The following is a 56624-nucleotide window of genomic DNA, read 5'->3' on the forward strand; positions in this document are numbered from 1 at the left end:
GCCCCGAGGCGTTCGCCGGGGCCGACCTCGACGAGGCGGCGGGGCTCGTGGCCGACGTCGTGCGTGACGTGCGGCCCGACGTCGTCGTGACCTACGAGGAGCACGGTGGCTACGGGCACCCGGACCACGTGCAGGCGCACCGGGTGACGCGGCGCGCGATGGAGCTGCTGGGGGACGCCGACCTGCCCCGGCACGCCTACGAGATCGTGACCCCGCTCGGCTGGGCCCGCGAGGACCGCGCGTGGCTGCAGTCGGTCGATCCCGACCTGCTCGACACCCGCGCCTGGTGGGCGGAGCAGGAGTTGGGGATCTCCGGCGTGCCTGACGGGCCCGGCGGGCCCGACGGGCGCGAAGCGCCGGCGGCCCCCGTGCTGGTCGTGCCGGCACCCGGCGACGCGTTCGCGCCCTCGGTCGTCGACGACGACCTCGTCACGCACGTCGTCCACGACGCGACGGCCCGCACGGCGCAGAACGCAGCGCTGCGCGCGCACGCGACCCAGGTGGTCGTCGCGAACGAGGACGTGCACGCCCTCTCGAACCTCATCGCCGTGCGCACCACGGCCCGCGAGGGCTTCCGGCAGGTCGACCCGCGCACCTGGCGGCCCACCGGCCGACGCGGCACCGACCTGCTCGCCTGACGCCACCTCCGCGGTCGGGGCGGGAGCCCTCGGCGTTGCGGCGCCGGTCGGGCGGTGGCGGGGGCTACCGTCGTGCCGACCTCACACGCCACCCCGCGCACGGAGCAGCCTTGGCCGACGACTGGCAGCACGACGCCCGCCGCGAGCGACGCTCGACGGCGCTGCGCCTGCTGGCCTCGGTCGTCGTGCTCGGTGGGGCGTATGCCGGCCTGTGCGCCTGGTCGTCGCAGCACCTGCCCGCCACCGTGTCGGTCGGCGGCATCGCCGTCGGCGGCATGACGACGGAGTCGGCGCACGCCGCGGTCGTGCGCGGGTCGAAGCCCCTGCTCGACGGCCCGATCACGCTGCACGTGCCGGGCCGTGACGACCCCCTCGAGGTGGTGCCCCGAGAGGCCGGGCTGCGCGTCGACGTCGACCGGTCGCTCGAGGGGCTCACCGGCTTCACGCTCGACCCGAGGACGGTCTGGGAGCGGCTCGTCGGCGAGGTGGACGCCCCGCTGCTCACGAGCGCCGACGACGACGCCCTGACCCGCTACGTCGAACGGCTGGCGCCGCGCACCGAGGTGGCGCCGGCGGAGGGGCGGATCAGCTTCCCGGGCGGAGCCATGTCGGTCGACCTGCCCGAGCGCGGGCACGTGCTCGACGTCGTCGGCACGAAGTTCGCCCTGCGCAAGGCGTTCCCCGACGCGGTCGAGGCGACCGCCGTGGTGCGTGAGGTCGAGCCCCGGGTGAGCGGCGACACCGTCCAGCGGGTGGCCTCCGCCTTCGGCAGCACGGCGGTCTCGAGGCCGCTCGTCCTCGTCGCCGGGCGCAGCCGGGTGCTGCTCGACCCCGTCGAGTACGCGCCGCTCGTCAGTGTCGTCCCGGACGGCTCCGGCGGCCTCGTGCCGCACTTCGACGGCCCGAAGCTCGCGGCGCTCGTGGCGAGCAAGGTGACCGTGGTGACCCGGCCCGCCCGGAGCGCGCGGTGGGTGCTCGACGCCCACGGCCGGCCGCCCACGCTCGTGCCGTCGGTCGACGGGCTCGCGCTCGACGAGGCCGACCTCGCCGAGCGGGTCACCCGGGCCATCTCCGGCGCGGACCGCACCGTCCTCGTGCGCGCCGGCGCCGCACGCCCGCCCTTCACGACCGACGACGCCCGACGCGCCGGGGTGACGACGCTCGTCGCCGACGTCCGCCTGCCCCTGGCAGCAGGGGGCGCCGGGCGCACGACCGACGTGCTGCTGGCAGCACGGCGGGTCAACGGCACGTTCGTCAGGCCCGGCGGCACCTTCAGCCTCAACGCCGTGCTCGGCGAGCCGGGGGAGGTGGGCGACGACCCCGACGGCGCCGTGGTCGTCGACGGCCGGCCGGTGGCCGGCACCCGCGGCGGTGTCACCCAGGTCTCGACGGTCGTGCACGACCTCGCCTGGCTCGCCGGGGTCCCGATCCTCGAGCGCACGCCGCCCGCCCACCACGACCGGCACCGCCCGGTGGGGCGTGACGCCGCCCTCGCGTGGCCCTCCCTCGACAACCGCTGGCGCAACGACACCCCCTTCGGGATGCTCGTGCAGACGTGGGTCGAGGGTGGCGTGCTCCACGGTCGCATCTGGGGCACGAAGACGTGGGACGTGCGATCGGTGACCGGCCCCCGCACGGCGGTGGTGACCCCGCGGACGACGCGGGGCGCCGGCGCCGGCTGCACGCCGCGGTCCGCGAGGCCGGGCTTCGACGTCACGGTGACCCGGCAGTGGTTCCGCCCCGGCACGGGCACGGGCGCGGGCGCGCCGGTGCGCAGCGAGTCGGTGTCGACGCACTACCTGCCGCTCGCCGGCGTCGTGTGCACCGGCTCCCGGGCCTCCGCGCACTGAGCCCGCACTGAGCCCGCACTGGGCCCGCACTGGGCTCGCGCTGAGGCCGAGCAGCGGGGGAGCGGTCAGCCGGCCGGGCGGGCCAGGTAGGTGTACTCGTGGTGGACCGTGAAGCCCAGGTCGCGCCAGAACGCCACGCCGTCCTCGTTGTCGCCCGAGACCTGCAGGTAGATCGCCGGCATGTTGTTCTCGCGCGCCACCATCGCGACCGCCGAGACGATCGTCGAGGCGAGTCCCGCGCGCCGGTGGTCGGGGTGCACCCAGAGGCCGAAGACCCCGGCCCAGCCCGGGTGGATGGCCATCCGGGCCACGGCGACGATCCGTCGCGTGCCGGGGTCGCGCACCGAGAGGAACAGCTGGCCCTCGCTGCCGGTCAGCACCGCCTCGGTCACGCCGGGCACCACGGAGCGCTGCTCGTTGTAGGCCATCAGCCAGTCCATCGTTAGCTCCGCGTCGGCCGTGACCGGCACCGACTCCTCGGTGAGCGGCGGCACCGCCGCCGACAGGCCGGTCATGACGAGCACCCGCCGCCAGCTGTCGAAGTCGCCACCGACGACGTAGCCACGCTCGAGCAGGGCCGCGGGGAGGGGCTGGTCCTCGACCACGAACCCCTGCTCGCCGTGCACCTGGAAGATCGGGGGACGCTCGTGGTCGGCGTACCACTTCTCGGCGTAGTCGATGGCCTTGTCGAGCGGCAGGCTCGGGTCGCCCACGGCGAGAACCGAGTTCGCGCGCCCGGTGAATCCGGAGGCCGCGCGCAGCACCCAGTCGCCGAGCCCGGCCCGGTCGACGGCCTGCCAGCCCTTCGCCATGAGCAGCTCGAGGTCGTCGGCCGAGATGCGCTCGTGCGCGCGACCCGGGCGGCTCGCGGGCGGCGGCACGTCCTTGGCCGCCAGCACGTCGGCCCGGATGAGCTTCACCCGCTCGGTCTTCGTGTCGACGACGACGAAGTCGTCGTTGCGGGCGACGAGCTCGCCGAGGAAGTCGGTGGCCCGCGACTCGCTGCCCTCCGCGAGCCGGTAGCGCACGACGACGCGGCTGCCGACGGTGAGGGCGGCCGTCAGCCGGTGGCCCGCCGAGCCCGTGCCACCCGTCGCAGAGTCGGTCTCGGGTGTCGTGTCGGGGACGGTCTCATCCGTGGGGCCGTGCGTGGGCTCGCCGTTCATGTCCGGCATACTAGGCGGTGCAGCACCAGCTCCCGAACGCTCCCGAACGCGCCACCGCAGGAGGTCCGCTCCCCATGACCTACGTCATCGCCCAGCCTTGCGTCGACCTGAAGGACCGGGCGTGCATCGAGGAGTGTCCGGTCGACTGCATCTACGAGGGCAAGCGCTCGCTCTACATCCACCCCGACGAGTGCGTCGACTGCGGTGCGTGCGAGCCGGTCTGCCCCGTCGAGGCCATCTACTACGAGGACGACGTCCCCGAGCAGTGGGCGGACTACTACAACGCGAACGTCGAGTTCTTCAACGACCTCGGCAGCCCCGGCGGCGCGGCCAAGCTCGGCATGATCGAGAAGGACCACCCGCTCATCGAGGCGCTGCCGCCCCAGGAACACGACGAGTGACCCCGCTCGACCTTCCGGACTTCCCCTGGGACTCGCTCGCGCCCTTCAAGGCGCGAGCGGTCGCGCATCCGGACGGCATCGTCGACCTCTCGGTCGGCACGCCGGTCGACCCCACGCCCGAGATCGTGCAGCGGGCGCTCGCCGACGCCGCCGACGCGCACGGCTACCCGCTGACGGTGGGGACGCCCGACGTGCGCGCCGCGATCTGCGAGTGGTTCGAGCGCCGCCGCGGCGTGCCGGGGCTCGGCCCCGACGCCGTGCTGCCCACCATCGGGAGCAAGGAGCTCGTCGCTTGGCTGCCCACGCTGCTCGGCCTGCGAGCCGGTGACGTCGTCGGCGTGCCGGCCGTCGCCTACCCGACCTACGACATCGGGGCGCGGATCGCCGGAGCGTCGAGCGTCGTCGCCCAGTCGTTGACGAGCCTGGGCCCGCTCACGCGGGCGACGACGCCGAAGCTGTTGTGGCTCAACAGTCCCGGCAATCCCAACGGTCAGGTGCTGGGGGCGGCGCACCTGCGCAAGGTCGTCGAGTGGGCCCGCGAGCACGGCGTCGTCGTCGCGAGCGACGAGTGCTACGCCGAGCTCGACTGGCGGGAGGGCCAGATCGGCACGGCGACGCCCAGCATCCTGCACCCCGACGTCTGCGGCGGCTCCCACGACGGTCTACTGGCCGTCTACTCGCTCTCCAAGCAGTCGAACCTCGCCGGCTACCGGGCGGCCTTCGTGGCCGGCGACCCCGCCCTCGTGGGCGCGATCCTCGAGGTGCGCAAGCACGCGGGCATGATCATGCCCACACCGGTGCAGCACGCCATGGCGGTGGCCCTGCGCGACGACACGCACGTCGAGAGGCAACGGGCGGCATACGCCCGCAGGCGTGAGCTGCTCATCGCGGCCGTCACCCGCGCGGGTCTGCGCGTCGACCACTCCGAGGCGGGTCTCTACCTGTGGGCGACCCGCGAAGAGGACTGTTGGACAACGGTTTCCGAGCTCGCCGAGCGCGGCATCCTCGTCGCGCCGGGCTCGTTCTACGGCGTCGCGGGGGAGCGGCACGTTCGCATCGCGCTCACCGCGACCGACGAGCGCATCGCCGCCGCCTGCGCCCGGCTCTGAGCGCGCCGGGCCTCCCGCCCGGTCGCCCGCGACGCCCCGACGGGGCGCTGCGGGGCGCCCGTGACGGGTGGACCTGTGTTCTCGCACCGCCCGACGCTGGGGTAACGTCGCTCGCGGATACGTCCGGCGCCGTTGGGCCGGAGTTACAGGAGGCGAGGAACAGTGACGAAGGCAGTGGACGCGACACTCAAGGTCGCAGACCAGGAACTCACGTTCCCTGGCGTCAAGGCCGTGGACGGCAACGACGGGCTCGGGGTGGGGTCCCTGCTGAAGGAGACCGGCCTCGTCACCTACGACGTCGGTTTCGTCAACACGGCGTCGTGCAAGAGCGCGATCACCTACATCGACGGTGACGAGGGCATCCTTCGCTACCGCGGCTATCCGATCTCCGAGCTGGCCGAGAAGTCGACCTTCGTCGAGGTCGCCTACCTGCTCATCTACGGTGAGCTGCCCACGCCCGAGGAGCTGACCCGCTTCGAGGACAACCTCCGCCGGCACACGATGCTGCACGAGGACCTCCGCGCCTTCTTCAACGGCTTCCCGCGCGACGCGCACCCGATGCCGGTGCTCAGCTCGGCGGTCTCGGCGCTCGGCACGTTCTACCAGGACAGCCTCGACCCCTTCGACCAGGAGCAGGTCGAGATCTCGACCGTCCGCCTCCTCGCCAAGCTGCCGACCATCGCGGCCATGGCGCACAAGAAGAGCGTCGGCCAGCCGTACATGTACCCGGACAACTCGCTGTCGTTCGTCGAGAACTTCCTGCGGATGACCTTCGGCTACCCGGTCGAGCCCTACGAGGTCGACCCGACCGTCGCTAAGGCCCTCGACCTGCTCTTCATCCTGCACGCCGACCACGAGCAGAACTGCTCCACCTCGACGGTGCGCCTCGTGGGCTCGGCCCACGCGAACCTCTTCAACTCGGTCTCGGCCGGCATCCACGCCCTGTCGGGCCCGCTCCACGGCGGCGCCAACCAGGCCGTGCTCGAGATGCTCGGCCAGCTCCACGAGTCGGGCGACGACCCGAAGAAGTTCATGGAGAAGGTGAAGAACAAGGAGGACGGCGTCCGCCTCATGGGCTTCGGCCACCGGGTCTACAAGAACTACGACCCGCGCGCCGCGATCATCAAGAAGGCCGCCGACGACATCCTCGAGAAGCTCGGCCAGAACGACCCGCTGCTCGAGATCGCCAAGGGCCTCGAGGAGATCGCCCTCGCGGACGACTACTTCGTCGAGCGCAAGCTCTACCCGAACGTCGACTTCTACACCGGCCTCATCTACAAGGCCATGGGCTTCGAGTCGAAGATGTTCACCGTCCTCTTCGCCATCGGCCGCCTGCCGGGCTGGATCGCCCAGTGGCGCGAGATGATGACCGACCCCGAGACGAAGATCGGCCGCCCGCGCCAGATCTACACCGGCTCGCCCGAGCGCAGCTACCCGGCCTGACCCGCCGGGGGCCGCACGGCTCCCACGGTCCGACCGCAGACGCGAACGGCCCGTCCCGCACCAGCGGGGCGGGCCGTTCGCACGTGCGTCAGCGCAGCGTGATCGTCACGGTCGTGCTCGCGGCCCCCGTGGACCAGCCGTCATCGCCGGACGCGCGGTTCCAGGCCCGCTCACCGATCGCCACCGTGGTCGCCCCGGTGGACTGGGCGCGCGCGACGGCCCAGTGCGCGACGGCCCAGGCCGTCGTCGCGTTGCGCGACGTGACGGTGAGGAAGCCGTCGCCGGGCCGCGCCGTGGTGACGCCCATCTGCTCCTTGAGGTCGGCGGCGACCTCCTGCGGCGTCTCGCGCGACGTCACGGCGTCGAGCCGGCAGGTGAGCCCGGCGGGCGAGTGCCCCGTCAGCGTGGAGGCGAGCACCCGGCCCTGGCCCTCGTGGTCGCGGTAGGCCTCGGGGAAGCCGCTCTTCTGCACGCGCTGGGCGATCGTCGTGATGTCGGCCTTCTCGTAGCCCTTGAACTTCACGAGGGCGTCGTAGAAGGCGTTCGTCGCGTGGACCGGGTCGAGGATCTGCGACTCGGTGCCCCACCCCTGGCTGGGCCGCTGCTGGAAGAGGCCGAGGGAGTCGCGGTCGCCGTAGCGCAGGTTGCGGATCTTCGACTCCTGGAAGGCCGTCGTCAGGGCGATCGTGGCCGCCCGCGGCGGCATCTTGCGCTTGATCGACAGGGCGGAGATGAGCGCGGCGTTGCCGGTCTGCTCGGGGTCGAAGCTCTCGGTCATGCCGCCGGCCGTGATGGTGCAGCGCGGGTTGACGACGCTCGAGACGAAGAGGCGCCCGCCGAACCAGAGCGCGGCCCCGAGGCCGACGGCGAAGACGAGCAGCACCGCCGTGCGTCGGCGCCGGCGGGCCGCCGACGCGCGGGTGCGGCGCGGTCGTGAGTTCGGCATGGGGTCCTCGGGGTCGGCTGGTCGGGGGGACCGGTCAGTCGTCGGCTGGTCGTGTCGTCAGTCGTCGGTCGTCAGTCGTTCGCGTGGAGCGCGGCGTTGAGCGCGATGCCGGTGCCCGCACGGTCGCGGGCCTCGACGGCGCCGCTCACGCTGTTGCGGATGAAGAGGATGTTGCTCGAGCCCGACAGCTGCTTGGCCTTGACGACCGAGCCGTCGGGAAGCGTCACCTTCGTGCCCGCCGTGACGTAGAGGCCGGCCTCGACCACGCAGTCGTCGCCGAGCGCGATGCCGATGCCGCCGTTGGCCCCGACCAGACAACGCTCGCCGATGCTGACCCGTTCCGAGCCGCCACCGGAGAGGGTGCCCATGATCGAGGCGCCGGCACCGATGTCCGAGCCGTCACCGACGACGACGCCCTGGACGATGCGGCCCTCGACCATCGAGGTGCCGAGCGTGCCCGCGTTGAAATTGCAGAAGCCCTCGTGCATGACGGTCGTGCCGGGGGAGAGGTGTGCGCCGAGCCGCACGCGGTCGGCATCCGCGATGCGCACGCCGGGCGGCACGACGAAGTCGGTCATCCGCGGGAACTTGTCGACGCCGTAGACGGCGACGTGCTGCCCCCCGGCGCGCAGCCGCAGCCGGGTCCGCTCGAACCCGTCGACGGCGCACGCCCCGGCGCTCGTCCACACGACGTTGGGCAGGGCGCCGAAGACACCGTCGAGGTTGACGGTGTTCGGCTGCACGAGGCAGTGCGAGAGCAGGTGGAGGCGCAGGTAGGCGTCGGGGGCGTCGGCCGGCGCGGCGTCGAGGTCGATCTCGACGAGGCGCACCTCGGTGCGCACGCCGCGGGCCGGGTCGGTGCCCTCGAGCGCGACGAGGTCGTCGGGGGCGGCGGCGTCGGCGGGCCGGTCACCGAGCGCCGGCTCCGGGAACCACGTGTCGAGCACCTGCCCGTCGTCCGTGATCGTCGTCAGTCCGTGACCCCATGCGTTGCGCTCCGACATGGCCGCAAGGATATGGGGACGAGTCGGCGGCGTGAAACGCCGTGCCGCGGAGCGGGCGGGTCGGCCGCGTGTCGTCCGGGCCGGTTAGCCTTCCGCGTATGCCGTCGACCCAGCCGCCCGCAGCACCCGCCGTCGCCCTCGACCTGTCGTCCGACGTCACGACGCTGACGGCTGCGATCTGCGACATCGAGTCCGTCAGCCAGGACGAGGCGCCCCTCGCCGACGCCATCGAGGCGGCCCTGCGTCCGCTCACGCACCTCGAGGTCGTCCGCGACGGGAACACGGTGGTCGCGCGCACGTCCCTCGGCCGTGACGAGCGGGTCGTCCTCGCCGGCCACATCGACACCGTGCCGCTCACCGGCGTGCCGAACCTGCCGACGCGCCAGGCCGACGGCGTGCTCTGGGGGCGCGGCACCGTCGACATGAAGGGCGGCGTGGCTGTCATGCTGCGGGTCGCCGCCGAGGTGTCCGAGCCCGACCGCGACCTCACCTTCCTCTTCTACGAGTGCGAGGAGATCGACGGCCGCTTCAACGGCCTCGCCCGCCTCGCCGAGACCTCGCCCGAGCTGCTCGCGGCCGACTTCGCCGTGCTCCTCGAACCCACCGACGGCGCCATCGAGGGCGGCTGCAAAGGCACCCTGCGCGTCGACGTCGTCACGACCGGGGTGGCCGCCCACTCCGCGCGCCCGTGGAAGGGCCACAACGCCATCCACGACGCCGGGGCCGTGCTCGGGCGCCTCACCGCCTACGAGGCCGAGACGATCACCGTCGACGGGCTCGACTACCACGAGGCGCTGCAGGCCGTCGGCATCAGCGGCGGGATCGCCGGCAACGTCATCCCCGACCGGTGCACCGTGACGGTCAACTACCGCTACGCCCCCGACAAGGACACCGAGGCGGCCTTCGCGCACGTGCGCCAGGTCTTCGACGGCTTCGACGTGACGCTCGCCGACGCCGCCGACGGCGCGCGCCCGGGCCTGCACCTGCCGGCCGCGCAGGCCTTCGTCGAGGCGCTGGGGGTGCCGGTCAACGCCAAGGAGGGCTGGACCGACGTCGCCCGCTTTACGGCGCTCGGCGTCCCCGCGGTCAACTTCGGCCCCGGCGACCCCAACCTCGCGCACATGGACGACGAGGCGTGCCCGGTGGAGCAGTACGTCGCCGCCGAGGCCGCCCTGCTGCGCTGGCTGGGCTGACGCCGCCGCATAGGGTGGCGCTGTGACCCACGACGAGCCCGCGACCCACGACGAGCCCGCGCGGCCGACCCAGGGGGGCCGGCGCGACGACCGGCGCCAGACCGGCCCGGTGACCCTGCGCCGCGGCAAGGTGCCGCCGACGACGACCGACCAGCGGCTGCTCGAGGGGCAGCAGCCGAGCGACTGGCTGCACGCCGACCCGTGGCGGGTCATGCGCATCCAGTCGGAGTTCGTCGAGGGCTTCGGCACGCTCGCCGAGCTCGGGCCCGCTGCCGCCGTCTTCGGGTCGGCGCGCATGCGACCCGACGACCCGGCATACGCGATGGGCGTGGAGGTCGGGCGCCTGCTCGCCGAGGCGGGCTACGCCGTCATCACCGGCGGTGGCCCGGGGGCGATGGAGGCCGCGAACCGCGGTGCGTTCGAGGCGCGCGGCACGTCGGTCGGCCTCGGCATCGAGCTGCCCTTCGAGACGGGCCTCAACGAGTACGTCGACCTCGGCATCAACTTCCGCTACTTCTTCGCGCGCAAGGTGATGTTCCTCAAGTACTCCCACGGCTTCATCGTCCTGCCCGGCGGCTTCGGCACGCTCGACGAGCTCTTCGAGGCGGTGACGCTCGCCCAGACCCAGAAGGTCACCGAGTTCCCCGTCGTGCTGATGGGCGTCGACTACTGGAGCGGCCTCATCGACTGGCTGCGCGACACCGTGCACGCCAACGGCATGATCGACCACACCGACATCGACCGGCTCGTGCTCACCGACGACCCGCACGAGGCCGTCCGCATCATCCGCACCTACGAGGAGCCGCGCGCGTGAAGTGGTTCATCCTCTTCGTCGGCGTCGTCGTGCTGTGCGGCGTCGTCGCGCTCGTGCTCGGCCTCGCCGGCGGCGGGCTGGGCCGCTCCGGGACCGCCCTGAGCCACGAGCCGCTGCCCGACGAGCCGCTCGCCGACGCCGACTTCGACGACCTCGTCTTCGACGTCTCGGTGCGCGGCTACCGGATGAGCCAGGTGGACGGCGTCGTCGACCGGCTGCGGCGTGAGCTGCGCGAGAAGGACGAGCAGATCGCCGTGCTGCGCGGCGACCCCGCTGCGGCAGCCGAGGCGGGGGACGTGCCCGAGGTGCTCGAGGTGGCCGAGGCCCCTGCGCAGGCGGAGACGCCCACCGTGCAGTCCGATCCGGCGACCGGCCCCGAACGCCTGGCATGACGTCCGTGATCGCCCCCGGCCGGCGCGGCGTGTTCGTCGGCTGGGTCCTCGCCGTCTACGCCCTCGCGCGCGTCGTCACGACGACGATCCTGCTGCTCGTGATGAGCCGCCAGGTGCCGTCGGGCATGACCGGCGGCGACGACGTGCCGGTGACCTACTTCCCGTTCACGGCGCTGTGGGACGGGCAGTGGTACCAGACCATCGCGCTGCACGGCTACCCCTCGCAGCTGCCGGTGGGGGAGACGGGCGCGGTGTCGCAGAACCCGTGGGCGTTCTACCCGCTCTTCCCGATGCTGGCCCGGGCGGGCATGAGCGTGACCGGGCTCGACTTCCCGACCGTCGGCTCGACGATCGCCCTGCTCTGCGGGGCCGGCGCCGCCGTGCTCATGGGGCTGCTGCTGCGCGACCGACTCGGCGAGCCGGCGGCCTACGTCGTCGTCGCGCTGTGGGCGAGCTTCCCGGCGTCGGTGACGCTGCAGCTGGCCTACACCGAGTCGCTCGCGATGCTGCTCCTCGTCGCCTACCTCTACGCGGTCGCCCGGGAGCGCTGGCTCGTGGCCACCGCGGTCGCGCTGCTCGTCGGCCTGTCGCGCCCCATCGCGGTGCCGCTCGGCATCGTCACGCTCGTCGTCGTGGCGCTGCGGTGGCGCGCGCGCCGGGAGCGGCCGATCCCCCCGAGCACGTATGCCGCGATGCTCGCCGCGCTCGTCGGCTGCGGCGTCGCGGGGCTGCTGTGGCCGGCGGTCGCCTGGTGGCGCACCGGCGTCAGCTCGGCCTACACCGACACGATGGCCTCCTGGCGCGGTTCAGGCACGGTCGAGCCCTTCACGCCCTGGGTGGGGATGTCGGAGTACGTCTTCGGCCCGACGTGGGGGCCGGTGCTGCTCGTCGTCGTGCCGCTCGGTCTCGTGGCGATGGTGGCCGGACCGTGGGCGCGCGGGCTGGGCGCCGACCTGCGCGCGTGGTCGCTCGCCTATCCCGCCTACCTCGCGGCGGTGCTCGACCCGTTCACGAGCATCTTCCGCTACCTCGTGCCGCTCTTCCCGCTGCTGGGCGTCGTGGTGGGCGCGGGCTGGGCCGACCGGCGGGGCAACGGCTGGCCCCGCCTGCTCGTGCGGGCCGTGCCGCTGCTCGTGCTCTTCGTCGTCGGCCAGTACTGGTGGATCGACGAGCTCTGGCGCTTCGTCCCCCCGAGCGACTACCCACCCTGATCCACGCTCGCACCCACCGACCCCGCCGTCGAGCCCGCGGCCGCCTCCGTGTGCAGGGTGATGACCGGTCGTGGAGTCACCGTGACGGGCGCCCGGGTGCCGGAACGACGAGCCGCCTCGTGGGCCCGCTCGATCCGCCGCAGCTGCCCCTCCGGGTCACGAGCGATGGCCTCCGGCGTCACCCCCACGACGACGACGCGCACCGCTGACAGGTCGGAGCCCGCCACCACCGTGGCGTCCCAGTCGAGCGCCCCCGCGTGGAACTGGCGGGACTGGACGAGCACGGCCATGCCGACGTCGTCGAACCATGCGTCCGGCGACGTCAGCGACTCGCCGGCGGGCCCGGTCACGAGGGGGTTCGGCCAGGCCGGGGGCAGGGTCGCGGAGCGGGCGACGAGGGCGAGCAGGTCGGACTCCGGCACCGACCACGCGCCTGCGGCGGCCTCGGCGAGCAGCCGCCGCAGCCGCACCGACCCGCGCCTGTTGCGGGCGTCGACCCACAGCTCGAGGTCGTCGAGCCGCACGAGACGGCGTTGCACGGCCTCCAGCACGAGTGCCCGGGCATCCCGCTCGCTCGGCATGCCGGCCGCCGCGTCGACGACGGACCGTGCGAGGCACCCGAGTCGCAGTGGCCCTCGCTCCACGAGCGGTTCGCCCGTGAGCGACGTGGAGCGGACGTCGACCCAGGCGACCCGCCGCGGGCGCTGCGAGTCGGGCACCAGCATGGTGAACGGCAGGTCGAGGCGGCAGGCGCGCAGGCCGTGGAGGTGTACCGCCGTCCGGCCGGCGAACCATGCCTGCTCCCCGGCGAAGAGCTGCGCGGCGACGAGGCGCTGGTGGTCGGACGGCGGTCCCGTCTGCAGGGCGTAGACGGCGGGGAGTAGCAACCTCCACTCACGGCCGACCCGCCAGCGGAGCGCCTCAGGGGTGAGCCCGGCGGCCAGCAGCTGGGCGCGGCTCACCACGCCTGCCTGGGTCCTGGCCACGGTGAGCACGGTCTGCGGGAGCTGCACACGCTGAGCCTCGCGCACGCCGGGGACACCGGTCTCGACGTCCTCGCCACCTGTGGACGACCCGGTGAGCACGGGAAGGGGTGTGGACAACCGCCGCTGGAGGCCGCCTGGATCGAGCGACGCATGAACGGATCGATGAACCTGCACCACGCGGGGTGATCACCCCAGCTGGCGCAGGTTCATCCGCAGGTCGATCCGTCGGTCCGTTCCGCCGTGTGCGTCTGCGGCACCGGTGTGGGTGCCGGGGGCGTGGGGCGTGGGGTCAGGCGCCGGTGTAGGTGGGGTCCTGCTTGGCGAGGAAGGCGTCGACGGCGGCGCGGTGGTCGCTGCTGCCGCCCGTGAGCGCCATCAGCTCGGCCTCGTGCGCGAGCGACTCGGCCAGCCCGGCCCCGGCCGAGAACGCGACGGCGCGGCGGATCGAGCCGTAGGCCAGCGTCGGCCCGGCCGCGAGCCTCCCGGCGAGCTCACGCACGGCCTCCTCGAGCTGCTCGGCCGGCACGACCTGCGTCACGAGCCCGAGCGCCAGCGCCTCCTCGGCTGGCACGGTGCGCGGCAGGAGGAGCAGCTCCTTGGCGCGGGCCGGGCCAACGAGCCGGGGGAGCGTCCACGAGGCGCCCGAGTCACAGGAGAGCGCGATGCCGGCGAACGACGTGTTGAGACCGGCCCGGTCCGAGGCGACCCGGAAGTCGCAGGCGAGGGCGAAGCTCAGCCCCGCGCCCGCGGCCACCCCGTTGAGCGCCGCGACGACCGGCTTGTTCATCGTCGAGAGCAGGGTGACGATCGGGTTGTAGTGGTCGGTGACGGTCGTCGCGAGGGTCGAGTCCGGGTCGCCGAGGCTCCGCACGTGCTCCTTGAGGTCCTGCCCGACGCAGAAGGCGCGCCCCGAGCCGGTCAGCACGACGCAGCGCACCGCCGGGTCATCGGCCACCTCCCGCAGGGCCGCGACGAGGGCGTCCTTGAGGGCCTCGTCGAGGCTGTTCATGGCCTCGGGACGGTTGAGCGTCAGCCGGGCGACGCCGTCCTCGACCTCGACGAGCAGGGGCGGGGCGGCGGGGGAGACGGGGCTCTGGCTCATGGGCGTCACTCTCTCCCAATCGGCCGACCGGTGGAAGCCCGCCGCCCCGACGGGGGCCCCGACGTGCCCTCTGTCACATCCCCAATTAGGTCTCGCAAACGAGACACGGAATAATGGGGCCAAAGACCGAGGATTCCTAGGGAAGGGGAACCATGGCAGCAATGAAGCCGAGGACCGGCGACGGACCGCTCGAGGTCGTCAAGGAGGGTCGCGGCATCGTGCTGCGGATGCCCCTGGAGGGGGGCGGTCGACTCGTGGTCGAGATGACCCCCGACGAGGCTGCGGCCCTGCGTGACGCGATCCAGGGCTGCGACGGCGTCAACTGACCCCTGCTTCCTGATCCGCCACGACGGCCCCCGACCGCACGGTCGGGGGCCGTCGTGCGTCAGGTGCGGGCGCCGAGCCCGTATGCCGGGTGGCGACCACCCGGCATACCCGCTCTGACGGGCGCGGGCGGGCCCGCACTGGCGTGTGCGGGCTCGGGCGGGTCCTCAGCGCTTGACGGCGACGAGGAGGCCCTCGCCCACGGGCAGGAGCGAGACGGTGAACTGGTCGTGGTCGCGGATGGTGCGCCCGACCTCGCGCAGCGTGCGGGTCTCGGCGTCGCGGTTGGCGGGGTCGGACTCCTTGTCCGACCACGTCATGACGAGGGTGCCGCCCGGGCGCAGCAGACGGGTCGCCTGCGTGAGGTACTGCGGGTACTCCTGCTTGTCGGCGTCGACGACGACGAGGTCGTAGGCGCCGTCGGTCATGCGCGGCAGCACCTCGAGGGCGCGACCGGCGATGACGCGGGTGCGCTGGTGGGCGATGCCCGCCGAGGCGAAGGCGTCGCGGGCGGCGCGCTGGTGCTCGGTCTCGAGGTCGATCGTGGTGAGGATGCCGTCGGCGGACATGCCGCCGAGCAGCCAGAGGCCCGAGGCGCCCGCGCCGGTGCCGACCTCCATGACGGCCTTGGCTCCGGAGGCGGCCGCGAGCATCTGGAGCACGGCGCCCACACCGTTGCCGACGGGCTGCGCGCCGAGCTCCTCGCCGCGGCGGCCGGCCTCCTCGACCGGCTCGCTCGGGGTGACGAACTCCTCCGCGTGCGACCAGGCGGCGACCTTCTGCGTGCTCATGGTCGTCACCCTACTGCGATCGGGCGACCGCCCTGAGCGCGGCCAGCATGCGGAGCGGGTACGGGACGGGCATGGACGACGACGCAGCGACCACCGAGGGCACGACCGGCGTGGACGGCGCGGGCGCCGACGCACCGACCGCCGACGCACCGACCGCCGAGCACCGCCGCCCGTCCGGCGTCGACGACGCCACGGTCGAGGCGCTCGGCAAGCTCTCCGAGGCGCTCGAGGTCGTCGAGGACGCGCGCGGCCACCTCTACGGCTTCCACCGCCTCTCCGGGATGGCCGACCTGACCCTCGGCGAGGCGGTCGACCTCTTCCGCGACGCGGGGCACGACAAGCTCGCCGACCGGCTCGAGACCGAGCTCGTCGGGCGCAACGTCGTGCAGGGGCGGTGGACGTTTCAGATCGTCGAGGAGTACGACGACGACTACTACGCGACCTTCAAGCGCCTCGAGGGCGGCGCTCGTGACGACCTCGTCGGCGGCCGCCGGCACCTCTTCGAGGCCGAGATGAAGGAGGACCGCCGCAGCCACGGCCGGCGCCACCACGAGGCCGTGCCGCACGACGGCGGCGAGCAGGACCCTGCCACCGACTCCTGAGCCACCCACAGCCCATCCACAGGTTCCCGCTGGCGGCCCGACAGCCCCATCCGGGAGCATGGAGGGGAACGAATCGAGAAGCATCGGCGTTCAAGCCGATGAACCGTACCCGTGAAAGGCCCGTGTCCTCGTGACGACCAGCGTGACGCCCAACCTTCCCACCTCGGTGGAGCAGGCCGACTCGGCGTGGACCCCTCCCACGTGGGAGGAGATCGTCGAGCAGCACTCGGCGCGCGTCTACCGGCTCGCCTACCGCCTCACGGGCAACCCGCACGACGCCGAGGACCTGACGCACGACGTCTTCGTGCGCGTCTTCCGCTCGCTCCACTCCTACCAGCCCGGCACGTTCGAGGGCTGGCTGCACCGCATCACGACGAACGTCTTCCTCGACAAGATGCGGCGCAAGCAGCGGATCCGCTTCGACTCCCTCCCGGAGGACGCCGCAGGTCGCCTGCCGAGCTTCGAGAAGGGCCCGGAGCAGACCTACCACGACGCGCGCTTCGACGACGACGTGCAGCGGGCGCTCGACGCACTGGCGCCGGAGTTCCGCGCCGCCGTCGTGCTCTGCGACATCGAGGGCCTCTCCTACGAGGAGATCAGCACCACGCTGGGCGTCAAGCTCGGCACCGTGCGCTCCCGCATCCACCGCGGCCGCGCCCAGCTGCGCGAGGCGCTCGCCCACCGGGCCCCGGAGGCCGCGGCGGCCGCCACGGCCGCGCCGGCCCAAGGCCGCGCCGCTCGCGCCGGACTGCGCCTGCCGGGTCGTCGGGTCGCCGCCGGGACACGGTGATGGGCCCGGTGATGTCGTGACGCCACACCTCAAGGGACACGTCCGTGCGTACGTCGACCGGGCCCTACCCCCGGCGCTGCTGCACGTCTACGACCGGCACCTCGTGTGCTGCACCGTCTGCCGGGCGGCCGCCGACCAGGAGCGCCGCATCGTCGCCGCCCTGCGCGCCGACACCGGCGTCCCGATGAGCCTGCGCACCTCGCTGATGGGTCTCGCCGCCCACCCCGTGGAGGGCTCGACCCTCGCGAACGCCCAGCCCGGTGCGCGCGAGGCCGGCGTCCCCCGGGTGCCCTCCCCGCCGCTCGGCTTCCGTATGCCGTCCGCCCCCTCCTACGAGCCGGTGCCCACCGTGGCCCCGACCGCCCCCGCGCTGCACCGTTCGCCGATGCGCGCCGCCGTCGTCGCCTCGATCGCCGCGGGCGCCTCCGTCGCGGCGGCCTGGGGGCTCGCCGTCTCGCCCGTGCCCGGCGCACGCGTGCCCTCGACGGCCCGGGTGCCGGCGGCCAGCTTCGGTGCGAACGCCGTCGGTGCCGTCAGTGCCGTCAACTTCGGCGGCTCCGTGCTCCCGGGCAACCGGGTGGCCCCGGCCCTGCGCGAGTCGCAGCGGTCGCGCACCGTCGGTCTCGGCGGCCTGCCGTACTGGGCCGTGATCACCCGTTCGGCGGCGATCGCCTCGAATGCGGCCGCCCCGGTGCGCCTCACGGCCCTGCGTTCGGCACAATCAGGTCCATGACCGACGAGTCGAGGACGCCGGAGCCCGAGCAGAGCCACGCCCCCGACGCCGTCACGCCCCCCGAGGCGGGCGGCGCGCTGCCGGGTGGGGGCGTGCCCCCGGAGCAGACCGGCATCATCGACCTCGACGACACGCGCGCCATCCCGGCCGGGGCGACCCGGCCGATCGGGAGCGCCGCCCCGGCCGAGCCCCCCGCACCCGCTGCCTCCCCTGCCGCTGCTGCCTCCGCCGACTCCGCGGCGTCGGCCGCCGCGCGCCGGTCCGACGAGGAGCGCGACGAGGCCTGGTTCGACGTCTTCGGCGGCGAGCACCCCGTCGACGGTGCGGGCGTCCCGGCGCGGGCCGACGCCGCCTGGGGCAGCGACCGCGCGGACGCGCTCGCCGAGCAGGCGCACCGGGCCACCTACGCCCCGCCCGTCGACCCCGCCCTCGCGGCGCCGGCCGCCGCCCACGCCGCGCCCTCGGGGACCGCGGGCGCCAACGCGACGGCCGTGCCGGCATACGCGAACGCCGTGCCCGGCGACCTCGAGGGGCTCCCGGGCGACGGCGCCGACGGCCCACCCGGCGGCGTGCCGCTGCGCGACGAGCCGGCCGGACGCCGGCGCCGGCGCGGACCGCTCGTGCTCGCCGTCGTCGGGCTCTGCCTCCTCTCGGGCGTCATCGGTGGAGTGGCCGGGCAGCTCGCCGAGGACCGCATCAACACCGGCGTCTCGACGCTTCCCCCGCCCGGGCCCGGGTCCACGCAGCGCCCGGCGGGCTCGGTCGCGAGCATCGCGGCGAACGCGCTGCCGAGCGTCGTCACCATCAAGGTCGACGCCGGCAGCGAGGGCTCGGCCACCGGGTCCGGCTTCGTCGTCGACGGCAAGGGGCACGTGCTGACGAACAACCACGTCGTCGCCCCCGGTGTCAGCGGCGACATCGAGGTCGTGCTGAGCAACGGCGACACCGAGAAGGCGACCATCGTCGGACGCGACGAGAGCTACGACCTCGCGGTGCTCAAGATCGCCCGGACCGACCTCACGCCGCTGCAGCTCGGCCCCTCCGACAAGGTCGTCGTCGGCGACCAGGTCATCGCGGTGGGTGCGCCGCTCGGTCTCGACCAGACCGTGACGACCGGGATCGTCAGCGCCCTCAACCGTCCGGTGTCACCGGGCGAGCCGGGGGAGGCGTCCTACATCAACGCGATCCAGACCGACGCCGCGATCAACCCCGGCAACTCCGGCGGTCCGCTGCTCGACATGGCGGGCAAGGTCATCGGCGTCAACAGCGCCATCGCCCGGGTGCCGGGCACGAGCGGCTCGACGGGCGGCAGCATCGGCCTCGGCTTCGCCATCCCGAGCGACCAGGCCCGGCGCACCGCCGACCAGCTCATCGCCACCGGCAAGGCGAGCCACCCCGTCATCGGGGTCGGCCTCGACCGCACGTTCAGCGGCGAGGGCGCGCGCGTCGTCGACAAGCCGGATGCCGTGACCGCGGGCGGCCCCGCCGCCAAGGCCGGCGTCAAGCCGGGCGACGTCATCGTCGGCTTCGAGGGCAAGCGCATCCGCACGGCCGACCAGCTCATCGTCTCGATCCGCGCGCGGGCGATCGGCGACACCGTGACGCTCACGGTCGAGCGCGGCGGGCAGGACGTGGACCTGAAGATGACCCTCGAGGCCGATCCGCCCAAGTAGCACTCGGGACGTCACCGTAGGATGGCGCCGCCGATACGCGTGGAAGGGCAGGGACAGTGTTCGACATCAACGGGTGGGAGCTGCTCCTGCTCGGTCTGCTCGCGATCGTCATCCTCGGACCGGAGCGACTGCCCGACTACGCCGCGAAGTTCGGCCGGTTCGTCCGGCAGGCGCGGACGATGGCCGACCGGGCCCGCCAGCAGCTCAAGGACGAGATGGGTCCGGAGTTCTCCGACGTCGACTGGTCGGCCTACGACCCGCGCCAGTACGACCCGCGCAAGATCGTGCGCGACGCGCTCGCCGCGCCGGCGGACGAGGACGACGACGACGCCGTGCGTCCGGACGAGGACAAGCCGGTGAGCCTGCCGCGGCAGCACGACCCGGCGCTGCCGACGCCGTGGGACACCGACGCCACCTGAGCCGCGGCTCAAGAAACCTCTGACCCAGAGGCATCACTGTCGGCGGCTGGGGTTATCGTCACTGCTTGATGCCTGCCGAACCCACCTCGCACCCACCCGCCTCGGTCCGATCGCTCTGGCGCCTGCGCGGCTACCTGCGCCCGCACCGGTGGGCGCTCGCCGTCATGTTCGCCGCGTCGCTCGGTGGCGTCGGCCTCTCCATCGCCATCCCGCTCGTGACCCGGGCCGTCATCGACGGCCCGATCACCCGGCACGAGCTCGCGCCCGTGCTGCCGCTCGGCCTGCTCGCGCTCGCGCTGGGCGTGCTCGAGGCGGTCCTCATCTTCGTGCGCCGCTGGGTGCAGTCGAACGCGGTGCTCGGGCTCGAGACCGAGCTGCGGCGCGACCTCTACGAGCGCCTCCAGGCGTTGCCGATGAGCTTCCACACGCGCTGGCAGTCCGGTCAGCTGCTCTCGCGGGCCACCACCGACCTGTCGGCGATCCGGCGGTTCAGCGGCTTCGGGCTGCTCTTCCTCGTCGTCAACGTGCTCCAGGTCGTCGCCGTGACGGTCGTGCTGCTGACGATGTACTGGCCGCTCGGGCTCGTCGTCGCGGCCACGGCCGCCCCCATCGTCTGGCTCTCGATGCGCTTCGAGCGGGCCTACGTCGTCGTGTCGCGGCAGGTGCAGGACCAGCAGGGCGACCTCGCCACGCAGGCCGAGGAGGGCGCGGTCGGCATCCGCGTCATCAAGTCGTTCGGCCGCAGCGACCACATGAGCCGCCGCTACGACGACGCGGCCCTCGAGCTGCGCGCGACGAGCCTGGCCAAGGTGCGCCTGTCGGCGAAGTTCTGGACCTTCCTCGAGGTCATCCCCAACCTCGCGGTCGTCGTCGTGCTCCTCCTCGGCGCCATCGGCGTCGGTCGGGGTGCGCTGACGCCCGGCGAGCTCGTCGCCTTCATCACCCTCATGCTCTCGCTCGTATGGCCGGTGTCGTCGCTCGGGGTCATCCTCGCGATGGCGCAGGAGGCCATGACCGCCGCGGCGCGGGTGCTCGAGATCTTCGACACCGAGCCCGACATCGTCTCGGGAGAGCACCCGGGCGCGGCGGCTCGGGGACACCTGCGCTTCGAGCACGTCGACTTCGCCTTCCCCGACGCGCCCGACGAGCCGGTGCTGCGTGACGTCAACCTCGACGTGGCGCCGGGGGAGACCCTCGCGCTCGTCGGCGCCACCGGGTCGGGCAAGACCGCGCTGACGGCCCTGGTGCCGAGGCTCTTCGACGTCACCGGTGGCCGCGTCACCATCGACGGCGTCGACGTGCGCGACCTCGAGCTCGAGACCCTGCGCAGCCTCGTCGCGACGGCGTTCGAGGAGCCGACCCTCTTCTCGATGAGCGCGCGCGAGAACGTGACGCTCGGCCGGTCCGACGCCCCGGAGGACGAGGTCCTCGCCGCCCTCGACGTCGCACAGGCCGGCTTCGTGCACGACCTGCCCTGGGGGCTCGACACCCGCATCGGAGAGCAGGGGCTCTCGCTGTCCGGTGGCCAGCGCCAACGGCTCGCGCTCGCCCGGGCCGTCCTCTCGCAGCCGGCCGTGCTCGTGCTCGACGACACCCTCTCGGCGCTCGACGTGCACACCGAGAAGCTCGTCGAGCAGGCCCTCTCGAGCGTGCTCTCCGAGACGACGGGCCTCGTCGTCGCCCACCGGGCCTCGACCGTGCTGCTCGCCGACCGGGTGGCCCTGCTCGAGCACGGCACCATCACCCACGTCGGCACGCACCGCGAGCTGCTCGACACCGTCCCGGCCTACCGCGAGCTGCTCGCGGCCGACGGTCCCGATGCGACGGACCGGGCCGACGCGACGGATGCGGCCAGCGCGACGGACCGGGCCGGCGCGACCGAGGAGCTGACCGCATGACGGCCCCCACCCAGCAGTGGCGCGGCGTGGCCGCCGACGACATCGAGGGCGACCTGACGGCCGAGACCTCGGCACGGCTCGCGGGTCGGTCCCAGCGGTTGCTGCGCGAGGTGCTGCGCCCGTGGCGCAGGGCGCTGTGGTGGCTGATGGTGGTCGTCGTCGTCGAGAACGCCGCCCGCCTGTCGATCCCCTACCTCGTCAAGGAGGGCATCGACACCGGCATCCCGCCGATCCGGGCCTCGGGTGACCTCGGGCCGCTGCTGCTCGTCGTCGGGCTGGTGCTCGTCGCGACGGTCACCCAGGCGATCTCGCGCAACCTCTTCCTCGTCCGTTCGGGCATCATCGGCCAGGACATCCTGCTCTCGATCCGGCGGCGGGTCTTCCGCCACTTCCAGACGCTGAGCCCGGCGTTCCACGACCGCTACACCTCCGGTCGCGTCATCTCGCGCCAGACGTCCGACGTCGACGCCATCTACGAGATGCTCGAGACCGGGTTCGACGGGCTCGTCACGGCCGCCCTGACGCTCGTCGGCACCTCGGTGCTGCTCCTCGTGCTCGACGTACGGCTCGGTCTCGTCGCCCTGCTCTGCGGTCCGGCGCTCGCGCTCCTGACGAACTGGTTCCGCAAGGAGTCGGCGAGGAGCTACCGCGCGACGCGCGAGAAGGTCGCCCTCGTCATCGTCCACTTCGTCGAGTCGATGAACGGCATCCGTGCGGTGCAGGCGTTCCGCCGCGAGCCGCGCAACCAGGCGATCTTCGAGGACGTCAACGACCAGTACCGTCAGGCCAACCTCGTCGCCTTCCGGCTCGTCGCGTGGTTCATGCCCGGCATCCGGCTCATCGGCAACGTGACGATCGCCGCGGTGCTGCTCTACGGTGGCTACCTCGCCTACCACGGCGAGGTCACGGTCGGCGTGCTCGCGGCGTTCCTGCTCTACCTGCGCCAGTTCTTCGAGCCGATGATGGAGATCTCGCAGTTCTACAACACCTTCCAGTCGGCGACGGCCGCGCTCGAGAAGCTCTCGGGCGTGCTCGAGGAGGAGCCCGAGGTCGCCGAGCCGGTCGACCCCGAGCCGCTGCGCGAGGTCGCGGGCGAGGTGTGCTTCGACGGCGTGCGCTTCGAGTACGTCGCGGGCCAGGCCGTGCTGCCCGGGCTCGACCTCACGGTGGCCGCAGGCCAGACGGTCGCGCTCGTCGGCACGACCGGCGCCGGCAAGACGACGATCGCCAAGCTCGCCACGCGGTTCTACGACCCGAGCGACGGCGCGGTGCGCCTCGACGGCATCGACCTGCGGCGCCTCGCCTCCGACGACCTGCACCGGGCCGTCGTCATGGTCACGCAGGAGAACTACCTCTTCAGCGGCACCGTCGCCGACAACATCCGCTTCGGCCGCCCCGACGCGAGCGACGAGCAGGTGGAGGCGGCGGCCCGCGCCCTGGGGGCGCACGCGTTCATCGCGGCCCTGCCGCAGGGCTACGAGACAGCGGTCTCGAACCGCGGCGGGCTGCTCAGCGCCGGGCAGCGCCAGCTCGTGGCCTTCGCCCGCGCGTTCCTCGCCGACCCGGCCGTGCTGATCCTCGACGAGGCGACGAGCTCGCTCGACATCCCCTCGGAGCGGCTCGTGCAGCGGGCGCTCGACACGATCCTCGCGGGGCGCACCGCCATCGTCATCGCGCACCGTCTCTCGACGGTCGAGAACGCCGACCGGGTGCTCGTGCTCGAGCACGGGCGGATCGTCGAGGACGGCGCACCGGGTGACCTCGTGGCGGCCGGCGACGGGCGCTACTCCGACCTGCACCAGGCCTGGGTCGACTCGCTGGCCTGACGGCACGGCCCCGGTGCCGGGTCACCCCGGCGTGCGCCGGGTCACCCCGGCGTGCGCGGGGACGGCCGGGGGGCGCGCCTCAGCGGCCGGCGGGGGTGAGCCCGAGCGAGCGGCCGGCCAGGCCCCGGGCGCGGGAGCCGAGGCTGCGGGCGATGCCGCGCAGCGCCACGGCAGCGGCCGTGTCCGGCGCCCCCAGCACGACGGGGGTGCCGGCGTCGCCACCCTCGCGCAGTCGCGTGTCGAGCGGGATCTGGCCGAGCAGCTCGACGGGCGCGCCGATGCTCTTCGTCAGCGAGTCGGCGACGGCCTGGCCGCCGCCCGAGCCGAAGATCTCCTGACGGCTCCCGTCGGGCAGCTCGAGCCAGCTCATGTTCTCGATGACGCCGACGACGCGCTGGTGGGTCTGCAGGGCGATCGAACCGGCCCGCTCGGCCACCTCGGCGGCGGCCTGCTGCGGGGTCGTCACGACGAGGATCTCGGCCGTCGGGATGAGCTGGGCGACCGAGATCGCGATGTCGCCCGTGCCCGGCGGCAGGTCGAGCAGCAGCACGTCGAGGTCGCCCCAGAAGACGTCGCCGAGGAACTGCTGCAGGGCCCGGTGGAGCATCGGGCCACGCCACACGACGGGCTGGTTGCCGGGCACGAACATGCCGATCGAGATGACCTTCACGTCGTGGCTGATGGGCGGCAGGATCATGTCGTCGACCTGCGTCGGGCGCTGCTCGACGCCGAGCATGCGCGGCACCGAGAAGCCGTAGACGTCGGCGTCGACGACGCCCACGCGCAGGCCCTGCTCGGCCATCGCGGCGGCGAGGTTGACCGTCACCGACGACTTGCCCACGCCACCCTTGCCGGACGCGACGGCATACACCCGCGTGAGGCTGTTGGGCTTGGCGAAGGGGATCTCCTTCTCGGGGGCGCCGCCGCGCAGCTGGGAGCGCAGCTCGGCACGCTGCTCGTCGCTCATGACGTCGAGCTCGACCTCGACCGACGTGACGCCGTCGAGCGCGAGGAGGGCGTTGCTCGAGTCCTTGGTCAGCGTCTCCTTCATCGGGCAGCCGGAGACGGTGAGGAAGATCGCGAGGTCGACCTTGCCGGCGTCGTCGATCTCGACCGACTTGACCATGCCGAGCTCGGTGATCGGCTTGCGGATCTCGGGGTCGTTGACCTTCGACAGCGCCGTGAGCAGGGCGTCACGACTGGGCAGTGCGGCGACAGACATGTGCTCCATCGTATGCCGCGGTGCGGGCCCACCCGACCGCCCCCGGTGTCGACCGCAACACACCGTGGAGGTCACGACCCACCGGGGTCGGATGCCGGTGGGTTGCGACCTACTCGGTGTGCTGCGCGGGCGGGGGCGGGGTGTCGTCGTCGCGGCCGCGCAGCAGGGCGCGATCCTCGAGCTCGTCGAGGAGCGAGCGCAGCTCGGACCGGACGAAGTCGCGGGTCGCCTGCTCGCGCAGCGCGAGGCGCAGGCTCGCCACCTCGCGGGTCAGGAACTCGGTGTCGGCGAGGTTGCGCTCGTCGCGCGCGCGGTCCTGCTCGAGCGCGACGCGGTCGCGGTCGGCCTGCCGGTTCTGCGCGAGCAGGATGAGCGGCGCGGCGTAGGAGGCCTGCAGGCTGAGCATGAGGGTCAGGAAGATGAAGGGGAACTCGTCGAAGATGAGGCCCGGTGGCGCGAGGACGTTCCAGGCGATCCACGCCGCGACGAAGACCGTCATGCCGATGAGGAACTGCGCCGTGCCCATGAACCGCGCGAACTTCTCGGACAGGACGCCGAAGGCCTCCTGCGTCAGGGTGATCCGCGGCAGCACCCGGGCCCGCTTCTCCTGCGGCTGGTCGAGCTTGTCGCTGCGCACGTTGCGCGGGGTGCTGCGACGCTCGGCGCGCTCGCTCACGGCTTGACCCCGAGCTCGTGCCGGGCCTCACGCCAGTCCTCCGGGAGGATGTGGTCGAGCACGTCGTCGACGGTGACCGCGCCGATGAGGCGCCCGTCGTCGTCGACGACCGGCAGGGACACGAGGTTGTAGGTCGCGAGGGTGCGCGTCACCGTCTCGAGGGACGCGCTGGCCACGACGGGCTCGATCTCCTTGTCGATGATCGAGCCGACGGCGCCGTGCGGCGGCTCACGCAGCAGGCGCTGGATGTGCACGAGGCCGAGGTAGCGCCCGGTCGGTGCCTCGAGCGGCGGCCGGCAGACGTAGACCATCGAGGCGAGCGCGGGCGCCAGCTCCTCGCGGCGCACCGTCGCGAGCGCCTCGGCGATCGTCGCCTCAGGGCCGAGCACCACGGGCTCGGTCGTCATCATGCCGCCGGCGGTCTTCTCGTCGTAGGCGAGCAGGCGGCGCAGCGGCGCGGCCTCGTCGGGCTCCATCAGCTGGAGCAGCTGCTCGGCCTGCTCGGGCGGGAGGTCGGCGAGCAGGTCGGCGGCGTCGTCGGGCTCCATCGCCTCGAGCACGTCGGCCGCGCGCTCGTTGGCGAGGCCCGCGAGGATCTCGACCTGGTCGTCCTCGGGCAGCTCCTCGAGGACGTCGGCGAGCCGGTCGTCGTCGAGCGCAGCGGCCACCTCGGCGCGGCGCTTGGGGTTGAGGTCGTGGATGACCTCGGCGAGGTCGGCGACCTTGAGGTCGTCGTAGGTCTCGAGGAGCCGCTCGGCGCTCTGGGCGCCCGACTGCTGGTGCAGCCCGACGACGTCGCGGATGTCGACGAGCATCGTCTTGCCCGACCGGCGCCGGGTCAGGCGCGACATGGCCTTCGACGCCGGGGAGATGCCCGCCGAGGCCTGGCGCACGAAGACGCGCGTGCCCAGCCAGTCGCGACGCGGGCCCTGCTCGATGGCGACGTCCTCGACGAGGGCGTCGGCGAAGCCCGCCTCGACGGCCTCGGGCGTCGTGACGCGCACGGAGCGGTCGAACAGCTCGGCCGCGACGAGCACCTCGTTGGTGCGCTGCTCGAACCGGCGCATGTTGACCAGGCCCGTCGTGATGACGGCGCCGGCGTCGATCGAGGTGACGCGGGTCATCGGGACGAACACGCGCCGCCGTCCCGGCACCTCGACGACGAGACCGATGACGCGGGGCTCGGGGCGGCTGGAGGGGAACATCACCACGACGTCGCGGACGCGGCCCACCTGGTCGCCGAGGGGGTCGAAGACGGCGAGGCCGGTCAGGCGCGCGACGAAGACGCGGGTGCTCGCACTCATGGGCCCAAGGCTATGCGGTCAGCGACCGTCGAGACCGACGCCACGTCGCCGCCGCTTCCTGCGCTGCTTCGCGCGGGCCTTCGCGGCCTTCCTCCGGGCCTTGGCCTCGGCGCGCGCCTGCCGCTGCTCGGCCTTCGTCTCCCCGCGCCCGCCCCAGTGCCAGGGCCGCCACGCCGTCGTCGTCGCAGCGGTGCGGGCCGGGGCCGCCCGGTGGTCGTCCGCGGCATACGATCCCGGCGACTCGAGGGGGTCGCCGAAGGGCACGAGGGCGGTGACGGTGCACTCGGCGGCCCAGCGGGTCACGCTGTCGTCGACGGCGTTGAGCCGCGCGGGACGCAGCAGGTCGGTGGCGCGCTGCCACTGGCTGCTGCCCGGCTCGAGCACGTGCGCACGGGCGCGCACCGTGAGCAGCCGGCCGCCGGTGTCCTTGCTGCGCAGGACGAGGCGCACCTCGGGCGGCAGCCACGGCAGGGGCTGCTCGCCCGGGCCGCTGACGACGAGGGCGGCGCCGTCGTCCCACACGTGCCACGCCGGCCAGGTGCGGTCGTCGGCGACGTCGATCCAGAGCAGCCCCGACTTGCCCATCGCCTCGGCGAGCAGCGCGGCGCCCGGTGCGGGGGCGGCGGTCGGCTCGTCCTGCTGCTCGGTCGCGCGCTCGGTCACACGGCCACCCTAGTGACCCGCGCCTCATCGGTGGAGGGCGTGACTGGCGTCATAACGCGGGCCGACCCGCCGTTGCTACGTTGACCGCCATGCGCAGCGCCAAGGACTTCTTCCGCCCGCTCGCGGTGGGGGCGCCGACGCCCCTGACGCAGGTGCCGGCCCGACCGTCCCGAGTCATCCACTTCTTCGACCCGAGCAACCCGAAGATGGCCGCGAAGGTGCCGGGCCTCGTCGGCACCGTCGACGTGCTGCTGGGCAACCTCGAGGACGCCGTCAAGGCCGACCGCAAGGAGGCCGCACGCGCCGGCCTCGTCGAGATCGCCCGGGCGACCGACTTCGGCCAGAGCACCCAGCTGTGGACGCGCATCAACGCGCTCGACAGCCCCTGGGCGCTGGACGACCTGACGACGCTCGTCACCGAGATCGGCGACACGCTCGACGTCGTCATGGTGCCCAAGGTGCAGGGCGCCGAGGACATCCACTACGTCGACCGCCTCCTCGCCCAGCTCGAGGCCAAGGCAGGGCTCACCCGGCCGATCCTCGTGCACGCCATCCTCGAGACGGCCCGCGGCATGGTCAACGTCGAGGAGATCTGCGGGGCCTCACCGCGCATGCAGGGGCTCTCGCTCGGGCCGGCCGACCTCGCGGCCGACCGCCGGATGAAGACGACCCGCGTCGGCGGCGGCCACCCCGGCTACCTCGTGCGCACCGACCCCGTCGACGGCGACGTCCAGGGGGAGCGCGCGACGGCGCAGCAGGACCTCTGGCACTACACGATCGCCCGGATGGTCGACGCGTGCGCCATGCACGGGATCTACCCGTACTACGGCCCGTTCGGCGACATCCAGGACGTCGTCGCGTGCGAGGACCAGTTCCGCAACGCCTTCCTCCTCGGCTGCGTCGGCACGTGGTCGCTGCACCCGGTGCAGATCGAGATCGCCAAGCGCGTCTTCAGCCCGTCGGCGCAGGACGTCGCGCACGCGCGTCGCGTCGTCGCCGCGATGGGCGACGGCACGGGCGCGGTCATGCTCGACGGCCGGATGGAGGACGACGCCAGCCTCAAGCAGTGCCTCGTCATCGTCGAGCTCGCCGAGCGCCTCTCGCAGACCGACCCCGCGCTCGCCGAGCTGTATGCCGCAACGACCGTCCCCGAGGAGGGCTGAGCCCGTGACCGTCGAGCCCGACACCTACCGCCCGCGCCGTTCGGTGCTCTACATGCCGAGCTCGAACGAGCGCGCGCTCGAGAAGGCGAAGACGCTGCCCGTCGACGCGCTGATCCTCGACCTCGAGGACGCAGTGGCGCCCGATGCCAAGGAGCAGGCCCGCGAGAACGCTTTCGCGGCAGCGCGATCGGGGGACTACGGTCGGCGCGAGCTGACGATCCGGGTCAACGGTCTCGGGTCGCAGTGGCACGACGCGGACCTCGCCGCGGCGGCAGCGGCGGGCCCCGACGCGATCGTCGTGCCGAAGGTGGGCTCGGCCGACGAGGTGCGGGTGCTCGTCGCCGCGATGGAGGCGGCCGGCGCCCCCGCGCGCACGCGGCTGTGGGCCATGGTCGAGACGCCGGTGGCCGTGCTGCACGCCGAGGAGATCGCCCGTGCGTCGAGCCGCCTGGCCTGCCTCGTGCTCGGCACGAACGACCTCTACAAGGAGCTCGGTGCGACCTTCGCGCCCGGCCGCGCGGCCATCGCGACGAGCCTGCAGCTGGCGCTGCTCGGCGCGCGGGCTGCGGGGGTGGCGGTGCTCGACGGCGTGTTCAACGACGTGTCGGACGCCGAGGGCTTCCTCGCCGAGGCCCGGCAGGCACGTGAGCTCGGTTTCGACGGCAAGACGCTCATCCACCCGGCTCAGGTCGGCCCGGCCAACCAGGTCTTCGCCCCCGACCCGGGCCAGGTCGACGACGCGCGGGCCGTCATCGTGGCCTTCGAGGAGGCGCAGGCGCAGGGTCGTGGGGTCGCGACGCTGCACGGTCGGCTCATCGAGAACCTCCACGTCGACACGGCCCGCAAGGTGCTGGCCACGGCAGAAGCCATCGCTGCGCTCTCCTGACGTCCGCGTCGGTGTCACCGGCACGCTGCGTGCAGGTGCGGGGGTGTTCCGTGCGCCGTGCGGGATAGCCACGGCGCCCCCGATCGTTGGACCCGGCATGGAGCCCCAGCCGAGCCCCCCGCGAGCGGGCGTGAGCCGACGCGCGCTGCTGCGCCTCGGCGCCGCCGGCGCGGTGGGCGCCGTCGCAGCCGGAGGGGCGTATGCCGTGTCGCGAGGCCCCGGGCTCCCGTCCCTGCCGCAGCTGCCCGGGTTCGCGGAGCCGACCCCTCGCGAGCTGCGCATCGACCCCGAGCCGGTGGACTTCCGCGAGCTGGAGGCGCGTCGGCGCTTCGGGCCGGCCCGGCACGTCTACGAGGTGACGGGCCGTGGTGCGACGGCCTACGTCACCGAGCCCTTCGGCGCCCGTGTCGACCGGTGGCTCGAGCTGCACCGGAAGCACGTGGGCCAGGCGCCCGACGAGCTGCGGACCTACGGCGCGTGGGTGCGCGGGTCGGCGACGTCGTGGCACAGCTCGGGCGAGGCCGTCGACGTCGCCCGGCTCCGCGCCGGCGGTCGCGACCTCACGTCGCTGCGCCACGACCAGTGGCGCGACGCCCCGGCGCCGGAGCTGCGCCGACGGCTGTCGCTCTACTGGCGCACCGCGGCCGGGCTCCACCACGAGTTCGCCGACGTGCTGACCTACCTGTTCGACGCCGCCCACGCCAACCACATCCACGTCGACCTCGGCCGGTTCGGCCCGGAGCGACCGCGCCTCATCCGGCGTTCGAACGCCCAGGTCCAGGCGGTCCAGGCGATGTGCCGCCACGTCTGGGGTGTCACCGGCATCGAGACGACCGGCGAGTTCGACGACGCGACGCGCGCCGCGACGACGCGCATCCTCGAACGCGTCGGCGGCCCCGGCGAGCTCGCCGACTCCCGGGAGGCCTGGCAGGCCTTCCTCGTCGCGACGATGGAGCGCGGCTGACGTCGTGACGCGGGGCACGGCACACGGGCGGGAAGAGGGACGGGCCGCGGGACGGGCCGCCGCCTAGGATCGGGTCATGCCCAAGGCCGTGCTCACCCCCCAGTCGGAGGACTTCCCCCGCTGGTACCAGGACGTCGTCGCCAAGGCCGAGCTGGCCGACAACGGGCCGGTGCGCGGCACCATGGTCATCCGACCGTACGGCTACGCGATCTGGGAGCGCATGCAGGCCGACATGGACCGCCGGATCAAGGAGGCGGGTGCCCGCAACGCGTACTTCCCGCTCTTCATCCCCGAGTCCTACCTCACCCGGGAGGCCGAGCACGTCGAGGGATTCAGCCCCGAGCTCGCGGTCGTCACGCACGCGGGTGGCAAGCAGCTCGAGGAGCCGGTCGTGGTGCGCCCCACCTCGGAGACCGTCATCGGCGAGTACCTCGCGAAGTGGACGCAGAGCTATCGTGACCTGCCGCTGCTGCTCAACCAGTGGGCCAACGTCGTGCGGTGGGAGCTGCGGCCGCGGATCTTCCTGCGCACCAGCGAGTTCCTCTGGCAGGAGGGGCACACCGCGCACGCGACCGAGGACGACGCGCGCGCGTACGCCGCCCGGATCCACGAGGACGTGTATGCCGCGTTCATGAGAGAGATGCTCGCCCTGCCGGTCGTGCTCGGCCGCAAGACCGCCCGCGAGCGTTTCGCCGGAGCGACGAACACCCTTGCGCTGGAAGGGATGATGCGTGACGGGAAGGCCCTGCAGATGGGCACGAGCCACGAGCTCGGCCAGAACTTCGCCAAGGCCTTCGACATCACCTACCTCTCCGAGCAGGGTCGCCAGGAACTGTGCTGGACGACGTCGTGGGGGACCTCGACGCGCATGCTCGGCGGGCTCATCATGGGTCACGGCGACGACCACGGCCTGCGGCTGCCGCCGCGGCTCGCGCCGGTGCAGGCGCTCGTCATGGTCGTCAAGGACGGCGAGGGCGTGCCCGAGGCAGCCCACCGGCTCGTCGCCGACCTCGTGGCGCGCGGGGTGCGCGCCGAGCTCGACGCCCGGGTCGACACGGCCTTCGGCCGCCGCGCCGTCGACGCCGAGCTCAAGGGCATCCCGGTGCGCGTCGAGGTGGGTCCGCGCGACCTCGCGGAGGGCTCGGTCACGGTCGCCCGTCGGATCGCCGGCGGCAAGGAGTCCGTGCCCCTCGGGGGTGTCGTCGGCGTCGTCGCCGCCGCGCTCGAGGAGGACCACGACACCCTCTACGCCGAAGCCCTGGCGCACCGCGAGGCCAGCACCGTGGCCGTCACGACCGTGGGGGCGGCTGCCGAGGCCGCCCGCACCGGCTGGGCCACCATCCCGTGGGCGACCCTGGGGCCAGAGGGGGAGGAAGAGCTCGCCCGGTCGGCCGTCACCGTGCGCTGCCTGACCATGCCGGACGGGTCGGTGCCCCGGAAGGAGGACGCCGACGGCGTGCTCGCGGTCGTCGGCCGGGCCTACTGACGCCGGGAACACCTCCGGGAAGACGCACGGGCCGGGCGCCGTTGACGGGTACGTGGACGGTGCCGGGGGTCAGGACGACGTGAGGAGCGAGATGACGGCGGGTGGACGACCGGTGGAGCCGGCGCAGCCGGACGTGCTGACGCCGCTGCTGCGCGACCGCGAGAGCGTCCTCGTCTACGACCGCAGCCACGTGCTCGGCCCGGAGGCGCTGCGCGCCATCCTCGAGGCCGCCCGCTGGTCGCCGTCGGCCGGCAACTCGCAGCCGTGGGGCTTCCTCGTGGGCCTGCGCGGCGACGACACGCACGCCGCCATGGTCGAGACGCTGTCGTCGGCCAACCGGGTGTGGGCGCCGTCGGCATCGGCCGTCATCTTCACGCTGCACCAGGTCGCCACCGACGAGGACCACGAGATCGCCTACAGCGACTACGCGATGTTCGACCTCGGGCAGGCGGTCGCACACATCACCGTGCAGGCCCGGTCGATGGGCCTGCAGGTGCGCCAGTTCGGCGGCTTCGACCACCGGGCCGCGGCCGAGCGCTTCGCCGTGCCACCGCACTGGGCCGTCACGACGGGCATCGCCCTCGGCCTGCCCGCCGGGCCCGACGGTGACGCCGAGATGCCCGAGTGGCTGCGGGCCCGGGCCCGGCTGCCGCGCTCCCGCCTGCCGCTGGAGGCGTTCGTGCACTCGGGCAAGTTCGGCCACGCCGCAGACTTCCTCGGCTGAGGGCCTGAGGCGGCGCCGACGCACGGACGGAGGCCGCTCCACGAACGAGCGGCCTCCACCACGTGCGTCGCCGGGCCCTCCCCGGTCACCACCGCGACGTCGCCGCCGCCATGAGGTCACCGAAGAACAGCCCTTCGTCCACCGCGTACCCACGCCGGGTGAACCAGTCACACATGTTGCGGGTGTCGCGCTCGAGGAACTCGGGCCCGTGCGGGTTGCCGATGACGTCGACGACCTGCGGCCAGTCGATGAGCACCAGTCGCGCGGCGTCTCCCTCGCCCTCGAGGAGCACGTTGTAGGGCGAGAGGTCGCCGTGCGCCCAGCCGAGCTCGGCGAGGCGCAGCATCGCCGACCGGAGCTGCTCGAAGAGCACCGGCAGGAGGTCGGCGTCCGGCCTCGTCTGGGCGAGGCGCGGCGCGGCCTGTCCGTCCTGGCTGCCGATGAACTCCATCAGCATCTCGTCGTCGGACATCTGCACCGGGTAGGGCACCGGCAACCCCTCGTCCCACAGCCGCACGAGCGTCTCGAACTCCGCGAAGGCCCAGAGCCCGCTGATGAGCTCCTTGCCGAAGGCGGTGCGGGTCCGGATGGCCCGCGTCTCGCGCGACTTCCGCACGCGCCGCCCCTCGAGGTAGCCCGAGTCGCGGTGGAACATGCGGTGCCGGCTCGAGCGGTAGCGCTTGCCCGCCATGAGCACGTCGCGACCGGGGGAGCCGGGCACCCACCTCCGAACGAGGTGGACGTCCGCCTCCTTGCCGGTCTTGAGCACCCCGAGGTCGGACTCGACGGCCCCGAGGTCGGTGATGACCCAGTCGGGCCGTGGCTTGGGCCCGTGCGTGGCGCCGTCCCAGCTCGACCAGCGCTCGCCCTCGGGCGGGCCGTCGGGGTCGCTGTCGACGGCATACTGCTCGGCCTCGAGGCCGGGGTGCCGCCGGCTGCTCAGCCGGCGGCTGACGACCTCGTGGTCGTCGTCGTGAAAAGCGTTGGATGACAAGAGAACTCCAAGGAAGAAGAGATGTGGGCAGGCGTGCCCGGGGCCGTCATGGACATGTCGCCCTCCTTGGGTCCTGGCGTGCGGCCGTGTGCCGCTGCGCTCGCGTAGAGACTGGCGCAGCGGCACACGGGGGTGCAACGGGTTTTTCGGTGGAGCCGTCCGCCTCAGCCGGTGATCTTGTCGTAGCGGTAGGGCACGAACGTGCCGTAGCCCGAGAAGTACGGGTAGGGGATCGTGCGCGCGATCGCGCCGTGCGAGCCCGACTCCTCGCTCGCGTAGTAGGAGGTGTGTGCCGAGTTGGCCCAGCCGCGGAAGATCACGACGTGGCCGGACGCACCGGCCGATCCCGGGCCGCCCTTGAGCAGGATGTCACCGGGGCGCAGGTCGCTCTTGCCGATCCGGTGCGAGACGTTCGGCAGCGTCACCGTCGACAGCGACGAGCTCAGGTGCCAGGCCATCGAGACGAATCCCGAGCAGTCCGTGCGGTACTGGCGACCCTGCGGGTCCCCGGTGTAGCGGGACATGCTGTACGGCACGCGACGGTCGGTCCAGTACTTCGCCCGGGCGAGGACCTCGGTGCGCGAGATCGTGCCGCCGACCGTCGAGCCGCCGGTCGGGGGCTTCGGTGAGCAGCTGAGCACCCGGGTGATGCCCATGGCCTTCATCGTCTGCGGGCCGGCCTGGCCGCCCGTCGGGATGCCGTGGGCCTTCTGGTAGGCCTTGACCTTGCTCGTGGTGAGCGGGCCGTAGACGCCGTCGGCCGACGCGCCGGCCTTGGCCTGCACCGCCTTGACCTTGGCGATGACCTTCGGCTGGGTCAGCGGGCCCGCCGACCCGTCCTGGGCGAGGCAGTTGTCCTTCTGGAACGCCTTGACCGCCGCGGTCGTTGCGGGGCCGTAGCTGCCGTCGATCGACCCGGAGTAGTAGAGCATCCCCCAGAGGTCCTCCTGCAGCTGCTTCGTGGTGAGCGAGCTGACGGCGTGCGCCGGTGTCTGGTGCGTCATGACGGTGACGCCGACGAGCGCCAGCGCGGCGAGCAGAGCGCTGACGAGCCGCGCGGAGCGGGGTGCCCCGACGCGTACGTGCATGGTCGAACCCATGTCTCATCCCTTCTCGACGGGACTCCCCTGTGGACCCCCGCCGCCGACAGTAGGGCCGCCCGGGGGCTCGCGGAATGGGTAGTGCTACCCACCTTCGGCGGCGCCCGGCGCACGCCTGATTGCGGCAATCGGTATCAGCGCCACCTCCCGCGGCTCTACCGTGACGAGAGGTTCACGTCGCCCGTCCGTCCCGGAGGTGAGTGGGTATGCCGTCGACGACCTTCGGCGGGGGAGCGGTGCGGATCCGCACGCCCCGCGGCTACGACGTCGCCCCGGCGACGGACCGGTCCGACCGTGACCTCCCCGGCGGCGACCGCCGGTCGGCCGAGCGGGCCGCTCTCGTCGCGGCCCTCGGCGAGCAGGACTTCGTCGTCGTCGACCGCATCGACGTCACGCCCCGGCGCGGCCGCGACCTCGAGGGCCCGCCCGCGCCGAACCGCGCGGGCACCGTGCGGCTCGACGTCGACGTGCCGGCGGGCGACGACGCCGTGGTGCTCCTCGAGCGCGACGGCGTCTACTCCTGGCACCTGCCGGTCGAGGCGTCGCGGCGGTCGCGCGACATCGACCTCGGGCCCCGCACCGTCTCGTTCGCGCTCACCGTGCAGCCGGAGCGTCCGACCCGTCCGCGCCGCGACCGCGGGCTGCTCGGCGACCTCGCCCACGGGGCGCTGCAGGCGATCGTCCTGCGCTTCGGGGCGCCCGCGCTCGTCGGCAAGGTCATCGAGCGGCTGGAGGCGGGAGTGCATCCCGGGCTCGTGCACGTCGGTGGAGCCACCCTCGAGTCCTGGCGGCCGGTCGCCGACCTCGGTGCGGTCCGCCTGCCCACCGACAGGCCGGCGCGCATCCTCCTCCTCGTGCACGGCACGTTCTCGACGACCGTGAGCGCGTTCGGTGCCCTTGCCGTGGCCCCGGGAGCCGAGGGCTTCGTCGACGCGCTCCGGGGGGCCTACGACGCCGTGCTCGGCTTCGACCACCGCACCCTGAGCGTCGACCCCGAGCAGAACGCCCGCGACCTGCTCGCGCTGCTGCGCACGCACCCCGGCGAGCTCGTCGTGGACGTCGTCACCCACAGCCGCGGCGGCCTGGTCACCCGCTCGTTCGTCGAGAGCGTCCTCCCCGGGGCGGGCACGTCGATCGGCGTCGAGAACATCGTCTTCGTCGCCGCCACGAACGGTGGCACCCACCTCGCCGACCCCGAGCGCTGGCACGACCTCGTCGACCTCTACACGAACCTCGTGCTCGCGGCCTCGACCGGGCTCTCGCTCGTGCCGGGTGGCGTCCCCTTCGCAGCCGTCGTCGGCGGCGTCGTGCGGGGGATCGGCGCCCTCGTCAAGTACCTCGTCTCGTACGCCGCCGGCGAGCAAGGTGGGGCGGGCGGGGTGCCGGGGCTCGCCGCGATGATGCCGGACGGGCCGTTCGTGACGACGCTCAACGAGGACCAGCCGGGGCAGCCGGGTCCCGGCACGAGCTGGTTCGTCGTCTCGTCCGACTTCCACGTCTCGCTCTTCGACGACCACCACAACCCGCCGGAGTTCCCGCGCGAGCTCGCGGTCAAGCTGGCGGAGGGTTTCGTCGACCACCTCTTCCGGGGCAGCAACGACCTCGTCGTCGACACCGACTCGATGTCGGCCATCGGGCTGCCCGGCGGCGGCTACGTGCGCGACACGCTCGCGCTGGGGACCAACGACGTCGTGCACCACGTCAACTACTTCTCGCAGCTGCCCGTCATCGCCCGCATCAGCCAGTGGCTGCCGCTCGGTCTCGGGGCGGGTGACGACGCCACCGGGCTGCCGGCCTGGATGACCGCCGGCGAACCCGTCGCCGACCCCGGCGTGCCGGGCGACCGGGGCCTCGAGAGCATCGACCGTGACCTGCCGCCGGCGACGGCCCGTCCGCCGTCGACTTCGGCCCGACCGCCGGCCCCCACGGCTCCGGCACAGGCAACGAAGAAGGCGACCGCGAAGAAGGCCGCCAAGAAGGCGGCGAAGAAGGCCACAGCGAAGAAGGCCACGGGCACCAAGGCCGTCAAGGGCGCATCCGCCCGTCCGCCGGCCGACGGGGTCGCGACCGGCGACACGCAGGCCGAGCTGGCGGCGGAGATGCCGTCGAACGTCACCCCGGGCGCCGAGCTCACGGTGCGGGTCAGGCTCTCGCGCGCGGCTCTCGAGGCGACCGAGGGGACGGTGCACGCGGCGCGCACGGTCCGCATCGACGCCGAGCGGCCCCTCACCGTGCAGGTCTACGCCAAGGCGAACGTCGAGGTGCTCGAGCCCGCCGCCAAGCTCTTCGGGCTGCCGAGCGGCGACTGGGCGAGCGAGCTGACCTTCCGGGCGCGCGCCCTCGCGCCGGGGCCGGTCGTCGTCTCCGTCGTGCTCCGGCAGGGGCGCGTGCCCGTCGGCACCGTGACCCTCGAGTCGACGGCCGGGGCCGCCGGCCTCCTGGCGCCGGCGCCGGCACGCGCCGCCGTGCACACCGGCATCGACGCCCCCGAGCTCGACGACCTGCCGTGCATCGACATCGTCGAGTCCCGGCGCGTCACGGGGGAGCGCGTCTACAGCTACGCCGTGCGACTCGTCCCCGGCGAGCCGGAGCAGGTCTTCGAGTCGGCACCGGTCATCGGCCGCGACGACTTCGTGCGCGACCGGCTCGCCGAGGTGGAGAAGGTCATCACCGACCCGGACCTGTCGGCGCGAGAACGCATGTCGCAGCTGCAGAACACCGGCACGCTGCTCTTCGACCAGTTCTTCCCCGAGGACATGCAGGACTACCTCTGGACGCACCGCGAGCTCGTGCACGACCTCATCCTCTACACCGACGAGCCGTTCGTGCCCTGGGAGCTCGTCCACCTCAAGCCGGCCCGGGGCAAGCGGGGCGCCGAGCCGCACTTCCTCGCGCAGGGTGGCCTCGTGCGCTGGCAGCTCGGCAGCTTCCCGCCCCGCCGGGTGCGCGTGCGGCGGGGCCGGGCCCGCTCGATCTGCCCCGTCTACGCCAACCCGATGTTCCGCAACGACGTCGGGGTCGCCGAGGCGGGCTGGCTCAAGGACCACTTCGGCGCGAAGCCGGTGACGGCGACGCCCGCGGGCGTCGAGCGGCTGCTGCGCGGCGGGGGTTTCGACCTGCTGCACTTCTCGGGCCACGGCGCGGCGCGCTCCGACGACATCGCCGACGCCAAGGTGCTGCTCCAGGGGATGCGTCGCGGGTCGACGGTGCGCGAGCAGTACCTCAGCTCGACCGACGTGTCGCAGAACCTCGACTGGGCCGACCCTGCCCGTGGTGGCCCGCTCGTCGTGCTCAACGCCTGCCAGACCGGCCGTTCGGGCGAGCTGTTCACGACGGCAGGGGGATTCGCCAAGGCCTTCCTCGACGCCGGGGCGTCGGCCTTCGTCTCGTGCCTCTGGTCGGTCGCGGAGGAGCCGGCCCGGGTGTTCGTCGAGACGCTCTACGACGAGCTGCTCAAGGGTGCGCCGATGTCGCGCGCGAGCGCGGCCGCACGGGCGGCCGCCCGCGACGCCGACGATCCCACCTGGCTGGCCTACGTCGTCTACGCCCGACCCGACGCCGTGCTCGAGAGGGCCTGAACCGGCCTACGCGACAAGCGAACCCGCCCGACCGATGGGCACAGAGAAGTCCGGAGAGAAGAAGAAGAAGAAGAAGGAGGAACCGCCATGGCACGCAAGGCGCTGTGCGTGGGGATCAACGAGTTCGAGTCGCTCCCGCCGACGAGCTGGCTCAACGGCTGCGTCAACGACGCGAACGACGTGGCAGCGGCACTGCGCCAGCTCGGGTTCACTGCTCGGGACACGACGGTCCTGACCGACGCGGGGGCCACGAAACGAGCCGTCATGACGGCCCTCGAGGGCCTCGTGTCGTCGGCGAAGGCGGGCGACCACCTCGTCTTCACCTTCAGCAGCCACGGCACACAGGTGCCCAACGAGCCCGGCGGCGACCGCGAGCCCGACGACCTCGACGAGGCGTTCGCCTGCTACGACATCCGACAGCAGGGCGACCAGTGGGACCGCGACACCGTCATCGTCGACGACGAGCTGCGCGACCTCTTCGCGACGGTGCCCACCGGCGTGCTCCTCGAGGTGCTCCTCGACACGTGCCACAGCGGCACGGGCCTGAAGGACCTCGACGAGATCATGCAGGCCCAGCTGCTCGGGCGCCGCCCGCGCTTCCTGCCGCCGCCGACGCGGGCCGGGCTCGAGCAGGCGCGGTCGCTGCGCGCCGTGGCGCCCGTGCGCACCGTCGACCGCAAGGCGCTCGTCGAGCTGACGAGGAGCCGCACCGCCGCGAGCAAGCCGGTGCTCTTCGCCGCCTGCCGCCCCGACCAGACCGCCTCCGACGCGACCTTCGACGGCCGCTCGAACGGCGCGTTCACCTATCTCTTCCTCAAGGCGCTGCGGGCCGACCCGGCCGCCAGCCGGACCGACCTGCTCAAGACCGTGACGGCCGGTCTCAAGGAGGGCGACTTCAGCCAGCGCTCGACGCTCGAGGGGCCCGTCAAGAGCAAGAAGGTCGGCTTCGGCCAGCTCTGGTGAGCGCTGCCGCCGACCCGCCGTGCCGGTGACCGACACCACAGGTGTCCACCCTCACACGTCGGGGCCCTCTGCGTGGGCGGGCCCCGGCGGCATACTCGGTCGCAGCTGACCCGTAGACCGACGCAAGGTGGCGATCCGAGCATGTCCCGACTCCAGCAGACCGACGGCCTCACCGAGGAGCAGACCGAGCTCGTCAAGCTCGTGCGCGAGTTCGTCGACGAGCAGATCATCCCCGTCGCGACCGAGCTCGAGCACCGGGACGAGTACCCCCAGGCCATCGTCGACGGCATGAAGGAGATGGGGATCTTCGGCCTCATGATCCCCGAGGAGTACGGCGGCCTCGGCGAGTCGCTCCTGACCTACGCCCTCTGCGTCGAGGAGATCGCCCGCGGCTGGATGAGCGTCAGCGGCATCATCAACACCCACTTCATCGTCGCCTACCTCGTGCTCCAGCACGGCACCGAGGAGCAGAAGCAGCGCTACCTGCCGAGGATGGCCACGGGGGAGGTCCGCGGCGCCTTCTCGATGAGCGAGCCCGGCTGCGGCTCCGACGTGGCGGCGATCAAGACCAAGGCCGTCAAGGGCGACGACGGGCAGTGGTCGATCACCGGCCAGAAGATGTGGCTGACGAACGGCGGCTCCGCCAACCTCGTCGCCGTCCTCGTCAAGACCGACACCGGGGCCGACTCGGTCTACCGCAACATGACGACCTTCCTCGTCGAGAAGGAGAGCGGCTTCGGCGAGACCGCGCAGGGCGTCACCGTGCCCGGCAAGATCGAGAAGATGGGCTACAAGGGCGTCGACACGACCGAGCTCGTGCTCGACGGCCACCGCACGAGCGACGCCCAGATCCTCGGCGGAGAGTCCGGCAAGGGCTTCTACCAGATGATGGACGGTGTCGAGGTGGGCCGCGTCAACGTGGCCGCCCGTGGATGCGGCGTGGCCAGAAGGGCGTTCGAGCTCGGCATCTCCTACGCGCAGCAGCGGGAGACCTTCGGCAAGAAGATCGTCGACCACCAGGCCGTGCTCTTCCGGCTCGCCGACATGGCCGTCAAGGTCGAGGCCGCGCACGAGATGATGGTCAAGGCCGCCCGGAAGAAGGACTCGGGCGAGCGCAACGACCTCGAGGCCGGCATGGCGAAGTACCTTGCGTCCGAGTACTGCTCGCAGGTCGTCGAGGACAGCTTCCGCATCCACGGCGGCTACGGGTACTCCAAGGAGTACGAGATCGAGCGGCTCTACCGCGAGGCCCCGATGCTGCTCATCGGCGAGGGCACGGCCGACATCCAGCGCATGATCATCGGGCGCCGCCTCGTCGAGGACTACCGGCTCAGGTCGTGAGCTCCCCCGGTCGGCGTCGGTCAGGTGGGAGGATGGGTTCATGAGCCTGCAACCGAAGGGTCCGGGGGGACGTCAGGGATTCGCCACGCTGTCCCTCGAGTACCCCATGTCGCTCGGGGTGTTCGAGAAGTACGGCGACGCGCAGAAGGCCGTCGACGCCCTCTCCGACAACCAGTTCCCGGTCGAGAACTGCCTCATCGTCGGCACCGACCTCAAGCAGCTCGAGCGGGTGACGGCTCGCCTCACGTGGGGACGCGTCGCGCTCGGCGGTCTGCTGTCGGGCATCTGGCTGGGGCTGTTCGTCGGCCTCATCCTCTCGCTGTTCTCCCAGCCGTCCAGCCCGCTCACGCTGCTCCTCTCGACCGCCCTCTACGGCGCCGTCTTCGGCCTCGTCTGGTCGCTCATCGGCTACGCCTTCACGCGGGGCGCGCGCGACTTCTCGTCCGTGAGCCAGGTCGTGGCGACGCGCTACGAGGTCTTCGTCGAGCACAAGTTCGCGCAGCAGGGCCGCACGATCCTCGCCGACGCCGGCATCACCGGCTTCGCGCCGCCGACGACCGCCGCCACCCACCCGGGTGAAGGCGACGCCGGGGGGCCGCCCGCCGGCTGAGGCGCACCACCCGCGCAACGATCCGGCGGGGGTGGGTGTCTGTCTCGGTGACGGTCCCCGACGAAGGAGCGCACCGATGCCGACCACCCGCCCCGGGGCGCATGCCGTCCGCCGCAGTGCCCGGCCCGTCGCCGGTGCCGCCGTGGCTGCGGCCGCCCTCCTCGTCCTCGCCGCCTGCGGCACGACACCCGCGCCGTCGCCGGGCCGGTCCTCCTCCGGTGCGCCCTCGCAGGCCACCTCGTCCGCGCCGGTTCGCGACGTCACCGCGCAACCACGGGCCGCCGACGGCGCCCTGGCCTGCCCCGGCTCGCTGGCCTCGGCCGAGGGGATGACCGTGCCGGTGCGGCCCCAGGGCGTCCGCGGGGGCGACCGGCTGCTGCCCGACCGCCAGCCGCGCAGCCTCGTCGTCTGCAGCTACCCGGTCCTCGACATCAGCGCCACGACGCCCCTCGCGGCGCCGTTCCCGCGGAGCACCCGCGCGGTGCTCACCGGGGCGAAGCGCGCCGACGTCGTCGCCCTGCTGACGTGGGCGCCGCGGTGGAACGGTCGCGAGCGGCCCTGCACGTCGATGGGTGGCGACGAGACGGCATACCTCGTCGGAGCGGACCTCGGCGACGCGGTCGTCTGGGTGGCGGCGAAGGCCGACCCCAACGCGTGCTCACGCGCGACGAACGGCGACTTCGTGTCCGGCGCGCCCGTGGGCACCGACCTCGCGGCGGTGACGGGCGGTCGCCCGCTCCCGCGGCCGGCCGGGGGCGGCGTGTGCACCGAGCGGTCGTGGGGCCGGCTCGGTGACGACGTCGACCTCGTGCCCGCGGGCGACCCGAGGGTCACGGTCTGTCGCGACGGCGTCGACGGCACGGCGCGGGCCGTCCCCCTCGACGGGGCGAGCGGCGCGGCGGTCGTGGCCGCCCTGCGGGCCCTGCCCACGCGTCCGACGAGCAGTATGTGCCAGGGCTCGGGCGGGCTCTCGGACCAGCGCTTCACCCTCGTGCTGGCCTGGCCCGCGGGCCCGCCCGTGCGCGTCGGCGTCGACCCCACCTGCCGCCCGTCGGTGCTGGGCCAGAACCTCGAGTCCGACGACGCCGGCGGCCTCGTCGCCCTCGTCGAGCGGTGGAGCCCACCGATCCCCGGCCCGGACCCCGACGGCTCGGTGTCGTCCCCGACGTAGGGGCGGTCGGTGCACGGGCCACCACGGCCGAGTGCCCACGCCCCGGGTCGGGGACGTGGGCACTCGGGAGGTCGCGAGGCAGGGGCGGGCGGTCAGGCCTTCGTGCCCCAGATGCCGGCGATCCACTGCTCGATCTCGGCGCTGCTGCGCGGCATCGCGGCCGAGAGGTTCTCGCAGCCGTCCTCGGTGATGAGGATGTCGTCCTCGATGCGCACGCCGTTGCCCCGCAGCTCGGCGGGGACCAGCTCGTCGTCCGCCTTGAAGTAGAGGCCCGGCTCGACGGTGAGGATCATGCCCGGGCGCAGCTCGGCGTCGGAGTACTCCTCGCGCGTGGCGAGGGCGCAGTCGTGCACGTCGATGCCGAGGTGGTGGCTCGTGCCGTGCACCATCCAGCGTCGGTGGTACTGCCCGTGGTCGGCGTCGAGGGTGGCCTCGACGTCGACGCCCTCGGGCAGCAGGCCCCAGGCGTGCAGGTGCTCGGCGATGACGCGGATCGCGGCCGCGTGCACGTCGCTGAACCTGTTGCCCGGCTTGCACGCCGCGATGCCCGCCTCCTGGGCGGCGTAGACGGCGTCGTAGATGCGGCGCTGGGCGTCGGTGAAGGTGCCGCTCACCGGCAGGGTGCGGGTGATGTCGGCCGTGAAGAGCGAGTCGACCTCGACGCCCGCGTCGAGCAGGAGCAGGTCACCCTCCGCGATGTCGCCGGTGTTCTTGATCCAGTGCAACGTGTTCGCGTGGTCGCCGCTCGCGCAGATCGAGTCGTAGCCGACCCCGTTGCCGTGGTGGCGGGCGTGCAGGCCGAAGACGCCCTCGACCCAGCGCTCGCCGCGGCCGCGGTGGATGGCCTCGGGCAGGTCGGCGATGACGGCGTCGAAGCCCCGGTGCGTGCCGGCGACCGCGTCACGCATCTGCTCGACCTCCCACTCGTCCTTGACGAAGCGGAGCGTCGAGAGGAAGGCGGCGAACTGCTCGTCGGCCTCGCGCTGGCGGTCGACGCGGGTCTCGGTCTCGCTCGCCTCCTGCGTGCCGGCGGCCGCGGCGCGGGCGCGGTCGACGCGCTCGGCCACCTCGGCGTCGGCGTCGCGCACGACGCGGACCGTCACCTCGCCGGCGTCCTTGGCCACGGCATCGGCGAGCCCGTCGATGTGGCGGGCCGTGAGGCCGAGCTCCGACTCGATGTCGTCGAGCGTCGGGCGCGCCCCGACCCAGAACTCGCCGTAGCGCGAGTCGCCGAAGAACTCCTCGGTGTCGCGGTCGGCGAGCGGGCGGAAGTAGAGGATCGACTCGTGGCCCTCGGTGGGGGTGCCGTCGTCGGCGTGGCGCGGCTCGAGCACGAGCACGGCGTCCGGCTCGCGGTCGCTGCCGAGGCCCGTCAGGTGGGCGAAGGCGCTGTGCGGCCGGAAGACGTAGTCGCAGTCGTTGCTGCGCACCTTGAGGCCGCCGGCGGGCACGACGAGGCGCTCGCCGGGGAAGGCGGCGCTCACGGCGTCGCGACGGCGGGCTGCGTGGTCGGCGACCTCGGCCCGGGGGGTCACCCCGGTGCCTCGGGGCGCCCAGCCGCTCGCGACGAAGGCCCGGAACTCGTCGGTCGTCGGGCGCTTGCGGCTCGGAGAGCTCTTCTGTTCTTCACTCATCACCCCTGCATGGTGCCACGAAGCCCCCGGGCCACCGAACCCCGTTTCCCGGGTCGCGGGCGGCGGCGGACCCCACGGTGGGCGCGGCGCGGGGCGGGTGGCATACGGTCGGGGAGTGGCCCGCACCGAACCCCCTCACCGGCCGACCACCGCGCGCGCGAGCCTGCCCTCGCTGCGCGCCAGCACCCGTCGCGCGATGCGCCCGAGCGGGCCGCCGACCGACGAGATCCCGATCTGGACGACGCCCGACGGCGTCGACGCCTACACGGCGCAGGCCGTCATCGACCTCGCGATGCGCGCCGGCGTCGCGATGATCGCCACGGGCGCGGCGGCTGCCGACGTCACGGCGACGGTGCTGACGCTGACCAAGGCCTACGGCCTGAGCGGCGTGCACGTCGACGTGACGTACACCTCGGTCACCGTGTCCTACCACCGCGGGCCGCACGCCGACCCGATCACCGTCATGCGCATCGTCCGCTTCCGCGTGCAGGACTACACGCGCCTCGAGCGGCTGCGCGGCCTCATCGTCGACCTCTCGCAGGACCCCGTGCCCGTCGACGAGGCCCGGGTGCGCTTCGACGGCCTCATCACCGCCCCGCACCCCTACCGCCGCTGGCTCGTCACCGTCGCCGGCGGCACGCTCGCGGCCGGGGCGGCAGGCCTCGTCGGCGCCGGCCCGTTCATCATCCTGCTCAGCTTCCTCACGGCCACCGTCGTCGGGCGGGTGCTCGGCTGGCTGACCGGCGCCGGTGTGGCTGCCTTCTTCGCCCAGTGCGTCGGCGCGGCGATCCCGACCGGCGTCGCCACCCTCGTCGTCGTCGCGCAGTCGGCCGGGCTCACCGCGGTCGGGGACGTCTCGCCCTCGCTCGTCGTCGCCTCGGGCATCGTGCTGCTCCTCGCCGGGCTCTCGGTCGTCGGCGCGGCGGAGGACGCCCTCGAGGGCTACTACGTGACGGCGGGAGCCCGGGCCTTCGAGGTCGTCGTGCTCTCGCTCGGCATCGCCGTCGGCATCTCCGTCGTGCTCTCGCTCGGCAAGCGGCTCGACTACCCGATCGCCATCGAGTCGCAGACGCAGCTGACCGACGACGTCGTGGTGCAGGTCGTCTGCGCCGTCATCATCGCCGTGTCGTTCGCCGTCATGTCGTACGCCAGCGGCCGCGCGGTCGTCGTGGCCGGCGTCGCGGGCGGGTTCGGGTGGGTCGTGCTCGCGCTGGGGGAGCGGGTGCTGCAGCTCGGCGCCGTCACGGCCTCGGCCACCGCGGCCCTGCTCATCGGCCTCCTCGCCCGGCTCGTCGCCCGCCGGCTCACCATCTCGGCGCTCGCCGTGACGACCGCCGCGATCGTGCCGCTCCTGCCGGGGCGGATGGCCTACCAGGGCATCTCGCAGATCGTCACGAACCCCGACGGCAACGGCTTCGCGCTCGGTGTGCCGGTCCTGCTGCAGGCCTTCGGGCTCGGCCTCGGCCTGGCCGCCGGCGTCTCGCTCGGCACCTACTTCGCCGGGCTGCTCGTCGCGAAGAGCCAGGGCGTGCGCCCCCGGCCCGCCGCCGGAGCCACCCTGCCCACCGACCCCGACCGCGACGCGGTGGGCAGCACCGCGCCGGTGCTCTCCGACACCGGGGAGCTCACCGTCGTCTCGGCCGTCGACGCGTCGACCGACGCGGCCCGCCCGGACGACCCGCTGCGAGCGTGAGCAAGCACACGGCATCCGGCCATGGGCGTATGCCGTGTGCTCGGGCAGGCTGGTAGCGCTCGTCCCAGCGGGGGCGGGCGGGACCGACGCGACGAGGAGCGGCAATGCAGTTCGGGCGCAGCTACGAGCAGTTCGAGGTCGGTGCGGTCTACCGGCACTGGCCCGGCAAGACGGTGACGGAGTACGACGACCACCTCTTCTGCCTGCTGACGATGAACCACCACCCGCTGCACCTCGACACGCACTACGCCGCCGGCTCGACGCAGTTCGGGCAGAACGTCGTCGTCGGCAACTACGTCTACTCGCTGCTGCTCGGCATGTCGGTGCCGGACGTCTCGGGCAAGGCCATCGCCAACCTCGAGGTCGAGTCGCTGCGGCACGTCGCGCCGACCTTCCACGGCGACACGATCTACGGCGAGACGACGGTGCTCGACAAGTGGGAGTCGACCTCGAAGGACGACCGCGGCGTCGTGCACGTCGAGACGATCGGCTACAAGCAGGACGGCACGGTCGTCTGCATCTTCCGGCGCAAGGTCATGGTGCCCAAGGAGAGCTACCTGCAGGCGCGCGGCGGCGAGCAGCCCGGCCGCCCGGAGCCGGTGCCCGACCGCAACTGGCCCGGCCGCGACGCCTGATCCCGCAGACCCGGCCCTCGGTGGAGTTCTGTCGGCACCTGGAGCCGACAGGCCTCCGTCGTCCTCGCAGGTCGCGCGCCTAGGCTGGGCGGGTGAGCCCCGCGGCGCCGGTCATCGACCTGCACACCCACTCGTCGGTCAGCGACGGCACCCAGACGCCGACCGAGCTCGTGGCCGCCGCGGCGGGGGCCGGCGTCGACGTGCTGGCGATCACCGACCACGACACCGTCGCCGGCTGGCCCGAGGCGACGGCGGCGGCACGCCGGCTCGGCGTCACGCTCGTGCGGGGGATCGAGATCTCGTGCACGTGGCGGCACACCTCGGTCCACCTGCTCGGCTACCTCACCGACCCGCAGCACGAGGGGCTCACGGCCGAGCTGGCCCGCGCGCGCGAGTCCCGGGCCACCCGCCTCGAGCGGATGGTCGAGCTCATGACGGCCGACGGCGTGCCGGTGTCCTACGACGAGGTGCTCGCCCAGGTCGCCCCCGGCGCGACGCCCGGCCGGCCGCACATCGCCGACGCCCTCATCGCGAACGGCACGATCGCGCACCGCGACGAGGCGTTCCGCGACTGGCTCGGTGACGACTCGCCCTACTACGTGGGCCACTACGCCCCCGACCCCGTGCGGGCGGTCGGGCTGATCCGCGCGGCGGGCGGCGTGCCCGTCATCGCGCACCCGTTCACCCGCACCCGCGCCGGCGTCCTCGACGACGCCCTCGTCGAGGCGATGCACGACGCCGGGCTCGTCGGTCTCGAGGCGCACCATCGCGACCACGGGCCGGCCGAGGTGGCGCGCGCCGTGTCGCTCGCCGACCGCCTCGGCCTCGTCGTCACCGGCTCGAGCGACTACCACGGGGCGGGCAAGCGCAACCGGCTCGGCGAGAACACGACCACCCCGGAGGCGCTCGCCGCGATCGAGGCGGCCTCGAGCGGGACCACCGCGGTGGTGCGGTCGTGAGCTGGTCCGACCTGACCTCTCCGCCGGCCCCTCCCAGCGCGATGGTCGTCGTGCCCGACCAGCCGGTTCTGCGCCGACGCGCGGGCGGTGTGCACGGCCGGACCGCACCGTCGGCACGGCGCCGTAGGGTGTCGGCGTGACGACGGGACCCTCGCAGCAGGCGACCTTCGCGGGCATGCCCACGCCGCTCTACTCCGGCTCGCCCTCGCGGCTGCTCGCCTGGCTCGACTGCCCGCGCCGCTACCGGATGCAGTACCTCGACCGTCCGCGCCCCGCCGCGCGGGCCCAGCGCGCGCACACCTCGGTCGGCATCGCGACGCACAACGCGCTGCGCGACTTCTGGGACCTGCCGCTCGCCCAGCGCACCCCCGCCGGTGTCGCCGAGCTCGTGCGGTCGTCGTGGATCGACGTCGGGTTCCGCGACCCGGAGCAGTCCGCCGCCTGGCGGCTGCGCGTGCGCGACGCGGTCACCGACTACCTGCGCCGCAGCGACCGCGAGCGCCAGCCCGTCGGCGTCGAGCGGAGCGTCTCGCTCAAGACCGAGCAGATCGCGATCACCGGGCGGGTCGACCGCCTCGACGACCGCGACGGCGAGCTCGTCGTCGTGGACTACAAGACCGGCCGGCAGGTTCCGACCGACGACGACGCCCGCACCTCGCTGCCGCTCGCCCTGTACGCCGTCGCGTCCGCCCGCATGTTCCGCCGGGCGTGCCACCGGGTCGAGCTGCACCACGTGCCCTCGGGCACCGTGGCCGTCCACGAGCACACCGACGACTCCCTCTCGCGCAAGGTGGCCGAGGCCGAGTCCATCGCCGCCGACCTGCGCCGCGCCGACGCCGAGTTCGCGCAGGTGGGCGTCGAGTCGCCCCGCTTCGAGCCGCGCCCCTCGGCGATCTGCGGGTGGTGCGACTTCCGCGCGCACTGCCCCGAGGGCCAGCGGATGGGCCCCGAGAAGTCCGACTGGGCCGGACTCGAGCCGGCCGGCTACGAGTCCGCCGCGGCCGGCACGGCACTGCCCTGACCCCGTCTGCCGGTTCGCTCCCACCGGCCCCCGCGGGTCGCTACGGTCGAGGCATGCCCACCTGGTCGTCGGTGCGCGGGGCCTATGCCCGCGGCGGGCTCCGCGGGGTCGTGACCGCGACCCGTCGCCGGGTCGCGCGCCGGCTCGGGCGGCGACCGGGAGGCGGACGCAGGTCGTCCGCCACCACCACCTCCCCGGACGGGTCGCGTGGGCGCGTCACGGCGGAGACCGTCGACCGCAGTGGGGCGCTCGCCTTCTTCGAGGCGCGCCGCGCCGTCTACGAGGGCCTCGCCGACGCGGTGGCGCCCTTCCTCCCGCGCGACGGGGTGCTGCTCGACGTCGGCGCCAACATCGGCTTCTTCACGCAGGTGCTCACCGAGCGCACCGGCTTCAGGGGCCGCGCACACCTCTTCGAGCCGGTGCCCAACCTCGCCGACCTCTGCGTCGAGACGGCGGCCCGGCTGCCGTGCGCGGTGACCGTGCACCGGGTCGGTCTCGGCGACGCGGACGCGCGCGTGACGATCTTCGTCTCCAGCGACGGCAACCTCGGCTGGAACACCATGGTCGAGCAGAAGGCCCGGGGCAAGCAGATGGCGCCCGTCGAGGTCGAGGTGGCCCGGTTCGACGACCTCGGGCTCGCTGACGTGCCCGACCTCGTCAAGATCGACGTCGAGGGCGCCGAGCACCGGGTGCTGACCGGCATGCTGCCCGCCCTGAGACGGTGGTCGCCGCGTCCGGTCATCCTCTGCGAGGTCGGCTGGGGGAGCGGACACCCCGAGTGGGAGCAGGAGCTCGCGGCCTTCGCCGCCCTCGCCGCCCTCGGCTACGAGACGTGCCACGTCGACGGCGTGCCCCTCGACGTGCGCGACCTCCGGCGCACGACCGACGTCCTGTTCGTGCCGCGTCGGGGCGCCTGACAGACTGTCGGCATGGCGAGCCGCACCCCCTCGAGCCGGCGCACGACCGGCCCCACCGTCCTCGCGCTGGCGAACCAGAAGGGTGGGGTCGCGAAGACGACCTCGGTCGCCAGCCTCGGCGCGGCCTTCGCCGAGCAGGGCCGCCGCGTGCTGCTCGTCGACCTCGACCCGCAGGCCTGCCTCACCTTCTCGCTCGGCGTCGACCCCGACACGGTGGAGCGCTCGGTCCACGACGTGCTGACCGCCGGGGTCGGCCTCGAGGAGGTCGTCGTCGCCTGTGACGACGGGGTCGACCTCGTGCCCTCGACCATCGACCTCGCCGCGGCCGAGGCGATGCTGCTGGCCCGCCCCGGCCGCGAGTACGTGCTGCGCACGGCGCTGGAAGGCCTCGAGACGGCATACGACATCGTGCTGCTCGACTGCTCACCGAGCCTGGGCGTGCTCACCCTCAACGCGCTGACGGCCGCCGACGGGCTCGTCGTGCCGATGCCGTGCGAGATGCTGAGCCACCGCGGCGTCGGGCAGCTGCTCGACACGGTCGCCGACGTGCAGCGGATCCTCAACCGCGACCTCGAGGTGTGGGGGATCCTGCCGACCCTCTTCGACGGTCGCAGCAACCACGCGCGCGAGGTGCTCGCGGACGTCGGCGAGCGCTACGAGCTGCCCGTGCTCGAGCCCCCGATCCCCAAGACGGTGCGTTTTGCCGAGGCTCCCGCGGTGGGTCGCTCGGTGCTGGCGACCGCGCGGACCTCCAAGGGGGCGCAGGCCTACCGCGAGGTCGCCGCTGCCCTGCTCGCGAGGATGTGAGGAGTCTCCCACCGTTCGCCCGGGGCCCCCGGGCGGGAATGAACCTCGTGAGGGCGGCGCTGGACCTGAGAGCGTCGCCACCCACCACGAAGGAGACACCCTCTTGATTTCCACCCCTGCACTGGTCGCACCGAGCGCCGGAGCCGCCTTCGAGGCCCGCACCGTCGAGCACCGCGACCTGCGCGACGACGACGTCCTCATCGACGTCGCCTTCGCCGGCATCTGCCACAGCGACATCCACCAGGTCCGCGAGGAGTGGGGCAGCGCGATCTTCCCCATGGTCCCCGGGCACGAGATCGCCGGTGTCGTCTCGGCCGTCGGTGACGGCGTGACGAAGTACAAGGTCGGCGACCGCGTCGGCGTCGGCTGCATGGTCGACTCGTGCGGCGAGTGCGAGTTCTGCAAGGACGGCGAGGAGCAGTTCTGCTCCAAGGGCGCCGTCATGACCTACAACGGCAAGGGCTACGACGGCGAGCCGACCAAGGGCGGCTACGCCCAGCAGGTCGTCGTCAGCGAGCGCTTCGCCGTCGGCATCCCGGACGGCATCGAACTCGACGTCGCCGCCCCGCTGCTCTGCGCGGGCATCACCGTGTGGTCGCCGCTCAAGCGCTGGGGCGCCGGGCCGGGCAAGAGGGTCGCCGTCATCGGCCTCGGCGGTCTCGGCCACATGGCCGTCAAGCTCGCCGTCGCGCTCGGCGCCGAGGTCAGCGTGCTGAGCCGCAGCGACGCCAAGAAGGAGGACGGCCTCGCCCTGGGTGCCACGGCCTACCACGCCACCGGTGACGAGGGCGTGCTGAAGAGCCTCAAGGGCAGCTTCGACCTCATCATCAACACCGTGAGCGCGGACCTGCCGATGCAGACCTACATCGGCCTGCTGCGCCCGCTCGGCGTCATCGCCAACGTCGGGTTGCCCACGAACAACTACGACTTCGCGCCCGGCGCGGTGGTCGGGGGCAGCCGCGTCGTGGCCGGCTCGAACATCGGCGGCATCCCCGCGACGGCCGAGATGCTCGCGTTCTGCGCCGAGCACGGCATCGGCGCGACGATCGAGAAGATCTCGGCAGACGAGGTCGACGCGGCCTACGACCGCGTCGTCGCCGGCGACGTGCGCTACCGCTTCGTCATCGACACCGCGACGATCAGCGCCTGATCACGCGCCCCGACGGGGCGTGTGCGTGCGGCCGGGTCCCAGCAGGGGCCCGGCCGTCCGTGTGCCCGGGCGGGTCGAGGCCAGAGCGCTGTGAGCCCCTTCAGCCCCGTCAGCCACGTCAGCGACGGCTGGGGTCGGCTGTGGTCTCGCCCGCCGCGTGGCCGACCGCCCCGTCGGAGGCGTGGCGGGACGGAACAGGACCCGGGCCCCGGCCACGTGTGCCGGGACCCGGGTCCTGTGGTCGCCCAGTGCTCAGCGGGCGGTGCTCAGCGGTAGGTGCTCAGCGATCGGTGCGGGCTCGCCCCGGACGTCACTCGGCCGCGGTGGACGCCGTGGCGCCCTCGCGCCCGGAGCCGCCCCGACGGCGTCGGCGCGGGCGGCGCGAGCCACCCTCGCCCGCGGGCGCTGCGTCCGGCGCGGCGGCCGGGGACTCGTCGCCCCCGGTCGACTCCGCCGAGCCGGCCGCTCCGGCGGCGGCCGCACCGCTGCCACGGGTGCGGCGGCGGTTGCGGTTGCGGCGCGGGCGGCTCTCGCCGCTCTCGGGGGCCCCGCCCTCGCCGGCCTCGGCCGTCGCGTCGGCGCCGTCCGAGCCGCCACGGCCACGGTCGGAGCGCGTGCGCCCGCGATCGCCGCGGTCGCCGCGGTCGCCGCGGTCGCCACGTCCGGACCCGGCTCCGGCGCCGGACTTGCCGTGGCGCTTGCCGGTCTCGCCGAGGTCCTCGATCTCCTCCGCCGCGAGGCCCGCGAGCTTCTGCTGCGAGCGGCGCAGGCGGCCCTTGGCGTCGGTGGGGATGTCGAGGTCGGTGTAGAGGTGGTCGGAGCTGGAGTAGGTCTCCTGCGGCTCGGGGATGCCGAGGTCGAGCGTCTTGTTGATGAGCGTCCAGCGGTGCAGGTCGTCCCAGTCGACGAAGGTGACGGCCACACCGGTGTTGCCGGCGCGGGCCGTGCGACCGATGCGGTGCAGGTAGGTCTTCTCGTCCTCGGGGCACTGGTAGTTGATGACGTGCGTGACGTTCTCGACGTCGATGCCGCGGGCCGCGACGTCGGTGGCGACGAGGATGTCGACCTTGCCGTTGCGGAAGGCGCGCAGCGCCTGCTCGCGGGCACCCTGGCCGAGGTCGCCGTGGATCGCGGCGGCCGCGAAGCCGCGCTCGACGAGCTCGTCGGCGACCTTGGCCGCCGTGCGCTTCGTGCGGCTGAAGATGATCGTCAGGCCGCGGCCGTTGGCCTGCAGCATGCGCGAGAGCATCTCGACCTTGTCCATGGCGTGCGCGCGGTAGACGAACTGCTCGACGGCCTTGACGGTGTGGGCGTTCTCGTTCTCGTCGCCCATGGCGCGGATGTGCGTCGGCTGGGACATGTAGCGGCGGGCCAGCGCGACGATGGCGCCCGGCATGGTGGCCGAGAAGAGCATCGTCTGGCGCGACGCGGGCGTCAGCGACATCAGCGTCTCGACGTCGGGCAGGAAGCCGAGGTCGAGCATCTCGTCGGCCTCGTCGAGCACGACGGTACGTGCCTGCGACAGGTCGAGGTGGCCCTGCTTGGCGAGGTCGATGAGTCGACCGGGCGTGCCGACGACGACCTCGACGCCGGTGCGCAGCGCCTCGATCTGGGGCTCGTACGCGCGGCCGCCGTAGACGGTCAGCACGCGGATGCCGCGACCGCGGCCGGCGCGCTCGAGGTCGCCCGCGACCTGCACGGCGAGCTCGCGGGTGGGCGCCACGGCGAGGGCCTGCGGCTTGCCGGGACGGGCCTGCCCGTCGAAGCCCTCGTCACCGGGGGCCACGACGCGGTTGAGCATGGGCACGCCGAAGCCGAGCGTCTTGCCCGTGCCGGTCTTGGCCTGGCCGATGATGTCGTGGCCGCCGAGGGCGACGGGCAGCGTCATGGCCTGGATCGGGAACGGGGTGGTGATGCCCGCGGCGGCGAGCGAGGCGACGATCTCGGGGTGGACGTCGAAGTCGGCGAAGGTCAGGTCGGGCTCGACGGCCGCGGCGACGTCCGCGGTCTCGGGCACGTCGGGCGTGTCGAGGGCGGCGGTGGTCGTGGCCTCCGCCTGGGCGGAGGTCTCGGAAGTCTGGGTCATGGGCATCTCTCGATCGGCACGAGCACCCCGGAGGACGGGAGCTCAGTGGCGTGACGGGCCGATCGGAGACTGTCAGGACGGTGGGGGGCTCTCGCGTGAGCGTGGGCTCCACCGGTGCGCGGGGACTCCGCGAGCACCATCTGGAAAAACCATCGGGCCGACCGGGCACCGGGTTGTCCTCCACAGTCTACCGGCAAGGTGGCCGCCGACCCGAACTCCGTCACTAGATTGGGCCCATGAGCGACGACGTGACCGCCGGGGCCGACGACCACCTTCGCGGGGGCACGGGCGGCGAGCCGGGCTATCTCGCCGCCGTCACCGACCTGCTCGGCGCCCTCGCCTACGGCGAGCTGCGCGCCTTCTCCCAGCTCGCCAAGGACGCCGACCTCGCCCCGAGCCTGCGCCACAAGTCCGCCATCGCCGTGCTCGCCGCGCACGAGCTGAAGAACTACTCCGTGCTCACCGAGCGGCTGCAGGGCCTCGGCGTGGCGCCCGAGACGGCCATGGAGCCGTTCGTGCCCGCCATCGACGCCTTCCACGAGCGCACGACCGCCTCCGACTTCCTCGAGGGCCTCGTCAAGGCCTACGTCGGCGAGGGCATCGCGCAGGACTTCTACCGCGAGATCTCGCGCTACGTCGACGACGACACCCGGGCCCTCGTCGTCAGCGTGCTCGAGGACACCGGCCAGGCCGACTTCGCCGTGACGGTGGTGCGCGAGGCGATCGCGGCCGAGCCGCGCCTCGCCGGTCGGCTCGCCCTCTGGGGGCGACGGCTCGTGGGGGAGGCGATCACCCAGGCGCAGCGTGTCGGCGTCGAGCGCGACGCCCTCGCGAGCATCCTCGTCGGCGCCCCGGGCCGGGCGGGCGCCGACCTCGCCGAGCTCGGCCGGATGTTCGCCCGTCTCACCGACGAGCACTCCCGCCGCATGGAGCGGCTCGGGCTGTCGGCCTGACCCGGCGGGCCCGGGCGGGACCCCGGAACGGGACCGGCGAGGGGACGCGGAAGGGCCCGACCGTGGCGGTCGGGCCCTTCGACGTGACAGGTGGTGCGGTGTCGGTCAGACCGACTTCTTCGAGATCCGGCCGTAGCCGACGATCCCGACCGCGGCGAGGATGGCGCTGACGATCCAGTACCACCAGCGCACGCCGCCGTTGTCGTTGCCGTAGCCGAAGATGCCGCCGAGGATCAGCGTGGCCACGAGCGAGGCGACGATGCCGATGACGATCGTCATGACGATGGAGATGTTCTGCTTGCCCGGCAGGATGAGCCGGCCGAGGGCGCCGATGATGAGGCCGGCGACGATGGCCCCGATGATGGTTCCGATCATGTGTCACAGCTCCTTCTGGTCACGGAGGGTGACCGCTGGGTCCGCGGGTGCGGACGTCTCGTGCAACGAGATCAAATGTCCCACCGCGTGTGGCGGGAGTGGTGGATGTGGTGGTGGTGATTTCTCGCGAGGTGGTCGCGTCGGTGACCGACGCGTCGACTCAGCGGGTCTGGCGGTTGCCCGTGATCATCCCGTAGCCGACGATGAGGGCTGCCGCCACGACGACCCCGATGAGTCCGGAGATCCAGTCGATGCCGTCCGAGTCCTGCACGCCGGTCGCCTTGTAGTAGATGAGCGCCCCGAGGAGCGACCCGACGGCGCCGAGCACGACCGTCAGCACGACGCCCATGCTCTGCCGGCCCGGCAGCACCAGCCGAGCGAGCGGTCCAACGACCGCCCCGGCCACGAGTGCCATGAGGATGGTGGTGAGCATCTGGAACGCGTCCTCCTTCAGGTCCCGCCTCGCGGGTGACGGCGTCGCGGTGGTCCCGCGACGCTCTCGGCAGGCTCGTACCCGTCAGGACCTCCCGACGCACACCTGACCCGAGACGCACGAGGGCCGCCGACCTCGCAGGCCGACGACCCTCGTGCGTCGCAGGACGGATGCCGTTGCGGCAGCGTCCTGCTCACCGTCAGCTGGCGCCGAACCCGACGCCGCCCTTGCGCTCCGCGCCCGTCGTGACGTAACCGATCGAGGCGGACGGCACGATGATGCGGCCGCCCTTGTCGTCGGTCAGCTCGAGGACGTCGGCTCCGAGCGCCGTCTTGACGGCGGCGAAGATCTCGTCGGTGGACTGCGTCGTCTCGAACGTGATCTCGCGTGCCACGTTCTGCACGCCGATGCGGACCTCCACGTCAAACCTGCTTTCTGCGTTCGGGGTGGACGCGGTCGACCGCGCCCGTCGTCACCTTAACCAGCGTCGCTGCCGACCGATTCCCGCGCGGTGTCCCCGGGCCGCTCGGTGTCCCCGTGGTCGGCGCGGCCGACGAGGGGGAAGGCGCCGAAGCCACGGCGGATGAGCGCGGCCGTGATGCGGACGGCCGTCTCCTTGGACACCGTCGCCTCGTGGGTCAGCCAGTGCCGGGCCGAGGTCTGGGCCAGGCCGACGAACGCCACGCCGACGAGCACGGCCTCCTCCTGCTCCATGGAGGTCTCGCTGCGGATGATCTCGGCCATCGCCTCGGCGCAGGTGAGGTCGATCTGGTCGAGACGACGACGCACCTCCGGCTCGTTGGCGAGGTCGGACTCGAAGATGAGCCGGAAGGCGGCGCCCTCCTGGCCGACGAAGTCGAAGTAGGCGCGGGTCATCGTGTTGATGCGCGCCTTGTTGTCGGAGAGCGCGAGGGCGTCGCGGACGAGCTGCTCGAGCTCGCCCGTGTGCTGGTCGATGAGGGCGAGGTAGAGCTCGAGCTTGCCGGGGAAGTGCTGGTAGAGCACGGGTTTCGAGACCCCGGCGCGACCGGCGATGTCGTCCATGGCCGCCGCGTGGTAGCCGTTCTCGACGAAGACGCCGAGCGCCGCGTCGAGCAGCTGCGCGCGCCGCTCGGATCGGGGCAGCCGCTGGCCGCGGGCCGTCGGGGTGGTCTGCTCTGCCATGCGGATCCTCTTCGAAGCGTGGGCGTGGTGCTCGTGCGGTCCAGCCGTCCACCCGCCGACGACCGTGTCCACCTCACCATACCGAGCAGTACGGTGAGGACATGTCGACGGATCCGCTGGTCAAGACGGGTCGGGCGCTCAGCAAGGCCGAGACGACGCGCTACGCCCGCCACGTGCTGCTGCCCGACGTCGGGCGCGAGGGGCAGGAGCGTCTCGCCGCGGCCCGCGTGCTCGTCGTCGGAGCGGGTGGGCTCGGCTCGCCGGCCCTGCTCTACCTCGCCGCGGCCGGCGTCGGCACCATCGGCGTGGTCGACGCCGACGTCGTCGACCTGACGAACCTGCACCGCCAGGTGATCCACTCCGACGCCGACATCGGTCGCCCCAAGACCGAGTCCGCCGAGGCCGCCGTGCACCGCGTCAACCCGCACGTCGAGGTCGTGCGTCACGACGTGGCGCTCGACTCCTCCAACGCGCTCGGGATCGTCGCCGGCTACGACCTCGTCGTCGACGGCACCGACAACTTCCCGACGCGCTACCTCGTCAACGACGCGTGCGTCCTGCTCGGCAAGCCGCACGTCTGGGGCTCGATCCTCCGCTTCGACGGGCAGGTGTCGGTCTGGTGGGCCGGCCACGGGCCCTGC

At 73.1% G+C, this 56624-nt stretch carries 54 protein-coding genes (2 of these 54 only partly in view); 36 read left to right on the plus strand and 18 right to left on the minus strand.

Annotated elements, in window-relative coordinates:
* Positions 1 to 638, plus strand: the 3' portion of a protein-coding gene (locus ABD979_RS10535; protein ID WP_345507417.1) for a PIG-L family deacetylase. 322 nt of this gene lie to the left of the window's left edge; the window shows 638 of its 960 coding nt (coding positions 323-960); its start codon lies off the left edge, out of view; the stop codon is at positions 636 to 638.
* A 110-nt stretch (positions 639 to 748) separates the two neighbouring features.
* Positions 749 to 2488, plus strand: a complete 1740-nt coding sequence (locus ABD979_RS10540) for a VanW family protein (protein ID WP_345507418.1) — start codon at positions 749 to 751, stop codon at positions 2486 to 2488.
* A 65-nt stretch (positions 2489 to 2553) separates the two neighbouring features.
* Here ABD979_RS10540 and ABD979_RS10545 read toward each other — a convergent pair whose 3' ends face one another.
* Positions 2554 to 3654, minus strand: a complete 1101-nt coding sequence (locus tag ABD979_RS10545; protein WP_345507419.1) for a GNAT family N-acetyltransferase — start codon at positions 3652 to 3654, stop codon at positions 2554 to 2556.
* 74 nt (positions 3655 to 3728) lie between these two features.
* Between ABD979_RS10545 and fdxA the strand changes: the two genes are divergently transcribed.
* From fdxA to ABD979_RS10560, 3 genes are all read left to right on the plus strand, one after another.
* The gene (gene fdxA, locus ABD979_RS10550; protein WP_345507420.1) at positions 3729 to 4055 is read left to right on the plus strand and encodes a ferredoxin; all 327 of its coding nucleotides are present in this window, start codon (positions 3729 to 3731) and stop codon (positions 4053 to 4055) included.
* A complete protein-coding gene (dapC, locus tag ABD979_RS10555; RefSeq protein ID WP_345507421.1) occupies positions 4052 to 5164 on the plus strand; it encodes a succinyldiaminopimelate transaminase in 1113 nt (370 codons plus the stop codon). The genes fdxA and dapC overlap by 4 nt, the downstream gene beginning before the upstream one ends.
* A 162-nt stretch (positions 5165 to 5326) precedes the next feature.
* Positions 5327 to 6607, plus strand: coding sequence for a citrate synthase (locus tag ABD979_RS10560; protein ID WP_345507422.1), 1281 nt, complete (start codon positions 5327 to 5329; stop codon positions 6605 to 6607).
* 88 nt (positions 6608 to 6695) lie between these two features.
* Here the strand turns inward: ABD979_RS10560 and ABD979_RS10565 are convergent, their stop codons facing one another.
* On the minus strand, positions 6696 to 7553 hold the full coding sequence (locus ABD979_RS10565) for a hypothetical protein (protein WP_345507423.1): 858 nt from the start codon (positions 7551 to 7553) through the stop codon (positions 6696 to 6698).
* 71 nt (positions 7554 to 7624) lie between these two features.
* Positions 7625 to 8557, minus strand: coding sequence for a 2,3,4,5-tetrahydropyridine-2,6-dicarboxylate N-succinyltransferase (gene dapD, locus ABD979_RS10570; protein ID WP_345507424.1), 933 nt, complete (start codon positions 8555 to 8557; stop codon positions 7625 to 7627).
* A 98-nt stretch (positions 8558 to 8655) separates the two neighbouring features.
* Here dapD and dapE point away from each other — a divergent pair, with 98 nt between their 5' ends.
* The 4 genes from dapE to ABD979_RS10590 all read left to right on the plus strand — a co-directional run bounded on the left by dapE (position 8656) and on the right by ABD979_RS10590 (position 12167).
* Complete coding sequence (gene dapE / locus ABD979_RS10575) at positions 8656 to 9750, plus strand: succinyl-diaminopimelate desuccinylase (RefSeq protein WP_345507425.1); 1095 nt, start codon at positions 8656 to 8658, stop codon at positions 9748 to 9750.
* A 109-nt stretch (positions 9751 to 9859) separates the two neighbouring features.
* Complete coding sequence (locus ABD979_RS10580; protein WP_345507612.1) at positions 9860 to 10564, plus strand: LOG family protein; 705 nt, start codon at positions 9860 to 9862, stop codon at positions 10562 to 10564.
* Positions 10561 to 10956, plus strand: a complete 396-nt coding sequence (locus ABD979_RS10585; protein WP_345507426.1) for a cell division protein DivIVA — start codon at positions 10561 to 10563, stop codon at positions 10954 to 10956. The genes ABD979_RS10580 and ABD979_RS10585 overlap by 4 nt, the downstream gene beginning before the upstream one ends.
* Complete coding sequence (locus ABD979_RS10590) at positions 10953 to 12167, plus strand: hypothetical protein (protein WP_345507427.1); 1215 nt, start codon at positions 10953 to 10955, stop codon at positions 12165 to 12167. Before ABD979_RS10585 ends, ABD979_RS10590 begins: the two co-directional genes overlap by 4 nt.
* Here ABD979_RS10590 and ABD979_RS10595 read toward each other — a convergent pair.
* Positions 12155 to 13180, minus strand: coding sequence for a hypothetical protein (locus ABD979_RS10595; protein WP_345507428.1), 1026 nt, complete (start codon positions 13178 to 13180; stop codon positions 12155 to 12157). The genes ABD979_RS10590 and ABD979_RS10595 overlap by 13 nt on opposite strands.
* 262 nt (positions 13181 to 13442) lie before the next feature.
* Positions 13443 to 14255 (minus strand): enoyl-CoA hydratase/isomerase family protein, encoded by an 813-nt coding sequence (locus ABD979_RS10600; protein ID WP_345507429.1) that lies wholly within the window; start codon positions 14253 to 14255, stop codon positions 13443 to 13445.
* Positions 14256 to 14407: 152 nt separating this feature from the next.
* Here ABD979_RS10600 and ABD979_RS10605 point away from each other — a divergent pair, with 152 nt between their 5' ends.
* A complete protein-coding gene (locus ABD979_RS10605; RefSeq protein ID WP_013493416.1) occupies positions 14408 to 14581 on the plus strand; it encodes a DUF3117 domain-containing protein in 174 nt (57 codons plus the stop codon).
* Positions 14582 to 14746: 165 nt separating this feature from the next.
* Here ABD979_RS10605 and ABD979_RS10610 read toward each other — a convergent pair whose 3' ends face one another.
* Positions 14747 to 15370 carry an O-methyltransferase gene (locus ABD979_RS10610; RefSeq protein WP_345507430.1) on the minus strand — a complete coding sequence of 208 codons (624 nt, stop codon included), beginning with the start codon at positions 15368 to 15370 and terminating at the stop codon, positions 14747 to 14749.
* Between the two features lie 71 nt (positions 15371 to 15441).
* Between ABD979_RS10610 and ABD979_RS10615 the strand changes: the two genes are divergently transcribed.
* The 7 genes from ABD979_RS10615 (at position 15442) to ABD979_RS10645 (ending at position 23311) form a co-directional block, all read left to right on the plus strand.
* Positions 15442 to 15972: a hypothetical protein gene (locus tag ABD979_RS10615; protein WP_345507431.1), complete on the plus strand. Its 531-nt coding sequence runs from the start codon at positions 15442 to 15444 to the stop codon at positions 15970 to 15972.
* Between the two features lie 130 nt (positions 15973 to 16102).
* Complete coding sequence (gene sigE, locus ABD979_RS10620; protein WP_425583960.1) at positions 16103 to 16762, plus strand: RNA polymerase sigma factor SigE; 660 nt, start codon at positions 16103 to 16105, stop codon at positions 16760 to 16762.
* Positions 16763 to 16778: 16 nt separating this feature from the next.
* Entirely contained in the window at positions 16779 to 17495 is a 717-nt protein-coding gene (locus tag ABD979_RS10625) for an anti-sigma factor (RefSeq protein WP_345507432.1), read from the plus strand.
* Positions 17492 to 19168 (plus strand): S1C family serine protease, encoded by a 1677-nt coding sequence (locus ABD979_RS10630; RefSeq protein WP_345507433.1) that lies wholly within the window; start codon positions 17492 to 17494, stop codon positions 19166 to 19168. Before ABD979_RS10625 ends, ABD979_RS10630 begins: the two co-directional genes overlap by 4 nt.
* 56 nt (positions 19169 to 19224) lie before the next feature.
* Positions 19225 to 19587: a twin-arginine translocase TatA/TatE family subunit gene (locus ABD979_RS10635; protein ID WP_345507434.1), complete on the plus strand. Its 363-nt coding sequence runs from the start codon at positions 19225 to 19227 to the stop codon at positions 19585 to 19587.
* A gap of 68 nt (positions 19588 to 19655) precedes the next feature.
* On the plus strand, positions 19656 to 21485 hold the full coding sequence (locus ABD979_RS10640) for an ABC transporter ATP-binding protein (protein WP_345507435.1): 1830 nt from the start codon (positions 19656 to 19658) through the stop codon (positions 21483 to 21485).
* Entirely contained in the window at positions 21482 to 23311 is a 1830-nt protein-coding gene (locus ABD979_RS10645; RefSeq protein WP_345507436.1) for an ABC transporter ATP-binding protein, read from the plus strand. Before ABD979_RS10640 ends, ABD979_RS10645 begins: the two co-directional genes overlap by 4 nt.
* 79 nt (positions 23312 to 23390) lie before the next feature.
* On the opposite strand, the gene ABD979_RS10650 is transcribed toward ABD979_RS10645, so the two are convergent.
* The 4 genes from ABD979_RS10650 to ABD979_RS10665 form a co-directional block, all read right to left on the minus strand.
* Positions 23391 to 24533, minus strand: coding sequence for an Mrp/NBP35 family ATP-binding protein (locus ABD979_RS10650; RefSeq protein WP_345507437.1), 1143 nt, complete (start codon positions 24531 to 24533; stop codon positions 23391 to 23393).
* Between the two features lie 109 nt (positions 24534 to 24642).
* The gene (locus ABD979_RS10655; RefSeq protein ID WP_345507438.1) at positions 24643 to 25209 is read right to left on the minus strand and encodes a DUF1003 domain-containing protein; all 567 of its coding nucleotides are present in this window, start codon (positions 25207 to 25209) and stop codon (positions 24643 to 24645) included.
* Positions 25206 to 26513, minus strand: a complete 1308-nt coding sequence (locus ABD979_RS10660) for a magnesium transporter MgtE N-terminal domain-containing protein (protein ID WP_345507439.1) — start codon at positions 26511 to 26513, stop codon at positions 25206 to 25208. Before ABD979_RS10660 ends, ABD979_RS10655 begins: the two co-directional genes overlap by 4 nt.
* Positions 26514 to 26531: 18 nt before the next feature.
* The gene (locus ABD979_RS10665; protein WP_345507440.1) at positions 26532 to 27176 is read right to left on the minus strand and encodes a hypothetical protein; all 645 of its coding nucleotides are present in this window, start codon (positions 27174 to 27176) and stop codon (positions 26532 to 26534) included.
* An 89-nt stretch (positions 27177 to 27265) separates the two neighbouring features.
* On the opposite strand from ABD979_RS10665, the gene ABD979_RS10670 reads away from it, so the two are divergent.
* From ABD979_RS10670 to ABD979_RS10690, 5 genes are all read left to right on the plus strand, one after another.
* Positions 27266 to 28339, plus strand: coding sequence for an HpcH/HpaI aldolase/citrate lyase family protein (locus ABD979_RS10670; protein ID WP_345507441.1), 1074 nt, complete (start codon positions 27266 to 27268; stop codon positions 28337 to 28339).
* Positions 28340 to 28343: 4 nt separating this feature from the next.
* Positions 28344 to 29225 carry an HpcH/HpaI aldolase/citrate lyase family protein gene (locus ABD979_RS10675; RefSeq protein WP_425583961.1) on the plus strand — a complete coding sequence of 294 codons (882 nt, stop codon included), beginning with the start codon at positions 28344 to 28346 and terminating at the stop codon, positions 29223 to 29225.
* 130 nt (positions 29226 to 29355) lie between these two features.
* The gene (locus ABD979_RS10680; protein ID WP_345507443.1) at positions 29356 to 30189 is read left to right on the plus strand and encodes an extensin family protein; all 834 of its coding nucleotides are present in this window, start codon (positions 29356 to 29358) and stop codon (positions 30187 to 30189) included.
* A 76-nt stretch (positions 30190 to 30265) separates the two neighbouring features.
* On the plus strand, positions 30266 to 31675 hold the full coding sequence (gene proS, locus ABD979_RS10685) for a proline--tRNA ligase (protein ID WP_345507444.1): 1410 nt from the start codon (positions 30266 to 30268) through the stop codon (positions 31673 to 31675).
* A 91-nt stretch (positions 31676 to 31766) separates the two neighbouring features.
* Positions 31767 to 32399 carry a nitroreductase family protein gene (locus ABD979_RS10690; RefSeq protein WP_345507445.1) on the plus strand — a complete coding sequence of 211 codons (633 nt, stop codon included), beginning with the start codon at positions 31767 to 31769 and terminating at the stop codon, positions 32397 to 32399.
* Positions 32400 to 32484: 85 nt separating this feature from the next.
* Here the strand turns inward: ABD979_RS10690 and ABD979_RS10695 are convergent, their stop codons facing one another.
* Positions 32485 to 33393: a serine protein kinase RIO gene (locus ABD979_RS10695; RefSeq protein WP_345507446.1), complete on the minus strand. Its 909-nt coding sequence runs from the start codon at positions 33391 to 33393 to the stop codon at positions 32485 to 32487.
* Positions 33394 to 33557: 164 nt separating this feature from the next.
* The gene (locus tag ABD979_RS10700; RefSeq protein WP_345507447.1) at positions 33558 to 34493 is read right to left on the minus strand and encodes a peptidoglycan-binding protein; all 936 of its coding nucleotides are present in this window, start codon (positions 34491 to 34493) and stop codon (positions 33558 to 33560) included.
* Positions 34494 to 34699: 206 nt separating this feature from the next.
* Between ABD979_RS10700 and ABD979_RS10705 the strand changes: the two genes are divergently transcribed.
* The 5 genes from ABD979_RS10705 to ABD979_RS10725 all read left to right on the plus strand — a co-directional run bounded on the left by ABD979_RS10705 (position 34700) and on the right by ABD979_RS10725 (position 42156).
* A complete protein-coding gene (locus ABD979_RS10705) occupies positions 34700 to 38071 on the plus strand; it encodes a CHAT domain-containing protein (RefSeq protein WP_345507448.1) in 3372 nt (1123 codons plus the stop codon).
* Between the two features lie 87 nt (positions 38072 to 38158).
* Positions 38159 to 39034 (plus strand): caspase family protein, encoded by an 876-nt coding sequence (locus ABD979_RS10710; protein WP_345507449.1) that lies wholly within the window; start codon positions 38159 to 38161, stop codon positions 39032 to 39034.
* A gap of 141 nt (positions 39035 to 39175) precedes the next feature.
* Positions 39176 to 40375: an acyl-CoA dehydrogenase family protein gene (locus ABD979_RS10715; protein ID WP_345507450.1), complete on the plus strand. Its 1200-nt coding sequence runs from the start codon at positions 39176 to 39178 to the stop codon at positions 40373 to 40375.
* Positions 40376 to 40415: 40 nt separating this feature from the next.
* Entirely contained in the window at positions 40416 to 40985 is a 570-nt protein-coding gene (locus ABD979_RS10720; protein ID WP_345507451.1) for a YflT domain-containing protein, read from the plus strand.
* Between the two features lie 76 nt (positions 40986 to 41061).
* Positions 41062 to 42156: a hypothetical protein gene (locus ABD979_RS10725; protein WP_345507452.1), complete on the plus strand. Its 1095-nt coding sequence runs from the start codon at positions 41062 to 41064 to the stop codon at positions 42154 to 42156.
* Positions 42157 to 42248: 92 nt separating this feature from the next.
* On the opposite strand, the gene ABD979_RS10730 is transcribed toward ABD979_RS10725, so the two are convergent.
* Positions 42249 to 43790, minus strand: coding sequence for an aminopeptidase P family protein (locus tag ABD979_RS10730; RefSeq protein WP_345507453.1), 1542 nt, complete (start codon positions 43788 to 43790; stop codon positions 42249 to 42251).
* Between the two features lie 115 nt (positions 43791 to 43905).
* On the opposite strand from ABD979_RS10730, the gene ABD979_RS10735 reads away from it, so the two are divergent.
* The 7 genes from ABD979_RS10735 to ABD979_RS10765 all read left to right on the plus strand — a co-directional run bounded on the left by ABD979_RS10735 (position 43906) and on the right by ABD979_RS10765 (position 50972).
* Positions 43906 to 45483: a threonine/serine exporter family protein gene (locus ABD979_RS10735; protein ID WP_345507454.1), complete on the plus strand. Its 1578-nt coding sequence runs from the start codon at positions 43906 to 43908 to the stop codon at positions 45481 to 45483.
* A 104-nt stretch (positions 45484 to 45587) separates the two neighbouring features.
* Positions 45588 to 46118, plus strand: a complete 531-nt coding sequence (locus ABD979_RS10740) for a MaoC family dehydratase (RefSeq protein ID WP_345507455.1) — start codon at positions 45588 to 45590, stop codon at positions 46116 to 46118.
* 92 nt (positions 46119 to 46210) lie between these two features.
* Positions 46211 to 47077 carry a PHP domain-containing protein gene (locus ABD979_RS10745; RefSeq protein WP_345507456.1) on the plus strand — a complete coding sequence of 289 codons (867 nt, stop codon included), beginning with the start codon at positions 46211 to 46213 and terminating at the stop codon, positions 47075 to 47077.
* Between the two features lie 136 nt (positions 47078 to 47213).
* Complete coding sequence (locus tag ABD979_RS10750) at positions 47214 to 48098, plus strand: RecB family exonuclease (RefSeq protein ID WP_345507457.1); 885 nt, start codon at positions 47214 to 47216, stop codon at positions 48096 to 48098.
* Positions 48099 to 48151: 53 nt separating this feature from the next.
* Positions 48152 to 49015, plus strand: a complete 864-nt coding sequence (locus tag ABD979_RS10755) for an FkbM family methyltransferase (protein WP_345507458.1) — start codon at positions 48152 to 48154, stop codon at positions 49013 to 49015.
* Between the two features lie 12 nt (positions 49016 to 49027).
* Positions 49028 to 49822 (plus strand): ParA family protein, encoded by a 795-nt coding sequence (locus ABD979_RS10760; RefSeq protein WP_345507459.1) that lies wholly within the window; start codon positions 49028 to 49030, stop codon positions 49820 to 49822.
* Between the two features lie 103 nt (positions 49823 to 49925).
* Positions 49926 to 50972 carry an NAD(P)-dependent alcohol dehydrogenase gene (locus ABD979_RS10765; protein WP_345507460.1) on the plus strand — a complete coding sequence of 349 codons (1047 nt, stop codon included), beginning with the start codon at positions 49926 to 49928 and terminating at the stop codon, positions 50970 to 50972.
* A 310-nt stretch (positions 50973 to 51282) separates the two neighbouring features.
* Here ABD979_RS10765 and ABD979_RS10770 read toward each other — a convergent pair whose 3' ends face one another.
* Positions 51283 to 53058 carry a DEAD/DEAH box helicase gene (locus tag ABD979_RS10770; RefSeq protein ID WP_345507461.1) on the minus strand — a complete coding sequence of 592 codons (1776 nt, stop codon included), beginning with the start codon at positions 53056 to 53058 and terminating at the stop codon, positions 51283 to 51285.
* A 236-nt stretch (positions 53059 to 53294) separates the two neighbouring features.
* Between ABD979_RS10770 and ABD979_RS10775 the strand changes: the two genes are divergently transcribed.
* The gene (locus ABD979_RS10775; RefSeq protein ID WP_345507462.1) at positions 53295 to 54011 is read left to right on the plus strand and encodes a ferritin-like fold-containing protein; all 717 of its coding nucleotides are present in this window, start codon (positions 53295 to 53297) and stop codon (positions 54009 to 54011) included.
* A 105-nt stretch (positions 54012 to 54116) separates the two neighbouring features.
* Here the strand turns inward: ABD979_RS10775 and ABD979_RS10780 are convergent, their stop codons facing one another.
* From ABD979_RS10780 to ABD979_RS10795, 4 genes are all read right to left on the minus strand, one after another.
* The gene (locus ABD979_RS10780) at positions 54117 to 54386 is read right to left on the minus strand and encodes a GlsB/YeaQ/YmgE family stress response membrane protein (RefSeq protein ID WP_345507463.1); all 270 of its coding nucleotides are present in this window, start codon (positions 54384 to 54386) and stop codon (positions 54117 to 54119) included.
* A gap of 160 nt (positions 54387 to 54546) precedes the next feature.
* Positions 54547 to 54819, minus strand: coding sequence for a GlsB/YeaQ/YmgE family stress response membrane protein (locus tag ABD979_RS10785; protein ID WP_345507464.1), 273 nt, complete (start codon positions 54817 to 54819; stop codon positions 54547 to 54549).
* A 199-nt stretch (positions 54820 to 55018) separates the two neighbouring features.
* A complete protein-coding gene (locus ABD979_RS10790) occupies positions 55019 to 55240 on the minus strand; it encodes a DUF3107 domain-containing protein (protein ID WP_345507465.1) in 222 nt (73 codons plus the stop codon).
* Between the two features lie 56 nt (positions 55241 to 55296).
* On the minus strand, positions 55297 to 55983 hold the full coding sequence (locus ABD979_RS10795; RefSeq protein WP_345507466.1) for a TetR/AcrR family transcriptional regulator: 687 nt from the start codon (positions 55981 to 55983) through the stop codon (positions 55297 to 55299).
* Between the two features lie 101 nt (positions 55984 to 56084).
* Between ABD979_RS10795 and moeB the strand changes: the two genes are divergently transcribed.
* Positions 56085 to 56624, plus strand: partial view of a molybdopterin-synthase adenylyltransferase MoeB gene (gene moeB, locus ABD979_RS10800; protein ID WP_345507467.1) — the 5' portion only. It continues 639 nt past the right edge of the window; only the first 540 of its 1179 coding nucleotides appear in the window; its start codon is at positions 56085 to 56087; its stop codon lies off the right edge, out of view.

Source organism: Terrabacter aeriphilus (assembly GCF_039542985.1).
Classification (GTDB): Bacteria; Actinomycetota; Actinomycetes; order Actinomycetales; family Dermatophilaceae; genus Terrabacter; species Terrabacter aeriphilus.

Bases quoted from the DNA above. Each gene is read 5' to 3' on its own strand.
- ABD979_RS10795 (WP_345507466.1), bottom strand. From the start codon at position 55,983: ATGGCAGAGCAGACCACCCCGACGGCCCGCGGCCAGCGGCTGCCCCGA.
- ABD979_RS10715 (WP_345507450.1), top strand. From the start codon at position 39,176: ATGTCCCGACTCCAGCAGACCGACGGCCTCACCGAGGAGCAGACCGAG.
- ABD979_RS10720 (WP_345507451.1), top strand. From the start codon at position 40,416: ATGAGCCTGCAACCGAAGGGTCCGGGGGGACGTCAGGGATTCGCCACG.
- ABD979_RS10755 (WP_345507458.1), top strand. From the start codon at position 48,152: ATGCCCACCTGGTCGTCGGTGCGCGGGGCCTATGCCCGCGGCGGGCTC.
- ABD979_RS10740 (WP_345507455.1), top strand. From the start codon at position 45,588: ATGCAGTTCGGGCGCAGCTACGAGCAGTTCGAGGTCGGTGCGGTCTAC.
- ABD979_RS10610 (WP_345507430.1), bottom strand. From the start codon at position 15,370: ATGAGCACGCAGAAGGTCGCCGCCTGGTCGCACGCGGAGGAGTTCGTC.
- dapE (WP_345507425.1), top strand. From the start codon at position 8,656: ATGCCGTCGACCCAGCCGCCCGCAGCACCCGCCGTCGCCCTCGACCTG.
- ABD979_RS10725 (WP_345507452.1), top strand. From the start codon at position 41,062: ATGCCGACCACCCGCCCCGGGGCGCATGCCGTCCGCCGCAGTGCCCGG.
- ABD979_RS10615 (WP_345507431.1), top strand. From the start codon at position 15,442: ATGGACGACGACGCAGCGACCACCGAGGGCACGACCGGCGTGGACGGC.
- fdxA (WP_345507420.1), top strand. From the start codon at position 3,729: ATGACCTACGTCATCGCCCAGCCTTGCGTCGACCTGAAGGACCGGGCG.
- ABD979_RS10645 (WP_345507436.1), top strand. From the start codon at position 21,482: ATGACGGCCCCCACCCAGCAGTGGCGCGGCGTGGCCGCCGACGACATC.
- ABD979_RS10690 (WP_345507445.1), top strand. From the start codon at position 31,767: ATGACGGCGGGTGGACGACCGGTGGAGCCGGCGCAGCCGGACGTGCTG.
- ABD979_RS10640 (WP_345507435.1), top strand. From the start codon at position 19,656: ATGCCTGCCGAACCCACCTCGCACCCACCCGCCTCGGTCCGATCGCTC.
- ABD979_RS10785 (WP_345507464.1), bottom strand. From the start codon at position 54,819: ATGCTCACCACCATCCTCATGGCACTCGTGGCCGGGGCGGTCGTTGGA.
- proS (WP_345507444.1), top strand. From the start codon at position 30,266: ATGCCCAAGGCCGTGCTCACCCCCCAGTCGGAGGACTTCCCCCGCTGG.
- ABD979_RS10770 (WP_345507461.1), bottom strand. From the start codon at position 53,058: ATGACCCAGACTTCCGAGACCTCCGCCCAGGCGGAGGCCACGACCACC.
- ABD979_RS10545 (WP_345507419.1), bottom strand. From the start codon at position 3,654: ATGAACGGCGAGCCCACGCACGGCCCCACGGATGAGACCGTCCCCGAC.
- ABD979_RS10710 (WP_345507449.1), top strand. From the start codon at position 38,159: ATGGCACGCAAGGCGCTGTGCGTGGGGATCAACGAGTTCGAGTCGCTC.
- ABD979_RS10600 (WP_345507429.1), bottom strand. From the start codon at position 14,255: ATGAGCCAGAGCCCCGTCTCCCCCGCCGCCCCGCCCCTGCTCGTCGAG.
- ABD979_RS10670 (WP_345507441.1), top strand. From the start codon at position 27,266: ATGCGCAGCGCCAAGGACTTCTTCCGCCCGCTCGCGGTGGGGGCGCCG.
- ABD979_RS10780 (WP_345507463.1), bottom strand. From the start codon at position 54,386: ATGATCGGAACCATCATCGGGGCCATCGTCGCCGGCCTCATCATCGGC.
- dapD (WP_345507424.1), bottom strand. From the start codon at position 8,557: ATGTCGGAGCGCAACGCATGGGGTCACGGACTGACGACGATCACGGAC.
- ABD979_RS10700 (WP_345507447.1), bottom strand. From the start codon at position 34,493: ATGGGTTCGACCATGCACGTACGCGTCGGGGCACCCCGCTCCGCGCGG.
- ABD979_RS10605 (WP_013493416.1), top strand. From the start codon at position 14,408: ATGGCAGCAATGAAGCCGAGGACCGGCGACGGACCGCTCGAGGTCGTC.
- ABD979_RS10590 (WP_345507427.1), top strand. From the start codon at position 10,953: ATGACGTCCGTGATCGCCCCCGGCCGGCGCGGCGTGTTCGTCGGCTGG.
- ABD979_RS10650 (WP_345507437.1), bottom strand. From the start codon at position 24,533: ATGTCTGTCGCCGCACTGCCCAGTCGTGACGCCCTGCTCACGGCGCTG.
- ABD979_RS10630 (WP_345507433.1), top strand. From the start codon at position 17,492: ATGACCGACGAGTCGAGGACGCCGGAGCCCGAGCAGAGCCACGCCCCC.
- ABD979_RS10775 (WP_345507462.1), top strand. From the start codon at position 53,295: ATGAGCGACGACGTGACCGCCGGGGCCGACGACCACCTTCGCGGGGGC.
- ABD979_RS10730 (WP_345507453.1), bottom strand. From the start codon at position 43,790: ATGAGTGAAGAACAGAAGAGCTCTCCGAGCCGCAAGCGCCCGACGACC.
- ABD979_RS10660 (WP_345507439.1), bottom strand. From the start codon at position 26,513: ATGAGTGCGAGCACCCGCGTCTTCGTCGCGCGCCTGACCGGCCTCGCC.
- ABD979_RS10705 (WP_345507448.1), top strand. From the start codon at position 34,700: ATGCCGTCGACGACCTTCGGCGGGGGAGCGGTGCGGATCCGCACGCCC.
- ABD979_RS10760 (WP_345507459.1), top strand. From the start codon at position 49,028: ATGGCGAGCCGCACCCCCTCGAGCCGGCGCACGACCGGCCCCACCGTC.
- ABD979_RS10565 (WP_345507423.1), bottom strand. From the start codon at position 7,553: ATGCCGAACTCACGACCGCGCCGCACCCGCGCGTCGGCGGCCCGCCGG.